This window comes from Ruegeria arenilitoris, from assembly GCF_013032855.1.
Taxonomy (GTDB): Bacteria; Pseudomonadota; Alphaproteobacteria; order Rhodobacterales; family Rhodobacteraceae; genus Ruegeria; species Ruegeria arenilitoris.
Map to the genome: position 1 here is coordinate 390,603 of NZ_WQDA01000002.1, position 54,141 is coordinate 444,743.

Consider the following 54,141-nt stretch of genomic DNA (forward strand, 5'->3'; position numbering starts at 1 on the left):
GCAGATGGCGGCCGACATCTCTAGCCACGTGGTGTTTCTGCACCAGGGCTTGATTGAAGAAGAAGGCTCGCCCGAAGATATTTTCACTGCTGCCGAATCCGAAAGGCTTCGGGGCTTTCTCTCCGCCACAAAGGCGGCGTAAAATCAGGACAGAACCAAACAGGGGAGTTACCAATGAAAAACCTGATTCTGACCACTGCAGCGCTGGCGCTTGGCGCTGGTATGGCCATGGCCGACACGGTCCGCATGGGCACCGAGGGCGCCTATCCTCCGTACAACTTCATCAACGACGCCGGCGAGATCGACGGCTTCGAGCGTGAGGTCGGCGACGAGCTGTGCAAACGCGCCCAGCTGGAATGCGAATGGGTCAAGAACGACTGGGATTCGATCATTCCGAACCTGGTCTCGGGCAACTACGACACCATCATCGCGGGCATGTCGATCACGGCCGAGCGTGATGAGGTCATCGACTTCACCCAGGACTACTATCCGCCGACCGCTTCGGCCTATGTCGCAACCTCGGCGGATGCTGACGTGACCGGCGGCGTCGTCGCCGCACAGACCGCCACCATCCAGGCCGGCCACGTGGCCGAGTCGGGCGCAACTCTGGTTGAGTTCGCGACGCCCGAGGAAACCATCGCCGCCGTGCGCAACGGTGAGGCTGATGCCGTTCTGGCCGACCGCGACTACCTGGTGCCGCTGGTCGAGGAATCGAATGGCGAACTGGTCTTTGTCGGCGATCCGGTTCCGCTGGGCGGTGGCGTCGGCATGGGCCTGCGCGAAAGCGATGCCGAACTGCGCGGCAAGTTCGATGCCGCCATCACCTCGATGAAAGAGGACGGCACCCTGAACGAGATGCTGAAAAAGTGGTTTGGTGAAGACACCGCCACCTACGCACCTGACGGCTCGGTCGTCACCAACTAAGCATCCGGTCCTGCGGTTCGGCGCCACGCGCGCCGAACCCACCCCGGCCCGCGCCGGACCCGACGTTCGAAAGACGCCCCATGTTTTCCTACTGCGCTGATCCCGACACGCTCGGCACGTTCCGCTGGTTTTCATGCTATCTGACCAACGGCGTGCACTGGTCGTTCTACCTGTCGTTCATCAAGGTTCTGGCCTTGCTGGCGGTGACGGCCCCGGTGGCGTTGGCTTTCGGCTTTGCGGGGGCCATGGCGGCGCGGTCGCATGTCCCGCCACTCGGTTGGCTGGGCAAGGGCTATATCGCCATCGTGCGCGGTGTGCCCGACATTGCGTTTTTCCTGTTTTTCGTGATAGCCCTGGACCAGGGGTTCGAGTGGATGCGACATCAGGTGCTGTGTCCCGACTGGACCGATCCGATCCGCCAGGGCAACGATTTCCTCGTCTGCCCCCAGGCCAAGCTGCCGCTGGGCACCGCACCGGAATGGGTGCACGAAACCTACGGCTTTTTCCTGGCCGTCATCACCTTCTCGATCGTGTTTGGTGCCTTCGCCGCCAACGTGCTGTTCGGCGGCATGCGCGCCGTGCCGCTGGCGCAGCTTGAAACCGCCGAGGCCTATGGCATGACGCGCCGCCAGACCTTCTGGCGCATTCTCGTGCCGCAGATGTGGGTCTATGCCCTGCCCGGCCTGTCGAACCTGTGGATGGTGCTGATCAAGGCCACGCCGCTGCTGTTCCTGCTGGGGGTCGAAGACATCGTCTATTGGGCGCGCGAGCTGGGCGGCACCAAGACCTCGAAATTCACCGCCTATCCGCATGGCGACTGGCGCATGTGGTACTTCCTGTTCCTGCTGGTTTTCTACCTTGGCATGACCCGCGTTTCCGAGATCGGCCTCGAACGGCTGATGCGCCGGCTATCTCACGGTCAGGCCACATCGGGCGGAGAGCTGCTGCGCAAGGAGACCACCGCATGAGCTGCCTGCAGACCATCCAGGATTACGGCCTGCGTTCGATCGGGTTTGGCGAGCGCCTGCTGCCGCGCAGCGATTTCACCCTGTGCGAACAGTTCACCCTGATCGGTTCAGGGATGATCTGGAACATCTATTTCGGCGTGATGGCGCTGGCCACCGGGTTCTTCCTGGCCACGGCCGTGGCCCTGGGCAAGGCGTCCAGCCGCAAGTGGCTGCGCAAACCCTCCGAATGGTTCATCTTCATCTTCCGCGGCTCACCACTGTTCATCCAGTTCTTCTTTGCCTACTTCCTGTTCCTGTCGCTCAAGAAGACCTACCCGATGTTCGACGCCTTCACCTCGGCCTGGCTGGGGGCGCTGATCGTGCTGTTCCTGAACACTGCCGCCTATTCGGGCGAGATCTTCTATGGCGCGCTGCGGTCGATCCCCAAGGGAGATATCGAGGCCGCCGATGCCTATGGCATGTCCGGCTGGTCGCGCTTCCGCCGGATCGTGTGGCCCACCATGCTGCGACTGGCCTGGCCCGCCTACACGAACGAGGCGATTTTCCTGTTCCATGCCACCACGCTGGTCTTCTTCTCGGCCTTTCCGGCCTGGCAGCAACGCGGGGACGCGCTTTACTATGCCAGCTATTTCGCCGACAAGACGTTCAACCCGTTCGTCCCCTACCCGATCCTGGCGTTCTATTTCATCCTGCTGACGCTGGTGATCGTGGGCGTGTTCGGCCTGATCAACAAGCGGCTGAACCGGCACCTGCCGGTGGCGCGCAAGGCCAAGATTCGGTTTCGCCTGAACCTGGCGCGCTGAGGCGCCGGGACTCAGGCCATCCGCAACCGGCCCAGCATCGGGCAATCCACCGAGCCTTCGGCGCAATTTGCCGTCAGCTCGCCCAGGGCGGCCTCCAGCCGTTGCAGTTCGGCGATCTTGCGGCGGACGCTGTCCATGTGACCTTTGGCCAATGCGCTGACCTCGGCACAATCGGCCGCGCCGCCCTCGGACAGGTCCAGCAGGGCCTTTGCATCGCCCAGCGAAAACCCAAGGTCACGGCAGCGTTTCAGAAACCGCAACCGCCCCACATCCTGCGCGGAATACAGCCGCCGATTGTTGGCCGCCCGCGCCGGGCGCGGCACGATGCCTTCACGCTCGTAATACCGGATGGTTTCGATTCCTACGCCGCTTTGACGGGCCGCTTCACCGATCGCAATCATGTGACCTCGTTTCGCTTGATCCTGTAGTGGCTACAGGATTTATACCTCTGCCCACACGCTGCGGCAATGCTGCGGCCCCTGAATGACGGAGGAACAAAATGCGCGGATTTCTCGGCCTCAGCTTTGCCGGATCCCTGTCGGCCTTGGGTGTGGGCGCATGCTGCGTGCTGCCGATGACGATGATGTTGCTGGGCCTTGGCGGCAGTTGGCTGGCTGTCTTTGGCCAGATCGCGGCGCTCAGCTACTATGTTCTGGCGGCCTCGACGGCGCTGGTCGCGGTGGCTTGGCTGGTGGCCTATCGGCGCAATGCCGTGCGCCATCTGAAATGGGGCTTGGCGGCCAGCACCGCGATGACCGCCCTCGCCTGGGTCGTCGTGTTCAACGAGGCCCGCATCAACGAATTTCTGATCCAACAGATGTGAGACCATGACAGACACGACCGTAACGCTTGAAAGCACCCTGACCTGCCCCGCCTGCGGCCACGCGCAGACCGAGACCATGCCCACCGACGCCTGCCAGTGGTTCTATGAATGCAGCGCCTGTCACACGGTACTGAAACCCAAGCCGGGTGATTGCTGTGTCTATTGCTCGTACGGAACCGTAGCCTGCCCGCCCATTCAGCAAGGCGACAGCTGCTGCGGATAATTTGATCAAATATCGTGACAAGGGCATAAAGCTCGACTAGGTTTGCCGCAGCACAGCTACGGAGCCCCAGATGGACCTTGCCGCCCTGCATACATTTCGCGTCGCCGCCTGTGACTTGAACGGCCAGATGCGCGGCAAACGCGTGCCCCCGTCTTACGCCGACAAGCTGGACAGCGGCGCGGTGCGCATGCCGTTTTCGGCGCTGAACGTCGATCTGTGGGGCGCCGATATCGAGGGCAGCCCGCTGGTGTTCGAAACCGGCGACGCCGATGGCGTACTGCGCCCGACCGAGCGCGGCCCGGTGCCGATGCCCTGGCTGACCACACCCACGGCGCTGGTGCCGATGTGCCTGTACGACGATCACGGCACACCCTTTGCCGGCGATCCCCGCCACGCGCTGGGCGCAGTCCTGTCGCGCTATGCCCAGCGCGGATGGAAAGTTGTTGCCGCGACCGAGTTGGAATTCACCCTGCTTGACTCCTCGGACGCGCAACCAAAGCCCCCGCACAACCCGGTCACCGGCCGTCGGCTGCGCGGCGAGGCGGTGCTGTCGATGGCCGAAATGGACGCCTTCGACGCCTTTTTCACCGAACTTTATGACGGGTGCGCCGAAATGGGGATTCCCGCCCAAACGGCAATCTCAGAGAGCGGTATCGGCCAGTTCGAAATCAATCTGAACCATCAGGATGCCATGCGCTGCGCCGATGATACGTGGCTTTTCAAGGCATTGACCCGTGGGTTGGCCCGCAAGCACGGCTTTACCGCGACCTTCATGGCCAAACCCTATGCCGATGATGCTGGGAACGGAATGCATGTGCATTTTTCCGTGCTGGATGACCAGGGACGCAACGTGTTTGACAATGGCGGGCGTGAAGGGACCGAAATCCTGCGCTCTGCCGTCGCCGGCTGTCTGGCCGCCATGCCCGGCAGCACGCTGATCTTTGCTCCGCATGGCAATTCTTACACGCGGCTCGTGCCCGGAGCCCATGCCCCCACAGGCGCGGCCTGGGCCTATGAGAACCGGACCGCGGCAATCCGCATTCCGGGCGGTGCGCCCGCTGCCCGCCGGATCGAGCACCGCGTGGCCGGCGGCGACATCAACCCTTATCTGATGCTGGCCGCGGTTCTGGGCGCGGCTCTGATCGGCATCGAGGACGGCCTTCAACCCCCGCCCCCGATCACGGGAAATGCCTACGAGATCGAAGGGCTTCCGCAATTGGCAGGGGACTGGGATTCGGCCATTTCGGCATTCGAGACGGACCCGATCATCGCGCGCATCTTCTCCGAGGATCTGATCCGAAACATGGTGATGACCAAAAGGCAGGAATCCGCACGCTTTGCCGACATGGACCCCGACAGTCACTGGCTGAGCTATCTGGAGTCCGTATGATCCTCTTGCCCGTGGATCGAGACTCGGGTAGATTGAATTTGATCAAATTTGGTGACACATGAAAATCGGCATACTGCAGACTGGCCACGCGCCCGAACCGCTGGAACGATCGTTCGGCGACTACGACCTGATGTTTCAACAGCTTCTGGACGGCAACGATTTCGAGTTCGTGACCTATGCGGTGGTGGATGATGTGTTCCCCGACAGCGCAAGCGATTGCGATGGATGGGTGATCACCGGCTCGCGGCATGGCGCCTACGAAGATCATCCCTGGATCCCCAAGCTCGAGCAACTGATCCGCGAGATCCAAGCGGCACGAAAACCGCTGGTCGGCGTCTGTTTCGGCCATCAGATCATCGCTCAGGCGTTGGGTGGCAAGGTTGAAAAGTTCGACAAGGGTTGGGCGATCGGACGCACCGAGTATGACTATGACGGGCGCAAGGTTTCGTTGAACGCATGGCACCAGGATCAGGTGACGGCCTTGCCCGACGGCGCCCAGCTATTGGGTAGCAACGCGTTCTGCAAGAACGCGATGGTTGCATACGGGGACACGATTTGGACGGTGCAGGCACATCCCGAATACTCCAACGATTTCATTCAGGGCCTCATGGAGTCACGTGGTAAAGGCCTGGTACCCGACGCCCTGATGGACGACGCAAAAACCCGATGGAACGCTCCGGATGACAACGCCAATATCGGGCGTTTCATGGCAGAGTTCCTGAAGAAAGAGAGGGCCTGATGGCCGACTGGACAGACCAACTTCCACAAGCAGCTCGGGATTACATCGAAGGGCACCGGCTGGACGAGGTCGAGTGCATCATCTCGGACCTGCCGGGGATTGCCCGCGGCAAGGCGGTTCCGGCATCGAAATTCGCCAAGCAGGCCTATTTCCATCTACCCGACAGCATTTTCTACCAAACCATCACTGGTGACTGGGGCGAGGCCGCGGGCGAGGATGGGTTCATCGAACGCGACATGATCCTCAAGCCCGATTTCAGCACGGCCTCGGCGGCACCGTGGACCGGTGACTGGACCCTTCAGGTGATCCATGACGCCTATGACCGCGACGGCGATCCGATTCCGTTCAGCCCGCGCAACGTGCTGAAACGCGTGGTCCAGCTGTACAAGGACAAAGGGTGGAAACCAGTTGTCGCGCCCGAGATGGAGTTCTTTCTGGTTGCCCGCAACGTGGACCCGGCCAAGGGGATCGAGCCGATGATGGGCCGCTCGGGCCGTCCGGCTGCCGCACGGCAGGCCTATTCCATGACCGCCGTGGATGAATTCGGCCCCGTGATCGACGACATCTACGATTTCGCCGAGGCGCAAGGGTTCGAGATCGACGGCATCACCCAGGAGGGCGGCGCCGGTCAGCTTGAGATCAACCTGCGCCATGGCGACCCGGTCAAGCTGGCCGACGAGGTGTTTTATTTCAAACGCCTGATCCGCGAGGCTGCGCTGCGCCACAACTGCTTTGCTACCTTCATGGCCAAACCGATCGAGGATGAACCGGGATCGGCCATGCACATCCATCACTCGATCATCGACATGGAGACGGGCAAGAACCTGTTCTCAGGGCCTCAGGGCGGCGAGACGGACGCGTTCTACAACTTCATCGCCGGTCTGCAACTGCACCTGCCCGCCGGGCTGGCGGTGATGGCGCCCTACGTCAACTCGTACCGGCGCTACGTCAAGGACCACGCCGCCCCGATCAACCTGGAATGGGCGCGCGACAACCGCACCACGGGCATCCGCGTGCCACTGTCAGGCCCCGACAGCCGCCGGGTGGAAAACCGCATCGCCGGGATGGATTGCAACCCCTATCTGGGCATCGCCGTGTCGCTGGCCTGCGGCTATCTTGGCCTGGTCAATCAGGACCGGCCGCGCCGTCAGTTCTATGGCGACGCCTACGAAGGTGACGGCGACATCCCGCAGGTCATGGGCAACGCGCTGGATCTGTTCGACGAGGCCGAAGCCTTGCATCAGGTTCTGGGCGCCGAGTTCGCCCGCGTCTACAGCATCGTCAAACGCGCCGAGTACGAGGAGTTCCTGCAGGTGATATCGCCGTGGGAGCGTGAACACCTGCTGCTGAACGTCTGAGCCATGTGCGCCATGAACCTGCTGTACAGCAATGACAAACGCGGCACCTACCCGCCCAGCTGGTATGCCGCCACCGCGCACCCGCGAACCTCGACCGAGCCGCTGCGCGGCGATGTCACCGCTGACGTTTGCGTCGTGGGTGGAGGGTATACGGGTCTTTCGACCGCGCTGCACCTGGCCGAGGCCGGGTTCAAGGTGGTCCTGCTTGAAGCGCATCGCGTGGGTTTCGGCGCCTCGGGGCGCAATGGTGGCCAATTGGGCAGCGCCCAGCGCATGGATCAGGAAGACCTGGAAAAGCTGGTCGGACGCGACGACGCGGCCAAGCTGTGGGATCTGGCCGAAGACGCCAAGACGCTGGTCAAATCGCTGATCGAACGCCACGGCATCGATTGCGACTTGAAACCGGGCATCGCCACGTTGGGCTTCAGCGACGGCGAACGCGCCGAATTGCACGCTCACGCCGATCACCTGAAAACCGCCTATGGCTATGACCAGATCGAGCAGCTGGATGCCGAAGCCGGGCGCGTGCTTTGTCCCTCGCCGGCCTATGCGGGCGGATATCTGGACATGGGCGCGGCCCATCTGCACCCGTTGAACTATGCGCTGGGTCTGGCCGAGGCCGCCTTGGCCGCCGGCCTGACGCTGCACGAAAACACCGAGGTTCTGGGCATCGAGGAAGGCCCGCGCGTCACCGTTCGCACCGAACAGGGTTCGGTCACGGCCGACCATCTGGTTCTGGCTTGCAATGGCTATCTGGGCAAATTGAACCGCAAGGTCGCCGCGCGGGTCATGCCGATCAACAATTTCATCGCCGCGACCGAGCCGCTGGGCGCCGAGGCCGCAAAGGTTCTGACGCAGGACGTGGCCGTTGCCGACACGAAATTCGTGGTGAACTATTTCCGCCTCAGCGCCGATGGGCGACTGCTGTTCGGCGGTGGCGAGAGCTATGGCTATCGCTTTCCATCCGACATCGCCGCCAAGGTCCGCAAACCGATGACCGAGATATTTCCGCATCTGCGCGACGTTCGGATCGACTATGCCTGGGGCGGCACGCTGGCCATAACCATGCGGCGGATGCCCTACCTGACGCGTCTGGCGCCCAACATCCTGTCGGCCTCGGGCTATTCCGGTCATGGGGTCGGCACCGCAACCCATGCCGGTCAGTTGATGGCGCTGGCCATCCAGGGCCAGTCCGAAGGGTTCGACACGATGGCCCGCGTGCCCGCTCTGCCTTTTCCCGGAGGCTCGGCCCTGCGCAGCCCTCTGCTGGTGCTGGCGATGACTTGGTATGCCCTGCGTGATCGGCTGGGCCTTTGACCCACCACTTGTGACGGTTCGGTGAAATTTCGCCCAGCAGGCGAATGAAGGCTTGGTTTACGCGGGCTTTCATTTTATCTTTTCCAAACATAGAATTTGGGATTATCAAATATGACGCTGCCACCCAACGTCCACGACGCCGAACCCATCCCCGCCGCTGCCAGAGACGCGATCGAAGCCCTGATGCAATCCGGGGACCTGTTCCGCTATACCGCGCCGCAGGACGCGCCGGTTGCTTTGCTTGAGGCCGAATTCGCCGAGTTGCTGGGCAGCAAATACGCGCTGGCGGTGTCGTCCTGTTCGGCGGCGTTGTTCTTGTCGCTCAAGGCGCTGGGGCTGCCGCGGGACGCGCGGGTGCTGATCCCGGGCTTTACCTTTGCGGCGGTGCCCTCGTCGGTGGTTCATGCCGACTGCGTTCCGGTCCTGTGCGAGGTGGGCGACAATTACCGCATCGACATCGACGATTTCGCGGCCAAGCTCGACGACGCTCAAGCGGTGATCATCAGCCACATGCGCGGCCATACCTCGGACATGGACGCGATCATGGCGCTGTGCGACGCGCGCGACATCCCGGTGATCGAGGACGCGGCTCATTCGCTGGGCACCACTTGGCATGGCCGCAACATCGGCACCATCGGCAAGGTGGGCTGTTTCTCGTTCCAGTCCTACAAGATGATCAACGCGGGCGAAGGAGGCATCCTTGTCACCGACGACGCCGACCTGGTCGCCCGCGCCGTGATCATGTCGGGCGCTTATGAGCACAATTGGAAGAAGCACAAAGGACCGCACGGCCAGAATACGCCCGATCTGGAGCAGGCCTTTGCCCGATGGCAGAACAAGCTGCCGCTCTACAATCTGCGCATGAGCAACCTCAGTGCCGCGGTGATCCGCCCCCAACTGCCCGAATTGGCGCGGCGGGTGCGGGACGGGCTGGCCAACCACGATTATGTCGCGCAGCGCCTGAACAGCTCACCGCACGTCCACGTACCCGACCCGCTGACACCGGAACGGCGTGCGCCGGATTCGATCCAGTTCAACCTGGTCGATCTGAACAAAGATCAGATCAAGGCATTTGCCGCCGCCGCCGAGGGCCGTGGCGTCAAGGTGCAGGTCTTTGGTCTGAGCGAGGACAACGCCCGCGCCTTCTGGAACTGGCAGTTTCTGCCAGAGCAGGTCGAGTTGCCTCGAACACGAGCAATGCTGATGTCGGCCTGTGACGTGCGCCTGCCGGTGCGCCTGACCCGCGCGGAACTGGATGTAATAGCCGACATCATCCTGGCCTCGGTCGGCGAGGTTACCGCGCCCGAAGTGGCCTTCGGCACCTGACCCCAACACAGGAAAGAAAAGGCTCGGGTTGTCCGGGTCTGTCCGACATCAGCTGAGCTTGGAAAGCTTCTGCTGCAACTCGGCCAGTTGTTTCTTGATGTCGTCCAAGTCTTCTTTGGACTCGGACTTGCCTTCTTCGTCCTTGTCCGGCCCGGACCAATTACCCGACAGCCCGCCTGTCATGGCCTTCAGGAACGCCTGCTGCTGCGCCTGCATTGCTTCGAACCCGGGCATGCTGCTCATGGGGTTCATCGCATTCATGTTTTCCATCATCTTGGCCTGGCTTTCGCGCAGCATCTCAAAGCTGGATTGCAGGAATTGAGGCATCATGCCCCCGCCCGGCACCATGTAGCTGCGCACCAGGTCATTCAGAACGTTCACAGGCAGAACGTTCTCACCCCGGCTTTCATGTTCGGCAATGATTTGAAGTAGATACTGTCGTGTCAGGTCGTCGCCGGTTTTCAGGTCGATGATCTGAACCTCGCGCCCGTCGCGGATGAACCCAGCGATGTCCTCGAGCGTGACGTAGTCGCTGGTCTCGGTGTTATACAGCCGACGGCTGGCATACCGCTTGATCAGCAGAGGTTTATCTTTGTCCGACACCGTTTACCCTCCCCAAGGATGATGCGTTGCAGCAGAGGTTATGCGACTGCAGAACAAAAAGAAAGGGCAGGTCAATGGACCTGCCCTTAGCGATTGCACCAATTTGGGAGGGATGGGTGCGTTTCGCGGATCTTGCTTACTTGGCAGCCGTAGCTTTCTTGGCAGCAGCGGTCACTTCGTTGGTGGCTTTCTTGACGGCCGCGGTGGTTTCTTCCGCAGCTTCTTTGCCAGCAGCCATCAGCAGCTCGACAGTTTCCGACTGAACTTTCTTGGCGATTTCAGCGAAAGCAGCCAGGTTCTCGGCAGCAACTTCAGCCGAAGCGCTGGCGAAATCGGTTGCTGCTTTGGCGTAGTCGGCCGGCTCTGCTTTGGCTTTCGACATCTCGCTCAGCTTGGCCAGAGTTTCCTTGGTCCATTTGTTCGAGATTTCAGCCGATTTCTCGGCAGCTTCCAGAGCAACACCCGACAGCTTTTCGTTCAGCGAAGCGGTCGATTTGAATGCATTTTCAACGGCGGAGGTGTCCACCGGGAACGCGCCCATCATGTCTTTCATGATCGCGGTAAAGTCTTGGGTCTTTGCCATTGTCCTAATCCTTTCAGCCGGTCCGGGCCCACCCCGGGTTTCATCAGCTTGAGGACAATATGATTGCTGCGCCGCAGCATTTCAAGTTTTTTGTTGCTGCACCGCAGAATTTTTTAGTTTCAATGTGAAATCAAGACTTTGGTTTGGCGACTACATAGGTTCCCGGCGCCGGAGCCAACGGTGGGTGGCTCGAATCACCCGGTTCGCGTGCCGGAACCTGCTTGCCAGACCGCTTCTTCAACCAAGCCTCCCAGCGGGGCCACCACGAGCCTTCGTGGAAGCTTGCCTCTTTCATCCAGGTATCGGCACCCGCCTTGAGATCGGGGTTGGTATAGTGACCGTATTTCTTTTTGCTGGGCGGATTGACGATGCCTGCAATATGTCCCGATTCCGAAACGATGAAGGTTTTGCTGCGCGACCCCATTTTCTGCACGCCGCGATAGCAGTCTTTCCAAGCGGCGATATGGTCCGTCTCGCAGGTGATCGCCATCAACGGCACATCCACATCGCGGACATGCAGCTTGTGGCCCATCAATTCGAACCCGTCCGAGGCGAACTCGTTGCGCTGACACAAGCCACGTAGATACTGCACGGCCATTTTCGCGGGCAGGTTCGCGCCGTCCCCATTCCAGTACAAAAGGTCAAAGGCGGGTGGCGTCTCGCCCAGCATGTAGCTGCGGATCGCCGGTCCATAAACCAGGTCGCGAGACCGAAGGAACGACATCGTGCGCGCCATGATCCATGACCGCAGCACACCTTCCTTGTTCACCTCTTCCTCGATCCCGTCGATGAAATCATTCTGCAGGAAGGGGGTAAACTCGCCCTGATCCGAAAAATCGGTCAGCGCCGTGAAGAACGTGGCGGATTTGATCGACTTGTCACCGCGCTGTTTCAAAAGCGACAGAGTGAGGCTCAAGGTCGTTCCGGCAATGCAGTACCCGACCGCATTGACCTGTTTGACCTTGCAGATCTTCTTGGCCTCTTCGACCGCCGTCAGGAATCCGTCCTGAACGTAGTCTTCCATTCCCGTTTCGGCATAGCTGGAATCCGGATTGACCCAGCTGACGACGAACAAGGTATAGCCCTGATCGGTGATCCACTTGATCAGACTGTTTTGTGCCTTCAGATCCAGAATGTAGAACTTGTTGATCCAGGGCGGGAACAGAACGACGGGGGTTTCATAAACCGTCTCAGTCGCAGGACTGTACTGGATCAGTTCCATCATCCGATTTCGATAGACGACTTCGCCGGGCGTTGTGGCCAGGTTGCCGCCCACCTTGAACGCGTTTTCGTCCGCCAGCTTGACGATCAACTCGCCATCATTCGCTTCGAGATCGGCAACAAGATTCTCCAGCCCCTGGATCAGCGACTGGCCATCGGTTTCGATCGCCTTCTGCAGAGCGTCCGGGTTGGTCGGCAGGAAATTCGTCGGCGACATCATGTCGACAATCTGCTGCGAGAAGTATTTCAGCCGCCGCTTGTCCTTGGCGTCCAAGTCCTCGACCGACTCCACCGCGTTCGCGATGGCTTCGGCATTGGTCAGGTATTGCTGACGGACGAGACGGAAATAGGGGTTCGTATCCCACAGCGGGTTCGAGAAGCGTTTATCCTTGCTCGGAGCCTCGTCCGCTTCGCCTTCGCCGGCCAGCAGGGCCTGCTGCGCCGCAGCAAAGTTCAGGACGGACTTTCCCCAGTATTCCAGCTGTTGTTCCAACAACTTGGCCGGGTTCTGCAGGGCCTCGGCCCAATAAGCTGTTGCTGCTCTTGCAAAAAGTTCCTGATTCGGGCCGTCCAGCGCGGGAGTATGAGCTTTTTTTGACGCCATCACCTCGATCAGCCGCTTGGACAGGTCTTCGACTTTCAGCATGTTTTCCTTAAGGCGTTCAACGTGTTCGTCGCTTAAGTCGGGCATGTGGCCTTCACTTGTTGTCATTTTAACAAATCCCCCCTAACCTCGCTGCTGTGCAGAATATCGTCGTGGGCACCGGGGGGCAAAGCGACGAATGGTCCGAACTCTCAGGCTGACATTTAGGAGGCCATTCCCGTGCGTTACATGATGACCTACGACCTGATGGAAACCATGCGCAACACCAACCAATGGCTTGGTGCAACCGCAAGCGCGATGGCGTCCTACCCCCAGTTTTCCATGATCCCCAACCCGGCATTCAACTGGATGGCCGCGTGGGGCGAAGTAACCGAACGCACGTTTCAACGCATGGTCGTGAAACCCGATTGGGGTATCCGAACGTTTACCTGCGAAGACGGCAAAGATCATCTGGTGGATGTCACCTCCGTGCTTGAACGCCCGTTTGGCGATCTGGTCCACTTTCGCGTGAATGGCCGCAAAGAGCAACCGCGCAAGGTGCTGTTGGTTGCGCCGATGTCCGGACACTACGCCACCCTGCTGCGCTCGACCGTCAAGAGCCTGCTGGTCAATTGCGAAGTCTACGTGACCGATTGGCATAACGCGCGCGACATCCCCGTGTCCGAAGGCAAGTTCGATGTCGAGGACTACACCCTGTACCTTGTCGATTTCATGAAGGAGCTGGGGCCGGACACGCATGTCGTCGCTGTCTGCCAGCCCGCGCCCCTGACCCTTGCGGCGACGGCGTACCTTGCCGAAACCGACCCCAAGGCGCAGCCCAGCACGCTGACGCTGATCGGTGGCCCGGTTGACCCTGACGCAACCCCGACCGAAGTCACCGATTTCGGCCGCCGGGTGACCATGGGCCAGCTTGAGGAAACGATGATCCAGCGGGTGGGCTTCAAATACAAGGGCGTGGGACGCATGGTTTATCCCGGGCTTCTTCAATTGGCATCCTTCATGTCGATGAATGCCGAGCGCCATGGCAAGGCGTTCTCCGACCAGATCCAGCGCGTCATGCGGGGTGAGGCGTCGGATCATGACGCCCACAACCGTTTCTACGATGAATATCTGGCCGTGATGGACATGACGGCAGAGTTCTACCTCTCGACGGTCGAGCGGGTGTTCAAGAACCGTGAGATCGCCCGGAATGAGTTCATCGTGGCTGGCCACAAAGTCGACATCGGCAAAATCACGGATGTGGCGGTCAAGACGGTCGAAGGCGCCAATGACGACATCTCGGCCCCCGGTCAGTGTATCGCGGCGCTGGACTTGTGCACCGGCCTGCCCGACAGCAAGAAGGCCAGCCATGTCGAACCCGGCGCGGGCCATTACGGTATCTTCGCCGGACGCAGTTGGCGTGACAATATCCGCCCGCTGGTCATAGACTTCATGAACGAAAACAGCCGCAAACCGCGCCGCCGCGCGGCCAACAGCAACAAGGTTGCTTGATGTCCGCAGACCCGGCGCCTGCCCTTCCGTTCGCCTGCAACTGCGGTGAGCTTAGCGGCGAGATCACGGCCAAAGGGGTGTCCAGTGGCACCCATGTCGTCTGTTTCTGCCCAGATTGCCGCGCCGGACAGCTGTATTTCGGTCAACCTGACCCCGCACCGGGGCCGGTAGACATTTTTCAGATGTCGCCCGAATATATCCGCATCACCAAAGGCGCCGAGAACCTGGCCGTGATGCGGCTGGGACCCAAAGGTCTGTTTCGATGGTACGCCAAATGCTGCAACGCGCCTTTGGCGACCACCACCAGCAGCATGAAATTCCCCTTTGCCGGATTTGATGTCGCCAGGTTTTCCGATCCATCCCCTCTGGGGCCTGTGAAGACCCGCGCCCATGTCCCGCAGGCGAATGGCAAATGGAAGCACGAGAATGTGGCTCCTGCTGTTCTCGGCATGATCCGCAGAGTCATTGCGGCGCGCCTTTCCGGTCGTTGGAAGCAAACTCCGTTCTTCGACGTCGTAACCGGCGATCCGGTCGTGGCTCCGCATGTCATCAGCCTTGAAGAACGCAAGGCGCTGTACGACTAGAAAGCCCGCACGGGTATGTTCAACCAGTCGGACAGCGCGTCGGTGGTTTCACCCGGCGCTTCAAGCGTCGGAAGATGCCCCGCCATGTCCACCACATGCAAGGCTGCACCGGGGATCAACTCGGCCATGAAACTGTGTTTTCTGACCGGCGTCAGAGTGTCGTGTGCCCCGCACAGAACCAATGTCGGCACCTTTATTCGCCGCAATGTGCCCTGCTGATCCGGGCGGCGCTGCAGAGCGCGCATTTGGCGCACGAACAGTTCCGGTCCCAGCTCCAGCGCCATTTCCAGCATGTCGTTCAATATCGGGATCCGCTGCGGTCCGGGGGCCAGCGTGTCCGAACCCAGAACCTTGCGCATGACATCCTCAAGACGGCCAGCCTGTGCCGCAACGATCAGCTCTTCGCGGTCAGCGGCGATCTGGGGGGTATCGGCCTGCGCATCCGTCGCCATGAGGCAAAGGCGGGTCACGCGTTCCGGGGCCCGGCGCACCAGTTCCAGCGCGACAATGCCCCCCATGCTCAGACCAGCCAACGCAAAGCGGTGGGGCAACTGGTCCAAAAGCGACGAGGCAATCTCTTCGATCCGATCACCGCCGCCGATCGGCGCGACCATCACCGGCCTGGTCTGAGACAGCCGGGTTGTTTGCGGCTGAAACAGCCGTGCATCGCACATCAATCCTGGCAACAAGACCAGCGGCTCGATCACGCAGGGCCTCCTTGTACTGGCCGATCGGCTCGGCCGTTTTGTTGATCAGGATGAGAGTTTCGGCGCAGACGGGCAAGAAAAACTTTAGGGATAGCGGATTGCGCGAAATTCGGGAAAGTCCGCATAGCGCCGACGGCGTTCACGCAGGGCCTCATCCGGATCGGTACCGGCCCTGAGCAGACTGCCCCGCGGCGCAATGTAGCTGTCGATCCGGCGCAGTGGGGTGGGCCGCCACACCAGATTGAAGGCGCAGAGTTTGGGAAAGAACCAGATCTCGGAATAATCCAGATGATCGTGCATCCACCAGGCCAGATCGCGCCAGTCCCTGCCTTGTGCGTACCGGTCGGCAAACCATGGGATCACGATCGAGGCTCCGGCAATTCGCGCCTCGCCTGTTCCCCGGTCCCAGATGTGGCATTCAAGTGGATGATCGTTGCGGGCGCAGTTCAACTTGTTCTCGTTTCCAAACCGGTTCAGCGCGGGTGACCGGTATCCAGACCGGACGGCAACACGCCCGAATGTTTCCTCCAACGGATCCAGAAGGGTTTCGCAAAATGCACGGCCGGTTTCGATGGCCAGATCCGGGTTGTCCGGCAGGTTCTGTTTTTTGTGAAAGTTCCCGATCTCGGAATACAGGAAATCGCGCATGAAGAAATGGCGCGACAGGCGCACGCGGCCCAGGGTCTCGAGGCTCCACATGCTGCCCGGTCTGCGCATATTCAATACCCGTTCCAACGAAAGGCCCCATCCGGCGCGAGGGCCGAGTACGGGTTGAACGCAACTTCCCAGATCGTGCCATCCGGTGCCCGAAAGTACCCATGGTGCCCGCCCCAGAACACGTCCGAGGCCGGCTTCAGGATTTCGGCCCCCGCTGCCTCGGCAGCTTGCAACAGTTCGGCGACACCCTCCTTGGATCGGCAATTGTGGCTGAGCGTCATCGCGCCGCGCCCCAGGGTTTCAACGCCAACCCCGATTTCTTCGGCCAGCGCGGTCAATGAATACAGACCCAGCGTCTGGCCGATCAGGTCAAAAACGATCACCCCGTCCGGGCTGTCGGTGCGGCGCCAGCCCAGCGCCTCGTAAAAGCGGGCTGCGGCTTCGGGATCTTCGGCCCCGATCGTGATCAGGCTGACGCGTTGCTCCATCACTCCACCCCCAAACCGTTCAGCCATTGCAGAATACCGGCCACCGTCGCATCGGTCTGCCCCGGCGACATCAGCCGTCCGGCAATGACGTGCGATTGCGGGTCGTCACCCGACCCCATAGTTACGGTCCGAACGGTCGCAGGTGCCCCCCAGTCTTCTGCAACTTTGTGAGTCAGGTCGGGCCGAACCACCTGATCGTCATCCGCGAACCAGAACAGAGCCGGCACCAGTGCGCCCGAAAAATCCAGCTCGTAGACGGTATCGACCAGAACAGACATCGGAACCACCGCCTCCCACGGATAAGAGGACGACCAATACAGGTTCTTTTCCGGATCAGGGCCCGACACCTCGCGGGTTTCCCCCATCAGCAACGGCAGCCAGCTGCGCGCCCAAGGCAGTGACGGTATCCAGGATCCGGCCGCCTGCACCCCGAAATTGGGCGAGATGAACACCATCCCGACCACGTCCTTGCTCAGTTCGGGGTCCAACGCCGCGGCTGCCGCCAGGGTTCCCCCGGTCGAGGTCGAGATCACGATAACCTTGTCGCCCACGGCGCGGGCGGCGGCCAGGCCTTCGGCCATGTCCCGCATCCAGCCCGAGGCCGTCCCTTCGGCCATTGCCAGCCCGTCGCGCCCGTGCCCCTGCAGGCGCGTATAGACCAGATTGGCCCCCAGCGCCTCAGCGATCCTGTCGGGCACCGGGCGGATTTCCTCGGACGAGGCCGAGAACCCGTGCACATAAAGCACCGAATAGGGCGCGCGCCGTTCTTTGAATCCGTCCTGCCAGATCACCCGCTTTTCGACGCCCGGTACGATATCGTCATAGGCGGACTCGATGCTTTCGAAATAGACCTGAACCCCCTCGCCGAACTTGCGCGGATCGAACCGCGGGTGCAGATCCACCTCTTCGCGCGGGCCGAACCAGTAGATCAGCCCGCCGACCACCATCAACGCCAGCAAGGCCCGTCCGAGAAACCGCCCCAGCCGCCGCATCAATTTGCCCCCATCACGTCGCGAACCGCATCCTCGATCAGCCCCAGGCATGGCCCGTCCGAGAACCGGTGATCCGCATCCTTGACCAGCAACAGCCGCATGTCCGGACCGCTGGCATGGTCGAGCAGCCGTACCGCCGTCTCGGTGGAAACCGCCGTATCCGCCGTGCCTTGCAGAAACCGTACCGGGAACGGCAGGTTCAACGGCGACCGCAAGACTAACAGCGTCCGGCCATCCTCGATCATCCGCTTGGTGATGATGTAAGGCTCCATGTAGTCCGAAGGCAGTTCAACATGCCCCACCGTCTCCAGCGCCTGTTTCTGTTCGTCGGTGAACGAGGCCCAATAGCCGTCCTCGGTGAAATCCGGCGCCGCAGCGATGGTGACCATCCCCGCGATCCGCTCGGGCATGGCCCGCGCCAGCAACAGCGCCTGCCAGCCGCCCATGGACGAACCCACCACAATCAGCGGCCCTTCGGTCAGCGCTGAAACCGCCGCAACCGTGTCCTCATGCCAATCCCCGATGCACCCTTCCTCGAACCGGCCGGAACTTTCGCCATGCCCGGAATAGTCGAACCGCAGATAGGCCTGCCCACGTGCCCGGGCCCAGTCCTCGAGATGCACCGCCTTGGTGCCCTCCATGTCCGACTTGAGGCCACCCAGAAAAACGACCGTGGGCCCCGCCCCATCGCTCTTGTGATAGGCCAGCCGCCGCCTCTGTGGCGTTTCCAGAAATGTCGTCGCTGCCATGAAACCCTCACTTGCTTTTCCAGCATCATGCACGCACCGCGCCCAAGTGCAATTCCCGCCCCTCCGTCATCTGGAGGCAGATATCCCGCGGCACGCTTGGAGCAGAGCCCTCTGCCCGCCAACGCTTGACACAGCCACCACCACCTGCCAAACGGACCCGACACCATAACCCGCAACCGGGCGTTCAGTGGGCGCCAAACCGACGAGGAGAGCCAGACCATGGCCCTGGATTCAAAATCCGTCTCTCTTACCTTCCCCGATGGCAATTCCCGATCCTACGCGGCAGGCGTCACGCCGGCCGAGGTCGCTGCCGACATCTCCACCTCGCTGGCGAAAAAGGCCATCTCGGCCACCGTCAACGGCCAGCATTGGGACCTGCAGTGGCCCATCGAACAGGATGCCGAAATCGCTCTCCATACGATGAAGGACGAGGCCCAGGCCAACGAGTTGATCCGCCACGACTTCGCCCACGTGATGGCCCGCGCGGTGCAGGAAATCTGGCCCGACACCAAGGTCACCATCGGCCCGGTCATCGAAAACGGCTGGTATTACGACTTTGACCGCGCAGAGCCCTTCACGCCCGAAGATCTCGGCCTCATCGAGAAAAAGATGAAAGAGATCATCAACAAGCGCGATCCCGTCACCACCGAGATCTGGGACCGCGAACGTGCCATCGCGTTCTACAAGGCCAACAACGAGCCCTACAAGGTCGAGCTGATCGAGGCGATTCCGGGTGACGAGCCGGTGCGCATGTATTGGCACGGCCATTGGCAGGACCTGTGCCGCGGCCCGCACCTGCAGCATACCGGCCAACTACCCGGCGACGCGTTCAAGCTGATGTCCATCGCCGGCGCCTACTGGCGTGGCGACAGCAACCGCCCGATGCTGCAGCGTATCTATGGCGTTGCCTTCACCGGCAAGGAAAAGCTCAAGGCGCACCTGCACATGCTGGAAGAGGCCGCCAAGCGCGACCACCGCAAGCTGGGCCGCGAGATGGACCTGTTCCACATGCAGGAAGAGGCCCCGGGCCAGATCTTCTGGCACCCCAACGGCTGGACCATCTACACCCAGCTTCAGGACTATATGCGGCGTGCCCAGCACCGCGGCGGCTATGTCGAGGTCAACACCCCTCAGGTGGTCGACCGCAAGCTGTGGGAACGCTCGGGCCACTGGGACAAGTACCAGGAAAACATGTTCATCGTCGAAGTCGACGAGGAACACGCCCGCGAAAAGGCCGTGAACGCGCTCAAACCGATGAACTGCCCCTGCCACGTGGAAATCTTCAAGCAGGGCCTGAAATCCTACCGCGACCTGCCGCTGCGCATGGCCGAATTCGGATCCTGCGCGCGCTACGAACCCTCGGGCGCGCTGCATGGCATCATGCGGGTCCGCGGCTTTGCTCAGGACGACGCGCATATTTTCTCGACCGAGGACCAGATCGGCGATGAATGTGCCCGCTTCATCGGGTTTCTGACCGATGTCTACAAGGATCTGGGTTTTGACAGTTTCAAGGTCAAATTCTCGGATCGCCCCGAACAGCGCGCCGGCTCGGATGAGGTCTGGGACAAGGCCGAAGAAGCCCTGCTGACCGCCACCCGCGCTGCGGGGGTCGAGCCGGAACTGAACCCCGGCGAAGGTGCTTTCTATGGGCCGAAGCTGGAATTCGTCCTGACCGACGCAATCGGGCGTGACTGGCAATGCGGCACATTCCAGGTGGATTTCGTCCTGCCCGAACGGCTGGACGCCACCTATATCGGCGCCGATGGGGCCAAACACCGTCCGGTGATGCTGCACCGCGCCTGCCTGGGGTCGTTCGAACGGTTCATCGGCATCCTGATCGAAGAACACGCCGGCAAACTGCCGTTCTGGCTGGCGCCGCGCCAGGTCGTCGTGGCCTCGATAACCTCCGAGGCCGATGACTATGTTCTGGAAGTGGTCGAAACGCTCAAGGCTGCCGGTGTCCGGGCCGAGGCCGACATCCGCAACGAGAAGATCAACTACAAGGTCCGTGAACATTCCGTCGGCAAGGTGCCGGTGATCCTGGCCGTCGGCCACCGCGAGGTCGAAGAGCGCACAGTCAGCGTCCGCCGCCTGGGCGAGAAGCAGACCCAGGTCCAGCCGCTTGACGCTGTAACAAAAGAGCTGGCGCACGCGGCAACGCCCCCCGATCTTCTGTAACAATCGGCACAGTCTTGCCGCCAATCCGGCCCCCAGCACGGGGCCGGATTGAAACATTTCTGGATTTCCTAATTTATTACAGTGTGTTAACTTGCAAGGGGCATTAACGCTCCCTGACACAGCCGTGAGACACGGGCTCGTGAATTCAACAGAGCAGTGTCAGCCGTTACCTTTGTCACTGTCACAAGCAGACATACGCAATCACGAAAAGGATTACCTGAGATGTCGAACACCGCCAAAACCCTCGTAATCGCAAGCGCCGTTGCCGCAGCCGTTGCGGGCTCTGCAACCACCGCCGCCGCTCAGGCCAAAGAAAAATGCTATGGCGTATCGCTGGCAGGCCAGAACGACTGCGCCGCCGGACCGGGCACCACATGTGCCGGCACCTCGACCGTGGATTACCAAGGCAACGCCTGGACGTTGGTCGATGCGGGCACCTGCGCCGACATCGAGCTGCCCAAATCCGCGGACGGAACGCCCCGCAAAGGCTCGCTCGAGCCGCTGGAACGCGATCTGCCGGCATAAGGCACGGGAAGGAATGTCAGGGGCGGGCTAAACCAAACAGCCCGCCCTGTTTCTTGCTGAGAAGGATCACGCGATGTTGGATGACGCCCGCAGAATGCAACGGCTGCCCGCCGCGCCCGGGGTCGGCTACAAGCCGCAGCACTATGCCGAGATCCTTGACCAGCCCGGCCCGGTCGGCTGGCTGGAAATTCACGCCGAAAACTACATGGGCGACGGCGGCCGACCGCTGGCGCAGCTACGCCACCTGTCCGAACGGTTTCCCATTTCCGTGCACGGCGTGGGCCTGTCCATCGGTGGCGAAGGCCCGCTGGACGCCGAGCACCTGGCCCGCCTGAAGCATCTTGTGGGCTGGCTGAACCCGGCCAGCTTTTCGGAGCATCTGGCATGGTCCACCCATGACAGCCAGTTCCTGAACGATCTGCTGCCCCTGCCCTATACCGACGCCACACTGGCCCGCATCTGCGATCATATCGACCAGGTACAGCAGACGGTGGGCCGGCAGATGTTGCTGGAAAATCCCTCCAGCTATCTCGCTTTTACCGAAAGCACGTGGTCCGAACCCGACTTCTTGCGCGAGGTTGCGCGCCGGACCGGATGTGGCCTGCTGTTGGACGTCAACAACGTCTTCGTCTCGGCCACCAATCTGAATTACAGCCCGCGGGCCTATATTGACGCCTACCCTCTGGACCAGGTTGGCGAGATCCACCTGGGTGGCCATGACGAGGATCAGGACGATCACGGCCAACCCCTGCTGATCGACAGCCATGGCCGCGCCGTCGTCGATCCGGTCTGGGCGTTGCTGGATTATGTGCTCGACCAGTCGGGCCCCAAACCCGTGCTGATCGAATGGGACAATGACGTGCCCGACTGGCCCACCCTGCGCGCCGAGGCAGAACGCGCGCAATCCGCGCTGGACCGGATCCCGGCATGAGCGTCTCGCAATCAGAATTCCGGGCGGCCCTGCTGGATCCGACGGCTCCCGTGCCCGAGGGGTTGCTGGACGATCAGGCCCGCCCCGCCGGACGCCGCTTCAGCGTCTACCGCAACAACGTGGCCGTGTCGCTGACCGAGGCCATGCACCAGGCATTTCCGGTCATAACCAAGCTGCTGGGTCCGCAGAATATGGACGGTCTGGCCGGGATCTATCTGCGTCGGAACCCGCCTAGCTCTCCGCTGATGATGTTCTATGGCGAGAACTTCCCCGAATTCCTCGCCGACACCGAGCAACTGGCGCATCTTGGCTATCTGCCCGACGTGGCACGGCTGGAGTTGGCATTGCGCCGGTCCTACCACGCCGCCGACAGCCAACCGATCGCGCCCGACGCGCTGGCCGCCCTGCCGCCCGAAGACCTGATGCAGGCCCGGCTGGGCTTTGCCCCGGCCATGCAGTTGATCCGATCCGACTGGCCCATCCACTCCATCTGGCGGTTCAACACCGAAGACGGCGCGCCAAAGCCTCAGCCCGGTGCGCAGGACGTGCTGATCACGCGCCCCGAATTCGACCCGTCGCCACACCTGCTGCCGCCCGGCGGGGTCGACTGGATCACCGCCATGCAGGCCGGCCAGACCATTGGTCAGGCCTTCGAGGCAACCACCACTCGGACGCCCGCGTTCGACCTGGGTGCCACCCTGGCACTGCTGTTGCAGGGCAGTGCAATTACTTCAGTGACTATCGAAAGGCCGGAAACATGACTGCCCTGATCTCTATGCACAATTCCGCACTTGGAAAGCTGGACCACACCTCGAACTGGCTGACACCGACCGTGGCGCGGCTGACTTTCATAGCGGTTCTTCTGGTCTATTACTGGAACTCGGCCATGACCAAGCTGGGCAGCGGCTTTTTCGGGTTCCTGTTCCCCTCGGATGGGGCCTATGTCCAGATCTTCCCCAAGGCCATGGAGGCCGTCGGCTACGACAGCTCGCAGCTAGGGTTCTTTACCTGGCCCGTTGCCGTCGCCGGAACCTGGGCCGAATTCATCCTGCCTGCATTGCTTCTGGTGGGGCTGCTGACCCGCCTTGCCGCCCTGGGCATGATCGGGTTCGTCTGGGTCCAGACCTTCACCGATGTCACCGGGCACGGGGTCAAACTGGGCGGTCTGTTCGACAACACCATCACCCTGATGGATCAGCGGGTCATGTGGACCTTCCTCTTCGTTGTGATCGTGATCAACGGCGCGGGCCCGCTCTCGCTCGATCGGGTTCTGCGCCTGAAATGATCTAGAAATGCGCCTTGGGTTCGTCCGGCTTGCCCGCGGCGATCCCAAGCAGCCCCGCGACGCCGGCGAAGGCAATCGGGAACATGGTGAACACGCCGAAGCCAAAGGCATAGTACATCCCCGCCGCGGAAATCAGCAGAAGCACTCCCGCCACCAGCGCACGCGCATGCGCCATGGCCCCCCCGGCAATCGCCAGCAACGGCGCCAAAAGCGATGCTGTCTTGATAAGCTGGGGGTTTTCCACCTGCTCTGCCAACCCCTCGATCTCGCCGTAACGATCCACAAGCTCGACAAACCCGTACCCAAAAAAACCGACGATCATTCCGACCAGACCGGCAATGACACCCAATATCATGGCTGCGTTTCGCATGAAGTATTCCTGATTGTTGCGCCGGTTCAGATAGTCACCCGTTCAAGCAATGCCAAGGGCTGTGCGGGTTTGCGGGGTCCAGCCCAGGAACAAGTGCCCGTCACGTTCGATCAGCGGACGCTTCATCAGGGCAGGATGATCCGCCAGTAGTTCCAGCGGTGGTCGCGAGCGTTGATCGTCGTCCAATCCACGCCAAGTTGTCGAGCGGGTGTTGAGCAAGGCTTCGCCGAACTGGTCAAACGCTTTGGCCAACATCTTCGAAGGAACACCCGCACCTCGGACATCGATGAATTCGGCATCAGGCAGTGATTTCAGTGCCTTACGGCAGGTATCGCAGGTCTTCAGGCCAAAAAGGCGCATGATGTATCCACTCCGGTCGTTGCAGCAATTTCGGGCAAAACGAATAGGTTAACCCAGTATTCCTTGATTTTTTACTTCACCGTGCAATGTTGAAAAAGGCGAAACACACAATTTACGCCGTCTCGTTCGTTCGGAACTGCGTGGGTTTGTGGTCGCTTTGACTATGCCCTGCCGATTTGCTGGGTGACGCGCAAGGAGAAGGAGACACGGGAAATGCCAACCGGCACCGTGAAGTGGTTCAATACGACCAAAGGCTATGGTTTTATTGCCCCCGATGAAGGGGGTAAGGATGTGTTTGTGCATATCTCGGCCGTAGAACGATCCGGCCTGACCGGACTCGCCGACAATCAGAAAGTCTCGTACGAGTTGCAGGACGGACGTGACGGCCGCCAAATGGCGGCTGATTTGAAGCCATTGTAAAAGGGCCCGCCAACTGGCGGGTGCGACGAAACAAGGTCAACGGCCAATTGACAGGCCGTTGTCCACCCTCTTCCCGGATAGTCTAACCTCGCGTCGGGTCGGCCTCGGTGCGGTTTGTCCAGTTATCGCCCATGGCCACAATGCAGGACGTCCCGGTCGCATAGGTTACGACAAGGGTCCAGTCACCGCGACGGCTGGTCCACACCTCCATGATCTGCTCGGGTCCCCGAACACCGGAGGCGGTCTGCTGCGCCCCGAATTGGTGGCGCAGTTTGTCATGCATCCGCGCCGTGGGCTCACAGATCACCTCAGCGATTGGCGACTTTGCGTAGGCCGGCTGGCCCAGCAACAAAGCGATCGCCGCAGTTCTAAACATCAAGCTGAACGTCATGCCCAAAGTGTAACAGGATCATGACAATCCGAACAGGTGGCGATCAGCCTTCGCGGATCACCGCTTCGAACTCGCGCCATTCGCGCGCGGTCATGCCCGAGTTTTCCTGCGTCACCTGCTCGCCCTTCAGCATCCGACGCAGCGCTTCGACCATCTGTGCCGACAGGTTGACCGCACCCAGGCGATAGTCTTCGAACGCCTTGTACGCGAACGGTACCCAGTCGGCCACGATCTTGCACATGGTTTCGGCATAGACGCGGATCTCGTATTGCGCATGCGGATCTGCCCGCAGGCGCAGGAAGTGGAACAGATTGTGCAGGTCCACCTTCCAATACCACTGCGTGTAGATGTTTGCCGGCAGGTTCATCCGCGCCAGTTCGCGCGCCAGACCCTGCTGGCCATCCTGGCCGATCATCGCTTCGTAATTGTCGTAGCAGCGGGCGCTGTCGGCCTTGAGAATGTCCAGCACGCGCGCAGCCTCTTCGCCCTGCAGCGCCTCGCCCCGCCCCTGATTGTTGATCGCTGATTGCGCAGCCAATTGATCCGGCGCGGGAATGTAGAATTCCCGGTCAAGGATCGAATAACGGGCCGAGTATTCGTTCACGTTCGCCGTGCGGTGGCGGATCCACTGACGAGCCACGAAGACCGGCAGTTTCACGTGCAGTTTCACTTCGCACATCTCGAACGGGGTCGAGTGCCAGTGGCGCATCAGATAGCGGATCAACCCCTCGTCATTCTGTACGGACTTCGTACCTTTGCCATAGGACACGCGGGCCGCCTGGCAGATCGCAGCATCATCGCCCATATAGTCGATGACCCGAACGAATCCGTGGTCCAGAACAGGATGCGCAGTGTAGAGGTGCTGTTCCATACCCGGAGCCACAACACGGCGGGTCGACTGCGTTTGTGCGCGTTGCTCTTCGATCTCGGCCAGTTGTTCGGCGGACAGCGGCATGGACATACCTCGTTTTTGAAATGAGTCGCCGACCACTATATATCGGCAACATCGGCACTGAAACCGCCATATGTGTGCTACGTCGCGCATTTTTCGGTTTCTCTGCGACCGCCCCCTCGACACGCCCCTGCAGCGCGCTAAGCTGCACACAATCATCAACACCGAAAGGATCACCGAGATGGGGCTGAGATACCTCCACACCATGGTGCGCGTGAAGGATTTGGAAAAATCCATGGCCTTCTACAAGCTGCTGGGACTCCAGGAAACCCGCCGCTACGACAGCGAGGAAGGGCGGTTTTCGCTGATCTTCATGGCTCCTCCGGGTCAGGATGACAGGCCGATCGAGCTGACATGGAACTGGGATGGCGATGAGGGGTTGCCAAGCGACAGCCGCCATTTCGGCCACCTAGCCTATGGGGTCGACAACATTTACGAGACCTGTCAGCACCTTGCCGACAATGGCGTCGTCATCAACCGCCCTCCCCGCGATGGGCGTATGGCGTTCGTGCGCTCGCCTGACAACATTTCGGTTGAACTGCTGCAGAATGGCGATGCCTTGCCCCCGGCCGAACCTTGGGCCAGCATGGAAAGCACCGGCCACTGGTGATCCGCTGGCTGACAGGATTGGGGCTGGCCGTTCTGGCCAGCTCTGCTGAGGCCCAAAACTGCCGGCTGGCCTTGGCGCTTGCTTTGGACATATCCGTTTCGGTCGACGCCAAAGAAGACGCCCTGCAGCGGCAGGGCCTAGCTTCAGCCTTGATCGCTCCCGAAGTCCGGAAAGCGTTCTTTTCCTCGCCGCTGCCCGTAGCCCTGACGGTTTATGAGTGGAGCGGTCGCGACGCCCAGTACATCGTCCTTCCCTGGCGCTTGATCGAGACCGAGGCTGATCTGCTTGTTGCAGCGACACAGGTGAGCGAGTCCCAAAGATCTGACAGCGGCTCGGCCACCGCCATGGGATATGCCCTGGCTTTTGGGGCCTCGCTGATGGAGCAGGCTCCGCAATGCCTGTTTCAAACGATTGACCTGTCCGGGGACGGCTCGAACAATGACGGCTACGGTCCGCAGATCGCCTATCGCCACTTTCCCTTCGACCGCATAACCGTGAATGGGTTGGTCATAAATGCGGCGGATTTCGAAGGGGAGCTGTTCCTCATCCCGTTTTTTGAGAACAACGTCTTGCATGGGCCAAACGCCTTTCTGGAAATCGCGCAAGGGTTCGAAGATTTTGAACGCGCCATGCGACGCAAGCTGGAACGGGAATTGACCAGCCTTCAGGTCGGCGCGTTGGGGCGCAGCGCAAAATGATTACCCGTGCGCTGGCTCTGTGTTGTTTGGCCTTGGGCAGCCCGGCCGCCGCTCAATGCCGGCAAGCCCTGGCGCTTGGGTTGGATGTTTCCGGCTCAGTCGACAGCAACGAATACCGACTTCAATTGGACGGCTTGGCCGCTGCATTGCAACGGCCGGAGGTGGAACGGCTGATCCTGTCAAATCCCGAAGCCCCCGTTCGCATCGCCGTTTTCGAATGGAGCGAAGCCGGTTTCCAGCGGCTGTTGGTCGGCTGGACCGACATTCGATCCCCGACCGATTTGTCCGGGATTGCGCAACGTCTGCAATCCACGCGTCGGTCATCGGCACCACAGGGCACAGCGGTGGGGTCTGCCATGCAGTACGGGGCTGATTTGTTGGATACCCAAGCCGATTGCTGGAAGCGGACGCTGGACCTCTCAGGAGATGGCAAGCACAATGTCGGCCTCCATCCCCGAGAAGCCAAAGCCCAACTGCAGGCAACCGGCATCACGATCAATGGGCTTGTGATCGGAGCCGATGATCCCAGCACCGGGGACAAGCGGTATGTGCAAATCGGAGAGTTGTCGGCCTATTACAACGCTTGGGTCATTCTGGGGCCCGGAGCCTTCGTCGAAACCGCTTTGGGATTTGAAGCCTACGAAGACGCGATGACGCGCAAGCTGATCAGAGAGCTGGATTCGCTGACCCTGTCCCAAGTTTTGCCATTGAACGGCGGTAGTCAGTAGATGTACCGGATCTGATCCGTCCAATACCGTTCAACCCGGCGCAAAGCGCTGGTAATCTCTTCGATCCCTTCGGTGCCAAGGACACCTTTGGCCTGCAGCCCTTCGGCGTGCCGCGAGAAGAGATCGGCCACGATGTCACGGATTTCCCGCCCCCGAGGTGTCAGACGCACCCGCACCGAACGTCGGTCAATCTCGCATCTCTGGTGATGCATGAACCCCATCTCGACCAGTTTCTTGAGGTTGTAACTGACATTGCTGCCTTGATAATAGCCGCGGCTTTTGAGTTCACCGGCAGTCACCTCGTGGTCACCGATGTTGAACAGCAGCAGCGCCTGCACCGCGTTGATTTCCAGAACGCCGACCCGCTCGAACTCGTCCTTTATGACGTCCAGAAGCAACCGATGCAGACGTTCAACCAATGCCAGCGCCTCAAGATAGCTGGACATGAACCCTTTGGTTCCGGGTGCGGAGACCTGCAATTCCAAACTCATCCGATACTCCGATTCAATTGCGTCGCTCAGGAAACTTTGACGCGAAATCCCGAAGAATCTGTTAAGTCTGTTTTGCCATTATTTTTGAAATACTTGCGAGATATCGAAGATCATGCTCGCGTAGTGTTCAGGGGCGGCGACCTGCCCGGTTACCCATTGGTAGAGGTCCTGATCGTTTTCGTGCAACAAAGCTTCGTACAGGTCCAATTCGGCCGCAGACATCCGCTCAAGCCGCTGGTCGGCATAGGCGGACAGAATGATGTCCATTTCCTTGATGCCGCGCCGCATCGACCGCATCTTCAGCCGCTTGATCCGGATGTCGTTCATTCGCCTTTCTCCAGCTTCAGCCGCAGCGTTTTCTCGACCCGCGCAAGGCGCTCGGAACTGGCCCGCATCTCGCCCCGGATGGCGCGCAACTCCGCGACCAGCGGTGCCAGCTCCATATCCGCGGCTTCCGCGACGTCCGGAGCATCCATGCCCTCGCCTTCACCTGTCAGCAGCCACATGATCGACACGTTCAACATACCTGCCATCATCGACAGCTTGTTGGCGCGCGGTTCTGACAGGTCATTCTCCCAGGCCACCACAGTGGACTTCTTGACACCCAGCCGGCGGGCCAGTTGGGTCTGGGTCATACCGGCGGCTTCGCGCGCGCCGGCCACGCGGTCTCCGAATGTCGCGGCCTCGGGTCCGAACCAGTCGGTTTCGTCGCTCATCAAACTCTCCAGTTCTTCAAAAGCATATCGCTTGATCGTGTTTCGGCGGCACCCTATGACAGTCCTGAGCAACATACAAACCGGGGCCCACCATGAGCTTTCTGTCTGCGACACTGTCGCGCGTCAAACCTTCGCCGACCATTGCCATGACGGCCAAAGCCGCCGAGTTGAAGGCCGCCGGACGGGACGTCATCGGCCTCAGCGCAGGTGAGCCCGATTTCGACACGCCGCAGAACATCAAGGACGCAGCCGTTGCCGCAATCGCCGCCGGTAAAACGAAATACACCGCGCCTGACGGCATTCCCGAGCTGAAACAGGCCGCTTGCGCCAAGATGAAACGTGACCACGGGCTGGACTACACGCCCGCACAGATCTCGGTCGGAACAGGTGGCAAGCAGACGCTGTACAATGCGCTGATGGCGACGATGAATCCGGGCGACGAAGTTATCATTCCCGCCCCCTACTGGGTCAGCTATCCGGACATGGTGCTGCTTGCGGGCGGTTCGCCTGTCGTGGTTGAGACCACACTGGAAAACAGCTTTAAGCTGACCCCAGACCAGTTGGAAGCCGCAATCACGCCAAACACCAAATGGTTCATCTTCAACTCGCCGTCGAACCCGACCGGCGCAGGGTACAGCCGCGCCGAGCTCAAGGCTCTGACCGATGTTCTGATGCAGCATCCTCATGTCTGGATCATGTCGGACGACATGTATGAACACCTCGCCTATGACGGGTTTGAGTTCTGCACGCCAGCCGAAGTCGAACCCGGGCTGTATGATCGCACGCTCACGTGCAACGGTGTCTCCAAGGCCTATGCCATGACCGGCTGGCGTATCGGCTATGCCGCAGGCCCCGTCGAGCTGATCGCGGCCATGCGCAAGATCCAGTCGCAATCCACGTCGAACCCTTGCTCGATCAGCCAGTGGGCCGCGGTCGAGGCCCTGAACGGCACCCAAGACTTCCTTGCCCCGAACAATGAAACTTTCAAACGCCGACGCGATCTTGTGGTCGGGATGCTGAACCAGATTGACGGCATCACCTGCCCCACTCCCGAGGGCGCATTCTACGTCTATCCGTCCATCGCCGGGTTGATCGGCAAGACCACGCCGGCCGGCACGGTCATCGACACCGACGAGGCCTTCGCGACTGCCCTATTGGAGGAAGCCGACGTAGCCGTAGTTTTTGGAGCGGCGTTCGGCCTCAGCCCCAATTTCCGCGTCAGCTACGCGACTTCAGACGAAGCCTTGACCGAGGCCTGCACCCGCATCCAGCGGTTCTGCGCGTCCCTGAGCTAAGACCGAGGTTCAACATGTCCGCAGCACTGCCCGAATATTACTTTCGCGTCCGCGAGAACGGCGCGGTCGTGTTCAAGATCGACACGGAGAACCGGCAGCGCCGGATCGAAATGGACCAGATCGCGGTGATCAACATCCGCAACGGCGAGGTCAAGCCGCATGGTCAGGGCACCCTGACCGAAGCGGACAAAACCGAAATCGCCCGTTGGATGGACGAACGCAAAGCCCTTCTGGCGCGGCGCGACGTCGACGACATCCACCGCACGATCGATCACCTGAACCTGACCACGCAATGGGCCCAGTCCAAGGCGACCGATACCCAATTGGAAGACATCACGGACCGGTTGCTGCTGGCGATGCACGACTTGCGCACGGTACTGGTGCGCAAGAAGGCCGACCGGCTGGAGAAGGGTTGAGCCTGGCGGTTGTCGCTACGCGGCGGGCGCACCTACCACGCGGACGGATCGCAGCCAGAACCGTCCCATCAGCATGACCGCCGCGCAGGCAAGGCCCAGAACAAGGCCAAGCCAGACTCCGATCCCGGCCATGCCTTGCACGAAACCAAAGTAGTAGGATGCGGGGATCCCCACGACCCAATAGCTGAGGCCCGCCATAACCATGGGCACCTTGGCGTCTTGCAATCCGCGCAGAAGGCCCAGAGCGATTACCTGCGCGCCGTCCACCAACTGGAACAGGGCCGCCATGGCCAGCAGACCGGTCCCGATGGCCAGAATCTGGGGACGCTGCGGATCGTCCGGTTCGACAAAAACCGAGATGAGCGGCTCGGCGCAGGTCAGGAACAGGATGATTGTCAGCACGGACACGACAAGGGACATGCCCGTGACCGCGATTGCGCCTTTCTCGAGATGCGGTCGATCCTTGCGCCCCAACGCGTTGCCGGCCCGGATCGTTGCTGCATTCGACAGGCCCAGATGCACCATGAACGTCGCCGAGGCCAGGTTCAGCGCAATCCCGTGCGCCGCCAGCGGCACCTGTCCGATCCATCCCATCATGAAGGCGGACATGGCGAACAGAGACACTTCGGCCAACAAGGTCAAACCGATGGGCACACCCAGCTTCAGGACGCTCAGCAACATTTCCCAATCCGGGCGCCAGAACCGCTGGAACAGGTTATGCTCCGGCAGGACTTTCACCGCGTATATGATCACCGCCACCAGCGACACGGTCTGCGTGACCACCGACGCAATCGCGGCACCCATCACGCCCAGTTCCGGCGCGCCCCAGTTGCCGAAGATCAGCGCATAGTTCGTAAGTCCATTGACCACTGCCGCCGCGACGGTAATCCACAGCACGATCTGTGTGCGCTCCAGAGCGGCCAGATAGGATTTAAGAACCATCACCACCAGCGCCGGGAACAGGCCCCAGCCCGCAACCCGCAGGTACTCGGACGCGGTTTGCGCCACTTGTGGATCCTGATCCGTGGCGATCAGAATCGGGTAGGACCACCACAGCAGCGGCATGATCAGCATGCCATACAGCAGCGACAGCCACAGGCCCATTCGGGTGCTGCGCCGAATGCTGGTTTCATCCTCCTCGGCGGCCGCGGTCGCGACCATAGGCATGACGGCCAGGCCAAACCCGCCTCCGAAAAGAAACAGAACAAAGTAAAAGCTGCTGGCCAGCGTCACCGCGGCCAGTGCCTCGACGCCATACCAGCCCAGCATGATCGTATCCGTCAGGCCAATGGCGAATTGCGCCAGATGACCACCGATCAACGGCAGCCCCAGCACAGCAATGGCCCGGAAATGGGCGGGATATGTCATGACCTTTCTCATCCCGCCAGCCATATGCGCGGCCCCGAGCCGGGGCAAGGGGAGATCTCTGAAATTTCACTTCGAGACCTCGATGACGCCCGTCGGGCCAATCAGGTGACGCGCGCCTCAGGATGGATCGCCGTACCAAGGATGTGATCCGACCGGTGGACCACATGATGTGCCTGCCCCACGATCAACGGATCGGGCTGGCCCACGATGTCATGATCCTTGTCCGGATAATCCAGCGTCGACAGGAAATGCCGCATGCAGTTCAGCCGGGCGCGCTTCTTGTCGTTCGACTTGACGATGGTCCAAGGCGCGTCGGCGGTGTCGGTATAGAAGAACATCGCCTCTTTCGCCTCGGTGTAGTCATCCCATTTGTCCAAGCTGGCCTTGTCGATGGGCGACAGTTTCCACTGCTTCAGCGGGTCGGTCTCGCGGCTCTTGAAGCGGCGCAGCTGCTCATCCCGCGTCACCGAGAACCAGTATTTATAAAGCTGGATTCCCGACCGAACCATCATGCGCTCCAACTCGGGCGTCTGGCGCATGAACTCGAGATATTCGTTCGGGGTGCAGAACCCCATCACCCGCTCGACCCCGGCGCGGTTGTACCAGGACCGGTCATAAAAAACCATTTCGCCGACGGTGGGCAATTCCTGGATATAGCGCTGGTAATACCACTGGCCCTTCTCCTCCCAGGTCGGTTTGTTCAGCGCCACCACCCGGGCTTGACGCGGGTTCAGATGCTCCATGAACCGCTTGATGGTGCCGCCCTTGCCGGCGGCGTCGCGACCCTCGAACAGCAGCACGAACTTCTGCCCGGTCTCCTGCGCCCACAATTGCACCTTCAACAATTCGGCCTGCAACTGGGCTTTCTGCTTTTCATAGGCCGCCCGCGACAGTTTCGAGCGATACGGATACTCCCCGCTTTCAAAGGCTTGCCGGATCTTTTCGCGAGTGGGCGCTTCGGTGTCCGCGTTCGGTTTGGCCATGACGGCCACGGGAGCTGCGTTCGTCTTTTTTCGGGTCACTGCGTCCATATGCTCTCTCCTGTGTCACTGTCCGCCGAAACGCCTAGCAAATTTGCATCTTTTCCGCGTTGATCCGTATCAAGTTGACTTCGGCGACGGCTTCGAAAACTCTACAGGTGTGAACTCAGTCAGGGGCATCACGCATGAACAGCGAATTTTTCGACCTCAACGGCCACCCGTTCTTCGTCCGCCGCTGGGGCGATCCCAACCTGCCTACGCTTCTGATGTTGCACGGTTTCCCGGAGTATGGCGGCGCGTGGTCCGACTTGGCCCCGCACCTGTCGGACCGCTTTCACTGCATCGCACCGGACCAGCGTGGCTATGGTCAAAGCTGGGCGCCCGAGGGTATTTCGAACTATGCGCTGTCCAAGCTGGTGTCGGACATGGCCGCGCTGATCGAGCAGTTCGGCGGCCCTGTCACTGTGCTGGGACATGATTGGGGCGCCTCGGTGGCTTACGGTCTTGCCATGTTCCACCCCAAGTTGGTCAGCCGCCTGATCATCGCCAACGGTGTTCACCCTGTCCCGTTCCAACGCGAATTGGCGGCAGGTGGCAAACAGTCTGAGGCCTCGCAATACATGAACCGCCTGCGCGCGCCCGATGCAGCCGAATTTCTTTCGGCCGACAACTTCGCCAAGCTCGAACAATTCTTTCGGCACGGCATGGGGCTGGACTGGATGAGCGACGCGCGCATGGGCGACTATCGCACCGAATGGGCCCGCCCGGGACGGCTCGACGCCATGCTGAACTGGTACCGGGCCTCACCCCTTGTGGTGGCTGAGCCGGGCGTGCCCTGCACGGACCTGCCGGAACTGCCCGTTGACAGATTGAGAGTCCGCTGCCCGCATTTGCTTCTGTGGGGGCCGCGGGACAAAGCCTTGCTTCCCGAATGCACCGATGGGCTGGAGGAGTTCGCTCCCAACCTGACCCGCATGCAGATCGACGGTACAGACCATTGGCTGCATCACCAGAAACCTCAGGCGGTGGCCGACGCTATTCTCGATTGGGTTCAGGACAACTAAGCCAACTCTTCGCCCGACACTAAAGGACGCAAGAGGCAGCGCCCGTCACCGATGGCCCCAGTCATCCGGATTGTCCGAATTGTTCGGAGACAACCCCAGAATGTCGCCCTTGGTCGAACAGCCAAGCCCCAGAACGGTGCGGTTGGCATAGGAGAAATAGGCGCAAACCTGATTGATCTCCAGGATCTCACCATCATCCCAGCCAACAGATCGCAACGCGTCGATATCCGCCGCCGCCAGGCCAGCCGGGTTCTCGGTCAGTTTTCGGGCATATTCCATCGCCGCCATCTGTGCGGGGTCCAACGGCGCCGTCTCGGGTGTTTCCGCCTCGACCGCCGCGCGGATGGCCAAACCGCGCTGCTCGTCGCCCAAGAGTCGCTGCAACCCGCTGAAATGATGCTCGACACAATAGCCGCAGCGATTCAACGAGCTGACCCAGACCCCGAGCACTTCCAGAAACCACTTGGGAACCGAGTTTCCCGAATGGTGCAACACGTTCTTGTAGAGCGCCATGTGACCTTCCATCGAATGTGGACGCAGGGAATGCACCATCATGATGTTGTCCACATTGTTCCCAGGCCCCGTGACCCGGTCATACAGCGTCTTCAACCGACCGCGTGCCTCGTCGAATGGTATCGTCTTGATCCAGCTCATCACCTGCTCCTCCACGATTTCCGCAACTCAGCGGGAAAACCACCCGTTTTGCAACCCGCCACCGCCCGCAAGTTTGATACAACACCTCGCGTCCCTCTTCCCCCGACCCACATCACCTGCCATAATGGGCCAAACCCAAAAACAAGAGCAGCACCCATGCCCGACGACCTTTTGACGCCCGAATCCGCCACCACCTACGACGCCTCCTCGATCGAGGTCCTCGAAGGTCTGGAGCCCGTGCGCAAACGCCCCGGCATGTATATCGGCGGCACCGACGAACGGGCATTGCACCACATGGTGGCCGAAATCCTCGACAACTCGATGGACGAGGCCGTTGCAGGCCATGCCAACCGTATCGAGGTGGAACTGCACGACGATTACGCCCTGACCGTGCGGGACAACGGCCGCGGTATTCCGATCGACCCGCACCCGAAGTTCCCCGACAAATCCGCGCTTGAGGTGATCCTGTGCACCCTGCACGCGGGCGGCAAGTTCTCGGGCAAGGCCTACCAGACCTCGGGCGGTCTGCACGGCGTGGGCGCCTCGGTGGTCAACGCGCTGTCGGATTCGATGGTCGTGCAGGTGGCCCGCAACAAGGAACTGTACGAACAGCGCTTCTCGCGCGGCATCCCGCTGGGTCCGGTCGAAAAGGTGGGCTCGGCTCCCAACCGGCGCGGCACCACCGTCACCTTCCACGCCGACCCCGAAATCTTCGGCCACCACCGGTTCAAACCCGCCCGCCTGTTCAAGTCGATCCGCTCCAAGGCCTACCTGTTCTCGGGCGTTGAAATCCGCTGGAAAACCGCAATCGACGACGGCGAGACGCCCACCGAGGCCACCTTCCACTTCCCCGGCGGCCTGTCGGACTACCTCAAGGAGACGATGAACGGCTCCTCGACCTATTCCGAACAGCCCTTCGCTGGAACCGTCGATTTCAACGAGAAATTCGGCACCCCCGGCAAGGTGGAATGGGCCATCAACTGGACGCCGTCGCGCGATGGCTTCATCCAGTCCTACTGTAACACCGTTCCGACGCCCGAGGGCGGCACCCACGTGGCGGGCTTCTGGGCCGCGATCCTCAAGGGCATCAAGGCCTACGGTGAACTGATCAACAACAAGAAGGCCGCCCAGATCACCCGCGATGACCTGATCACCGGGGGCTGCGCGCTGGTCTCGTGCTTCATCCGTGAACCCGAATTCGTCGGCCAGACCAAGGACCGCCTCGCCACGGTCGAGGCGCAGCGGCTGGTCGAAAATTCGGTCCGCGACCATTTCGACAACTGGCTGGCCGCCGACACCAAATCCGCCGGCGCCATTCTGGATTTCCTCATCCTGCGGGCCGAGGAACGCCAGCGCCGACGGGCCGAGAAGGAAACACAACGCAAGTCCGCCACTAAGAAACTCCGTCTTCCCGGCAAGTTGGTGGACTGTAGTAGTTCAACACGCGACGGCACCGAATTATTCATCGTCGAGGGCGACTCGGCTGGCGGTTCGGCCAAGATGGCCCGCGACCGCAAGACACAGGCCCTGCTGCCCCTGCGCGGCAAGATCCTGAACGTCCTTGGCGCGGCCAGCTCGAAACTGGGCACCAACGCCGAGATCAATGACCTGACGCAGGCGCTTGGCGTAGGGCTGGGCACCAAGTTCAACATCGACGACCTGCGCTATGACAAGGTCATCATCATGACCGACGCCGACGTGGACGGCGCGCATATCGCCTCGCTGCTGATGACCTTCTTCTTCACCCAGATGCGCCCGATGATCGACGCGGGCCACCTGTACCTGGCCTGCCCGCCACTCTATCGCCTGACCCAAGGGGCCAAGCGCGTTTATTGCCTGGACGAAGCCGAGCGCGACGAGTGGCTGGAAAAAGGTCTGGGCGGCAAAGGCAAGATCGACGTCAGCCGCTTCAAGGGTCTGGGCGAGATGGACGCCAAGGACCTGAAAGAAACCACGATGGACCCCAAGTCGCGGAAATTGATCCGTGTCACCATCGACGAGGACGAACCTGGCGAGACCGGCGACCTGGTCGAGCGTCTGATGGGCAAGAAACCCGAACTGCGGTTCCAGTACATTCAGGAGAACGCGCGTTTTGTGGAGGAGTTGGATGTTTGAGAAAAGGGCTCAGCTAATTGCCGAGCCCCCGAAAAGCCTGAAAGTTGGTTCAAGCCGCTTTTTGATCTACTGTCTCGTCACGATCCACGTTTCGGATGAACAAAGTCGTTTTTTTGAAGCTTTCTAACCCAGCGGATCTTATTGACTGAAGGAACGCACAATACAGTTGCGCTTTCCGTTGATTAGCACTCATCGCAGCCTCTCCAGTGTTGACAAGCATACCTATACAGAAGACAGGTTACGCTTTGCTTACAAATAGCCATGACCCTATCATTTTAACAGAGGAAAAATGGCTCAGCTTGTCCAATTTTGTGGCGAACTCGCGAAAAATCGCCACGTCAGCTGGGCTTCGGAAGTGAATTTTCACATGAGGGCACTGGAGTTCCGAATCAGAGAGTTGCAAGACGCTTTCGAAAACATTTGCCAACAAGCGTGCATATTCATCTTCGCTATAGTCACCAAAATCATACTTTGGCGCGAGAATCAGGTGCCGAACACGCAGAACCCTACCCGTAAACTTAGGAATAAAAGCACCATTCAGGAAACAAACGGCTTCGTATTCGCCTTCACCATTACAAACAGCAAAAACGCCGCTCCATTTGTCCGAAGTGCACGCTTCTATTTGCTCGGCGAGCATGGGCATAGTTGTTGGCACGTAGGAAACAAAGTCTTCATCGAACTCGTGGCACTGCCGAGACCACTTATCCTGCAGGTCACTCCAGCTTCCGTCGTGGTGCGACAATCTTTTCATATCACCCTCATTGCAACTTATGATTGTCTGCCTATCGACTAACTTCAGACCCTGCAAGAGTGCACTAATCTGATTATCCCTAAAAAAGGACAGGTTGGATGCGTCTGCCCTCAAACAATTATTTCTTTGGCGCGGCTAGACCCACGCCATGAATCGCGCCGGGCCAATGCATGATTCCTGCACCCGCAGCCGGGCGAACAAACCACCCAAAACCACCCCTCCCTTCATCTTCGTGAGTCCGCTCGCCTGCCCACCCTGTGAGACAGGTCGGACTCGAGCTTGGTGCCTGCATCAAGTATGGGTCGGATAACCACGGACATCACGACACCCCATGGGACGGGCTTCCGCCCAACGCTTGCCAAGCCCCTTGCCTAACCCGTTGATCCCGTTCACACTTACCCTCAATCCGTCATCCAAGAACGAGCTTCGAGGTACCGAGCGTCCAAGACCCAATTTGAAACACGGATATCCGAACGGGAGGACGACATGAAAACTTTGACCCTCGGGCTGGCCTTGACCCTGATGGCCTCGGCAGCCCCCGCGCAGCAGATGCTCAGCACCGCATCCCCCATCCCCGACGGCGCCGAGACCCGGTTCTGCTATTACGAAGGCATGGCCTATTCCGAGGATGCCTTTGTGCTGATGGTCGGTGACAACACCGTCACCAGCACGGTGAGCACGGTGCAGGAACGCCTGTTGCGTTGTTACCGCGAAAGCGACGGCGTGCTGCGTTGGCGGCCTCAGAGCACGTTTCAGGTCAGCAAGTAACGCCTGAACGGCCCCTAGCCCAGCTTCTGGTCCAGCCAGTCCGCGATTTGTGCGGCCGGCTTTTCCCAACCGGGCTCCATGAACAGAAAATGCGCGTGACCTTCTGCGGACAGAAAGGTCGCGCGGTCGCCATAGAGTTTCGCCAAGGCACGGCAGGTGTTGGGGTTCACCGCCCTGTCCTCCGAGCCTGAAACGATCAGAACCGGGCAGTCGACCTTGTCGATATCAACCTTCATTGCGTGGTGATCGTCGAACATCCAGAAAAACATCTCGAACATCACCCGCCCGCTTTCCGGGCCGAGCTGATCGAACACCGCATGTTGCTGGGCTTTTGGCATTTTGTTCAATGCGAATGGGGCCATCAGGTCGAAATCGACGCGCATGGGCTGCTTCCAGAACGCCCCGCCCTCCATCAAGGCGCGCGGCACGGCGCGTTCGTCATCGGTTTCCGGCAGGGTGCCCCAGGCCGCGTTCGGGTTGATCAACACGATAGCGCTGGCCAGCCCGCGAGACGCAACCTGCTGGGCAACGACGCCCGCAATGGCATGCCCGAGGATCACGGGTTTGCTGCCCAACCCCTGAATGAATTCGGCAATGTCGTTGGCATAATCCAGCACGCTGGTGTCGGTCAGACCCGCATCGGGCTCGGCTGCGGGATCGCCGCCATGGAATCTCAGCGCCGGGGTGTGCGCCGTCCATCCACGGGCGCGGAAGAACTCCGCATAGTCCGCCATGCACCACGGCCCGGCAAACGCCCCGTGGATCAGCACAATCTCTTTGCTCATCACGTTCTCCCTCCGGCTCCTGACCCGAGTATGGGCATCCTGACACGCGTTACAACTGCACGTGATCGCTGTTGCGTGGGAAGACTGACTACTTAAACTCGGGTGCATGAGCTTCATCACCGACTATCAGCTGCCCCTGCTGTTGCTGTTCTTTCTGGCCGGATCGATTGGCACCGCGTTCCTGTTTCGCAAACCAGCGGGTCACCGGGCATGGAAGCTGGCCGACCTCGTGTGGGTCGTGTTGGGTGGGCTGGGCGCGCTGGTGGCGGTCATGGCGGGGCTCTACAAATCCGACAGCTCAAGGTTGGACAGGCAGATCGACGTTGCCTATGCGGCGACACTGGCCTTCGATCGCGACGCCGCGCGGTTCCGGCTGCGGTTCTGCGATCCGGCCTACGATCCGGACACGGCGGTTTTGTGCGACAAGGTCGAGTTCCTGTCGGCCTCGACCGCCAGCAACGCCGACCTGCCGCTGTTCATCGCCGTCACCAACGAAGTTGCGCCGCTGCAGGGCCTGAACTTCATCTTCGGCGCACGGTCCCGAGGCCAGATGGATGACATTCAGGACATGGCCGCCAAGGCCGATGCCTTCGACATCGAGCAATTCCTGGTATTCACCACGCTGGACGAAGAAACGCAGACCGCGATCGACAACATGCGGCGGAAAGTGCCGGCAATCGCCGGAGACTATATGATCCTCGCGCAAAGCTATGATGACCTGATCGCTCAGGTCGCCAAACTGAAGGGAGAGTGGGAGTATCTTCAGGAAAACGCCCACATTCTCGTGCTACAGATCATCGCGCTGTGTCTTGTCAGCTTTGCGGCACCATTCCGGTTGGGCAAATCTGTTGTCGAGTTGCGGTCCAACCTCATCGCCGAGCCGACGGCGCGGCAGCCACCCCCTGAAGCATCTGGGACCGGGGTTACTGAGGTGGCGCCTCAGGACGCGTCCGACCACGGCGCCCGGCACCTGTAATGGCACGCGCCCGCAACAGAGTCGCGCGCGGCAGAGAGCGCATGAACGCCTCCTCCTTCCCCGGTTGATCCGGATATCCGCCGGCGGCCTTGTACAATTGCGCCGGCAGCAGCAGACCCTGATCACCAGACGCCAGTCCAAAGACCCAGCTGCGCAGATTGGCCCAACCTGCCGTCAAACTCGGCATCAGGCCTGAGGACCGGAACCCAAGGAGGAACACACCCGGACGCCGCGTTACAAGGTGCTCGGCCACCGCGTCGGTCCATCCGGGCTCAAGCTCGGTCCCTGGACGGATGATCAGCAACCAGTCGCCCACCGCGGCGTCGCATCCCACGCGCAGCTGCGCGGTACGGGACCCGGTCCCGGCAACGATCCGGGCACCTGCTTCATCGGCAATACGCAACGTATGATCGGTCGACCCGCCATCGGCGATGACAAGTTCACGGATCAGACCGGCGTGCAGACCTTCCATCAGGGTCATCAGCGAGCGCGCGAGTTCGGTTTGGGAATCGAATGTCGGAATCACGATACTGATCGGGGCGGACACGTTCGAAACCTCTGGTCTTGGCAACGGGTTCGCTTATATCACCGCTCTCAGGGCAATGACGAGGACCCAAAGATGAGCACCCGCCGCATTTTGCGCCTGACCGGCACGGATACCGACAGCTTCTTGCAAGGTCTGGTCACCAATGACACCCGCAAGCTGGATGATGGTCTTGTCTACGCGGCCATCCTGACCCCGCAGGGCAAGTACCTGGCCGATTTCTTTCTGAAACGCGATGGCGACTCGGTACTGCTGGACGTGGTTGAGGGGATGGCGGATGCACTGATCAAGCGGCTGAACATGTACAAGCTGCGGGCGGACGTGCGTATCGAGGAAACCAACTTGCACCTGCAACGCGGAACCGGGCCCGCACCCGAAGGCGTCCTGCCCGATCCTCGTCACCCCGATATGGGCTGGCGCGCATATTCTGACGCTCCCGAAGCCGATGATGGAACGGATTGGGACGCAATTCGGGTGCGTTATTGCATCCCGGAAACCGGGATCGAGCTGACACCGGACACTTATATCCTCGAGGCCGGTTTCGAGCCGCTCAACGGCGTTGATTTCAAAAAGGGTTGCTATGTCGGGCAAGAGGTAACAGCTCGCATGAAGCACAAGACCCAGTTGCGCAAGGGGCTGCGGGTTGTCGCCATCGACGGCGCGGCTCCGGTCGGCTCCGAAATCCTTTCGGCGGGAAAGCCAGCTGGTACGCTGTTCACGCAATCGAACGGACAGGCCATCGCCTATCTGCGCCTTGATCGGGCGGGCGACGACATGCAGGCCGGAGACGCCCGGCTGCGTCTGCTGGAGTGAGCCTGTTGCCCAACCGGCACGACTACTAACCGGGCTGCTTTGCAAACGTTTTATCCGGCCCGGCCACACGGTAAGACTTGAGGCACTTGGCTGATCGGGTGCCTGCATGCTCCAACTGTATTCAGCCATCTGGCGCGCCAGCGCCGGACGGCAAGTCATACTGATCCTGTTGTCCTTGTCGGTCGCTGCTCTTGCCGCGGCCCCGTTGGAATTTCAACGGGACATCATCAACCATCTGACCTCGGACAATATCGAGGCGCCTCATCTCCTGCTGCTGGGTGCCGGCATGATGGGGGTGATCCTGCTGAGCCTCGCCCTGAAGTGGGTGCTGGGATATCGCGCGGGGACATTGGGCGAAGACATGATCCGTCGGATCCGTCAGCTTTTGCTCGCCCGCACCGTGGACGTGGACGAGTCGGGCGAGAATGTCCGCAAGGGAACCATGACGACGGCCATTTCTGCCGAAGCCGAAGAACTGGGCAAATTCGCAGGCGGCGCGTTCTCGGACCCGGTCGTACAAATCGGAACCTTGGTCAGCGTGATTGGCTACATCTCGTCGACGCAACCCTGGCTGGGACTGATTGCCCTTTCGATGATCGCACCGCAGATCCTTATCGTTCTCGTCTCGCAGAGAAAGGTGAACGTGTTCGTGGCGGACCGCGTCCGCATATTGCGTAGCGCGACCGACCATCTGACGATCGAAAACATCGAGGCCGTGACTCAAGAAGTGCACGACCAGTTCGACGCGATCTACGACACCCGGCGGCGGATGTTCCTGTGGAAATTGTCGGCCAAGTTTCTGCTGAGCGTGATCAACGGTGCAGGCACCGTCGGTGTTCTGATGCTGGGCGGATGGCTGGTTCTGCAGGGAGAAACCGACGTGGGAACCGTGGTCGCCGCGACCAGCGGTCTGGCCCGGATCCAGGGGCCGACCGGGTTTCTCATCGCTTTTTACCGGCAGGTCAGCGCCAATCGCATCAAGTTCGAGCTGTTGCTGGAACTGTTCGGCCCGGACCGCGCCCGCTACCGCCGGGGCGGGGCCGCCTCGCAAGAAAAAAACCGCGCCGAATAGCGGCGCGGTTTCTTGGTCTTTCTCCGAGTATGACGCGACGTTACGCGCGCTCGGAATATTCCATGGTCTCGGTGTTCACGACGATCATCTCGTCCTGCGCGATGAACGGCGGCACCATGACTTTGACCCCGTTGTCCAGAACCGCCGGCTTGAACGAGTTCGCCGCAGTCTGACCTTTGACGACCGGTTCAGTCTCGACGACCTTGCAGACGACTTTCTGAGGCAGCGTCGCGTTCAGCGCCTCGCTTTCATAGAATTCGACCACGATGGTCATCCCGTCCTGAAGGAACGGACGACGGTCACCCAGCAAATCTGCAGGCAATTCAATCTGTTCATAGGTCTCGGCATCCATGAATACCAGCATCCCGTCGCTTTCATACAGGAACTGCTGGTCTTTCTGCTCCAACCGAACACGCTCGACCTTGTCCGCTGAACGGAACCGCTCGTTCAGTTTCGAACCGTTGCGCAGGTTCCGCAATTCCACCTGTGCAAAGGCACCGCCTTTGCCCGGTTTGACGTGATCGACCTTGACCGCCGCCCACAGACCGCCGTTATGCTCAAGCACATTGCCCGGGCGAATTTCGTTCCCATTGATCTTGGGCATGACATATTTCCTTCACACATGGTTGATGCGTCAGTTGTGGTCCCTATATCTGGCGGGACCGATCCATGCAATACAACGAAACCTAGTGCTGCACCTGCAGAGAGCCATGCAAATGACGCAACGCAACTATGCAAATTAGGTGTATCCGAATCGCACTAAATAGGTCATAAGGACCGCCACGCCGAAAATTACAAGAGCAAGAACAACAAGGAAAACGAGATGAGAGATTTCGTTGACGGCACCGCCTTTAACAATGAGCAAGGCAACCGTGCCCGCAAACTTTTCGCGGCCGTTGTGCTGGCTGCACTCGATGATGCCATCGCCGATGACAAGAAATACGGCAATGGCCCGGAACAAATCGCCCGCTGGGCACGCTCGCGCGATGGTCGCGAAGTGCTGTCTTGCGCTGGCATCGACCCGAACGAACGGGTTGTCCACGGACTGATGGAGTTCGTTGGCCGTGGCGTGCGTACCTCCGTCGCCCTGTCGCGCGAAGAAAGCGAACGCCGCAACGCTGCACAGCAGGCCGAAGCCGCCTAAGGCTTCGTCCGACCCAAAAACGCGCGCCGTTACTTTCGGCGCGCTTTTTTTTGCCCTGTACGCAGCGGAATGGTCGCATTCGTCGTGCAAATGGCCCGATCCGCGCTTTCGTCGGCTGAATAAATGCGGTCATCTGCCAACATCCGCAGGAGGCTCAGATGGTTCGCGCGATCATGATTCAGGGGACCGGCAGCAACGTCGGCAAGTCGATGCTTGTGGCCGGGCTGGCCCGGGCCTTTGCGCGGCGTGGTTTGAAGGTTGCCCCCTTCAAACCGCAGAACATGTCCAACAACGCCGCAGTGGCGACAAACGGAGGCGAGATTGGCCGCGCCCAGGCGCTGCAGGCCCGGGCGGCGGGGCGCCCGCCGCATACGGACATGAATCCAATCCTTCTGAAGCCGGAAACCGATACCGGTGCGCAAGTGATCGTTCAGGGCAAGCGGGCGGGAACGATGCGGGCCAAGGACTATCGCAAGGACAAATCCAAGCTTCTGAACGCCGCGCTCGAGAGCTTTGCCAGACTTTGCCAAGATGCCGACCTTGTGCTGGTCGAGGGCGCCGGCAGTCCGGCCGAGACCAACCTGCGGGCAGGCGACATCGCCAACATGGGCTTTGCCTGCGCCGCAAATGTGCCCGTCATACTGGTGGGAGACATTCACCGGGGCGGTGTCATAGCGCAGATCGTCGGCACCCATGCAGTGCTAGAGAACGCTGACCTTGCAATGATCCGCGGCTTTGCGGTCAATCGTTTCAAGGGAGACGTCAGCCTGTTTGATGACGGGCGCGACGGCATTGCGGCACGCACCGGATGGCCTTGTCTGGGCGTCGTTCCCTGGTTTGACGATGCTTGGAAACTACCGGCCGAAGACATGATGGATATCCGCTCGCACGCCGGCGGCACCTGCAAAGTTGCGGTGCCGCAGTTGGAGCGCATGGCGAATTTCGACGATTTGGACCCGCTGTCTGCCGAGCCGGGTGTTTCGGTCGAGATCATTCCGGCTGGCCGCCCCCTTCCCGGTGACGCGGATCTGGTGATTCTGCCGGGCAGCAAATCAACGATCGGAGATTTGGCCTTTTTCCGCAAACAGGGTTGGGACATCGACCTGTATGCCCATGTACGGCGGGGCGGCCATGTTCTTGGCCTCTGCGGCGGGTATCAGATGCTGGGCCGGGTGATCGCTGACCCCGACGGAGTGGACGGCAGACCCGGCGGCGTCGATGGGCTGGGTTTGCTGGACGTGGAAACGGTTATGTCCGGGGAAAAACGGGTCGAACTGCAATCAGCGCAGGCCTTGCCCGGCGGCGAGCCTGTCACCGGCTACGAAATCCACATGGGGCGCACCCAAGGTCCGGATACTGCCCGCGCGTGGTTGCAGGTGGAAGGGCGCCCGGAAGGCGCCGCATCGAGAGACGGGCGCGTTCTGGGAAGCTATTTGCACGGCATTTTCGCGTCAGACGCCTTCCGCGCGTCGTTTCTGCAGCGGTTTGGAGCCAGGTCGGAACTGGCATACGAAGTCAGTGTTGAGCAAACGTTGGAGTCTTTGGCCGATCACCTTGAACAGCATATGGACCTTGATGCCCTGCTGTCACTGGCAGCCGAGCCTCGGTTCGGCTGAGCGTCAATCCAAATTCTGAGCGGCCAAAGCGCGGTTGATCTCGCGCCGCACCAGCTTGCGAATGTTGCGGGTGATACGTTCACCCAGCGCGCCCTGCAGTTCCTGACGGACGATGTCTGCGATCAACTCGCGCAATTCGTCTTCATCCATCGTGCCGGTCGCCATCGCCGGCGTTTCCTGATCCAGCTTTACTTCGGCCTCTGAGGCATCCCGGTTGTCGCGGATAAACGTGGCAGGCGTTGTTTCCTCGTCGCTGTCAGCGTCCATCTCAGCTTCGGACGCAGCCGCATCCTTCGACGTCGAAAACCCGGCGTCCGAGGCCCAACTGACCGTGTCGGTGCGCGTGCCGGAATAAGCGTCGTCGCTTTCACCGTCAGGCTCCCACTGATCTTCGGTCCGCGCAATCGCAGCCTCAAGAGCCGCGATCTTGGCGCTCAGACTTCCGGCCAGATCCCTGCGGCCTTCGCGATCATCCGAAGACTCACCGCCAATGTCATTGATTGCCGGCGTTCCGGGACGAACGATATCGCAAGACCGCAACCGCATAGGTTGTGACAGGTCGTTGGCCGGGCGCACCGCCTCGACATTCGCAGCATGCTGCGAGGCCGCCTCAGCCGAGATCTTTTGGGCCAGTTTCAAAGGTGCTTTTGGATCCTCGGCCGGTGTGCCAACCCGCAGGGCATCCGTCAAAACCAGGCGTCCCGGCTTGCGAGCCGCAGTCGCTTTGATCAGGTTCGGGACCTTGCGCCCTTCTTCGCTGACCAAACGCTTGATCGACGACAATACGTCTTCGACACCTGCTTTGACACTGCTATCCGTCATTGTTCTCTACCGCTCTGACCTTTTGGACCAGTGTATCCAATCCGGTCGAACCTAACAACAGATAGTGTGGCTGATCACTCGCGCCGCAAAGCTTTGAGAACTCGATCCAGGTCGCGGCTTTGCTTGCTGATCTGTGCTGGCGCTTTTTTGACCAGGTTGTAGTAGAGCGTCGGGTCGTAAATCTGTACCGCCAATCCAAGACGCTCGGCAGTCAACAGACCTTGTGCCTGCAACAACTGATAGGCAGCCAAAGACCGCTCCGTCCGCGAGGCAACTTCGGCCAATTGTGCGTCCAGCAAATCCTGCTGAGCGGTCAGAACGTCCAGCGTGGTCCGAGCCCCCAGCGTGGCCTCTTCGCGAATCCCGTCAAAGGCGACCTGCGATGCGCGTACCCGTTCGACGGATGCCCGCAGGCTGGCCGTGGCCGTTTCAAAGCGCACATAGGCGTCCGTCACACCCTGAGTGATGTCTTTCTGCACATTCAGAAGGTTGGCGCGCGATGCATCCCGCTGAGCCATTGCGCGGCGCACGTTGGCCGCCAGTCGACCACCGGCATAGATGGGCTGATTGAAATTCAACGAGATGGACGCATCGTTGGTATAGTCGTCGTTGTCATAGCTTTCGGTGATCCCCGCGTCTGCGTTCAGGCTGACATTCGGACCAAGGCCCGCGCGCTGCTGCTGCACGGTCAGATCCAAGGCACGCACCTGATGCTGCGCCGAAAGGATTGCCGGATGGTTTCTTTGTGCCAGGCTGATGGCCTCGGCCAATGAACCGGGTAGCTTCGGCAGACGCGGCTGGCCCGCTGTACGGCCAGGCTGTTTGCCGACGGCATTCACGTATTCCGCTTGAGCGGTGCTCAGGTCGCCTCGCGCATCGGCCAAATCAGCCTGCGAGCTTGCCAACTGCGCTTCGGACAGCGCGACGTCGGTCCGGGTGACCTCACCGACTTCAAAACGGTCCTGCGTGGCCCGCAGTTCCTCGCCCGAGAGATTGACGTTGTTCTGGCGAATTTGAACCGTTTCTTCCTGCAGCAGAACACTCAGATAAGCCGTCGTTGCGCGGAACAGTACCTGTTGCTCAATATCGATCAATGCCTGGCGGGTTGCCAGAACTGTTTCCTGTGCCGACTGTTTCCCGAGAATCGATGCACCGCCGTCATAGACCAGCTGGCTCAGCGTTAACCCCGAGAAGAAGCGCGATGGTTCGACCGTCGACACCACAGTTCCGGCGCGGGTCTTGGCGTAATCCTGGCTGACACGGACGGTCCAGTTGATGATCGGGCGCAGGGCCGACAACGCGATTGCAACGTCTTCGTCGGCTGCGCGCAGCAAGGCGCGGTTCTGTTCCAACAGCCCGCTTGTGTTGTATGCACCGATGAACGCGTCGGTCAGATTGTCCGCCAAAACCGAGCGCCCCGGCATCACGCTCAGCGCGATTCCCGCCGTCAGAGCGACTGCCTTGACCAGCTTCCCTCCAGCCGTTCCAAGCATACCCAAATCCTCTCAAATCAAAATAACGCAAGCCCGCAGGCAGTTTGCGCCTTTGTTTTCAACTAATCAAGGGACCGCGGAAAACCGCTGATCGACTATAGCGAAAATGCACACTCGGCCGAAAACGCCGGCAGTACCGGGGCGTTTGCGTTGAAGCCATGACGCCAAGTCACCCGCCCATCGGACTTTCGACCAATGCGAACGGTGCCCAGATTGCCTTCGACGAACAGGCAGGCGATGCGGCCATGATCTTTCAGTTGATCGAGTAGGGCATCGGGCAGACGTTCCACACCGCCTTGGATGATAATGACATCATAGGGGCCATGCTCGGCCGCCCCCTGCTCCAAAGGTCCGACATGAATGATCGCGTTGTCGATATCCGCCTCCATCAGGCGGGACTGCGCGTCGGCTGCGTTGGCCTCGTCATCCTCGACGCCCACCACAAGCTGCGCCATGTTCGCGGCCACGGCGGTCGAGTATCCGAACGCTGGGGCGATATCCAGAACCACCTCGTCATTCGAAATATTCAATGCATCCAGCATCTTCGCCAGAGTCCTCGGCTCCGGCAGGCAGCGCCCGTTTCCCAGGTCGATCAGGTCGCCAGCATAGGCCACTTCGCGACTGGCATCCGGCACGAAGTTCTCACGCTGGACCTTCAGCATTGAATCGATGATCGGGAATTTGGTGACATCAGAGGGCCTGATCTGAGTGTCTACCATCGTGTGGCGTCGGGCTGCGAAATCCGTCATGTGACCGCTCGTATATTTCCCATGGTTGCTCGGCTTTTGCCACATCCGATCCCGCCCGGCAACGGCCAGCCCGGCAAAAATTGCAGGCCGCGACAAAAGTTGCCACTGCGCTGACCGACCATCCAACGCCGTGGTCGGCGGAATTTTCAGCAACCCTCTGGACGTTGTTCGGGAAAGCTGCTAGAACCGCGTCTGCACCACGTCAAGTAATTGAAATTGCTTGAAAAGGCGAGTTGGCGGAGTGGTGACGCAGCGGATTGCAAATCCGTGTACACCGGTTCGATTCCGGTACTCGCCTCCAACTTTCCAGCCTCGCATTGCATCACTGTTCTCTGGTCCTGTGATTGTCGCCTGGACCAGTTTGTTGATACGAAACGCCAAAATACGCGCGGAGATGGTTAGCGCAGCCGAGCTAACCAGTAATTTCCGAGCAAGGATTTAGTCCGCGCTGGGTCACCAGCGACGCGGTCGGTACATGCGAGAACCCCGCGGAAAGGGCGTGCCTTGCGCTGACCGTCGGCTCAAACCGTGCTTCGGCCTTGAGGAATCACCTCATACCCCGGCTCTTCCGGTTCATCGTCCTGCATCTCGGCCGGAAAACCGGGCGCGGTAATGCTCAGCCCGGTTGCATCCTCGAGCCGTCGAATGACGTTGGGCGACAGCTCGCGCGCGCCATAGCGGGCGATGGCGTCGTCGAAGATCTTAATCATCAACGGGTTCATCTCCAACGGCACGCCGGCGCGGTCGGCGACCTCCTGGAACAGGCCGATATCCTTTTTCACCAGGTCCATGGTGAAGGAAATATCGCGCGAGCCGTTCAGGATCACCTGGCTTTCGGTCTCATGTACGAAGGAGGTACCGGACGAAATCTTGATCGCCTCGTAGGTGGTGTTCAGGTCCATCCCGGCGGCCTTGGCGGTCACCAGCGCCTCGGCGCAGGTGATCAGGTTGGCAGTTGCCAGATAGTTGGTCAGCACCTTCAGAACCGAGGCCGTGCCCAGATCGCCGGTATGCAGAATGCGCCGGCCCATGGTCGTAAGGAACGGCAGGATACGCTCGAACGTGGCCCGGTCGCAGCCCGCGAAGATCGAGATATTGCCCGTGGCCGCCCGGTGGCACCCGCCCGAAACCGGGCAGTCCACCGCCGCCCCGCCGCGTTCGATCACCATGGCCCCCAGGCGTTTGACCTCGGCCTCGTCGGTGGTGGACATCTCCATCCAGATCTTACCGTGGGTAACCTCGGGCAGCATCTGCTGCATCACTGCGTCCGAGGCAGCGGGCGACGGCAGGCAGGTGATGACCGCATCGCAATCGCGCATCATCTGGGCCGGGCTTTCACCGGCTTTTGCTCCCTTGGCGGCGAACTCCGCCACAAGATCGGGGTTCAGGTCGTGTACCGTCAGGTCGATACCGTTGCGCAGCAGCGACCCCGACAGCTTGCCCCCCACATTGCCCAAACCGATGAAACCGACCTTCATGTTCTGCCCTCCCGCAGGCGCAATTTCGTTGGCACGAGTATTTCCGTTGCCCATCGACAAAAGAAACGAATAATAAGTCAATCTAAATGCAAAATATTTTGGTGCTGAATGGACCGCCTGCCCAATCCGGCCTGGTTGCGCAGCTTTGAGGCTGCCGCCCGCCATCTGAATTTCACAACCGCCGCGCAGGAACTGGGCCTGACCCAGACGGCGGTGTCGCTGCATATCCGCTCGCTCGAGGCGGATCTCGGCCAGCCGCTTTTTGTACGCAACGCCCGACACCTGTCGCTGACCGAGCTGGGCCAGTCCTATGCGCTGACCGTGCGTCGGGCGTTGTCAGATATCGCACTGACCACCAACAGCCTGTTCGGCCCCGCCTCGCGGCAAGCGTTAACCATCCGGGCGGCGATATCGACGATGACCTACTGGATCGCGGCCGAGCTGCCCGCGTTCAGCGCCCAGCACCCCGAGGTCCCGGTGCGGCTGGTGTCGCATATCTGGAACGACTCGGCCGCGCCTGCGGATGTGGACGTGGAAATACGGCTGGGCCATGGCGACTGGCCCGGTGTTGCGGCCGAACAGCTGTGCTCGGAACGGCTGGTGCCCGTCTGCCGGGCGCAGGACCCGGCGCCAGACCTGCAAAACGGCCCGTTGATTCACATTCTGGGGTATGAGGACAACTGGGCGCGGTACTTCGAGGCCACGGGCACCGACCTGCCCGACCGCCCCGCGCGTAATTCGGCGGATACGACCGTCACGGCGCTGCAACTGGTGATGGCCGGCGCTGGCTATGCCACCGTTCTGGAGCGGTTCGCGCGCAACGCCATCGCCCAGGGCGCGCCGATCCGGGTTGCGGGGCCGGCGATTCCCTTTGCCCAGTCGCATTATCTGATCCGCAGCGTCAGCGCGGCGCCTCCGTCCATCCCTGCCCAGTTGTTCCTGGCCTGGCTGCGCGACCGGCTGGCCGGCGATGCCGCGGATTGATCCCGGCAAGTCGCTTTTTCGATCCGACGCGAGGCACTTGGCCCCGCGCGCTTGACAACCCCCCTGCCCGTGCCGCATGTCGCTTGCGTTGGTGTCTGTGCAAGCAGATGAAAAGGGAATGCGTCAGCGGTTTTCCGTCAAACGCAGCCGCCCCCGCGACCGTGACCGGAGAGGGTGCCCAAATGCCACTGGCTGCTGGCCGGGAAGGCGGGACATCCGACAGAGCGCCGCTCTGACATCCGCAAGCCGGGAGACCTGCCAACGCCCGAAGACAAACCGGACGGGGTGTTCCGGTGTCGGGCCCATGTCCGCAACGTGGCCCGCGCATACCCCGTCCCCCGACAACCGAGTGAGGGGGGATGAGAGACGTGACCGAGACCACACCAGTTGAACTGCTGGTCTGCACCACCTGCCGACGCGGGCTGCCCATCGAGGATGACGCCCAACGCCCCGGCACGCTGCTGCACAAGGCGCTGGCTGCTGCCGACCTGCCCGAGGGCATCACCCTGAAGCCGGTCGAATGCCTGTCGAACTGCGATCAGGGCTGCTCGATCGTTCTGCGCGGCGGGCCGTCGCGCTGGACCTTCGTCTATGAAAACCTGAACGAATCCGACCATGTCGAGATCATCGTCGAAGGCGCCACCAAATATCTGGCCGCCGATGATGGCCTTGTGAAATGGCGCGACCGCCCTGAACATTTCCGCAAGAACTGCGCCGCCCGCATTCCCCCGATTGGAGCCTGAGCATGAGCACCCTCGAAAAACTTCCCGTCACCGTCATCACCGGCTTTCTCGGCTCGGGCAAGACCACGCTGATCCGCCATCTGATGCAAAACCCGCAGGGCAAGCGGCTGGCCGTGGTGGTCAACGAATTCGGCGACGTGGGCGTCGATGGCGAAATCCTGAAAAGCTGCGCGATCCCCGACTGCCCGGCGGAAAACATCATGGAACTGGCCAATGGCTGCATCTGCTGCACCGTGGCCGATGACTTCATCCCCACGATCGAGGCGCTGATGGCGCTCGACCCGCGCCCCGATCACATCCTGATCGAAACCAGCGGTCTGGCCCTGCCGAAACCGCTGCTCAAGGCGTTCGACTGGCCCGACATCCGTTCCAAGATCACCGTGGACGGCGTGATCGCTCTGGCCGATGCCGAGGCCGTGGCCGCAGGCCGCTTCGCCCCGAATGTCGCGGCGGTGGATGCCCAGCGCATGGCCGATGACTCGATCGACCACGAAACGCCCCTGTCCGAGGTGTTCGAGGATCAGATCTCGTGCGCCGACATCATCCTGCTGACCAAGCCTGACCTGGCCGGCCCCGAAGGCGTGGCCAAGGCGCGCGAGATCATCGCCGCCGAGGCGCCCCGCCCCCTGCCCGTGGTCGAAGTGGCCGAGGGTGCGGTGGACGTGCGCGTGGTGCTGGGGCTGGAGGCCGCAGCCGAGGACGACATGGACGCCCGCCCCTCGCATCACGATGGCCATGACGACCACGAACATGACGATTTCGAAAGCATTGTGGTCGAGCTGCCAGAACAGACCGACCCGGCGCAGCTGGTCGCCAATATCGAGCGTCTGGCGAACGAGCTGAACATCCTGCGGGTCAAGGGCTATGCCGCCGTTCAGGGCAAGCCGATGCGCCTGCTGGTCCAGGCGGTCGGCGCGCGGGTGCGGCACCAGTATGACCGCCCGTGGAAACCCGAGGAAGAGCGCCGCTCGCGCCTTGTGGTCATCGCCGAGCATGACGACATCGACGAGGCCGCGATCCGCGGCATCCTGACGGGCGTCACCGAGGCCGCCGAGTAAGCACCGATGCACGTCGTCTTCCGCGAAAGCCACGGGCTCGAAGAAACCGAGACCCCGACCGATCTGGGCCAGAGCCCGGCGGATCTGGTGGTGCTGTCCTTTTCGGACAGCGATCTGGGTGCTTTCGCGGCCGGCTGGCATCGCGGCGGCGGGCCCGAGGGGCGGATGCCCTCGTTGCGGCTGGCCAACCTGACGGCGCTGAAGCACCCGTTGTCGGTCGACACCTATGTTGAGCAGACGCTGGAGGGCGCCAAGGGCATCCTGATCCGGCTGATCGGCGGCGTGCCCTATTGGTCCTACGGGTTGCAGCAGGTGCTGGCGCTGGCGCAGGCCAAAGGCATCGCGCTGGCGGTGCTGCCCGCCGACGGGCGCGAGGATACGCGGTTGGACGATTATTCCACCCTGCCGGTCTCGACCCTGCGGCGGCTGGCGCATCTGTGCGACACCGGTGGCGAGGTCGCGGCCCAGGCGGCGCTGGCGCAGATGGCGCTGGCGGCGGGGCTGTATGCCGGGCCGGTGATGGGGGCCAAGACCCTGCCCGACTGCGGCGCATGGTGCCCGAATCGCGGCGTGATCGCCCCCGAGGACGCATTCGCGGGCGAAGGCCGACGCATCATCGTGACCTTCTACCGCGCCTACCTGACCTCGGCCGATACCGCACCGGTCGCGGCCCTGATCCGGGAAATCCGCGCGCGGGGTCATCAAGCGGTGGGGCTGTTTGCGCCCTCGCTCAAGGCGCCTGCGGCGGCGGAATGGCTGGCCGAGATTATCCCCGAGATGACGCCCTCGGCGATCATCAATGCCACCTCGTTTTCGGGCAAGGGCGCGTCGGGCACATCGCCCTTGGACGTGGCGGGCGTGCCGGTATTTCAGGTCGCGCTGGCCACTTCGCGCCGCAAGGCCTGGGCCGAGGCCGAACGCGGCCTGTCGCCTGCCGATCTGGCCATGCATGTGGTCCTGCCCGAGGTGGACGGGCGTATCACGGCCGGCGTTGCCTCGTTCAAGGAACCGGGCAAGCGCGATCCGCATCTGGAATATTCCCGCTTCGCCCACCGCCCCGAGCCCGACCGGATCACCGCCATCGTCGACCGGGCGATGGCCTGGGTGGACCTGGCCGAAAAACCGAAGGCGCAACAGGTCCCCGCGCTGGTCCTTTCCACCTATCCGGGCAAAGACTGGCAGATGGCCCATGCGGTGGGGCTGGACGCGCTGGCCTCGGCCGAGGCGATCCTGTCCGACCTGCAAGGC

General features: G+C 61.1%; 63 protein-coding genes, 1 tRNA gene and 1 riboswitch (2 of these 65 running past the window's edge). Of the genes, 37 read left to right on the forward strand and 27 right to left on the reverse strand.

Annotated features, from left to right (window positions below):
- The 4 genes from GOW72_RS08105 to GOW72_RS08120 all read left to right on the forward strand — a co-directional run.
- Positions 1-142, forward strand: the final stretch of a protein-coding gene (locus GOW72_RS08105) for an ABC transporter ATP-binding protein (protein ID WP_093962540.1). It extends 635 nt beyond the left edge of the window; only the last 142 of its 777 coding nucleotides appear in the window; the start codon falls outside the window, past its left edge; it ends in the stop codon at positions 140-142.
- Between the two features lie 32 nt (positions 143-174).
- Entirely contained in the window at positions 175-924 is a 750-nt protein-coding gene (locus tag GOW72_RS08110) for a transporter substrate-binding domain-containing protein (protein ID WP_093962541.1), read from the forward strand.
- A gap of 80 nt (positions 925-1,004) precedes the next feature.
- Entirely contained in the window at positions 1,005-1,892 is an 888-nt protein-coding gene (locus GOW72_RS08115) for an ABC transporter permease (RefSeq protein WP_170358530.1), read from the forward strand.
- The gene (locus GOW72_RS08120) at positions 1,889-2,695 is read left to right on the forward strand and encodes an ABC transporter permease (protein ID WP_170366496.1); all 807 of its coding nucleotides are present in this window, start codon (positions 1,889-1,891) and stop codon (positions 2,693-2,695) included. Before GOW72_RS08115 ends, GOW72_RS08120 begins: the two co-directional genes overlap by 4 nt.
- Before the next feature lie 11 nt (positions 2,696-2,706).
- Here GOW72_RS08120 and GOW72_RS08125 read toward each other — a convergent pair whose 3' ends face one another.
- Positions 2,707-3,096, reverse strand: coding sequence for a MerR family transcriptional regulator (locus tag GOW72_RS08125; RefSeq protein ID WP_170366497.1), 390 nt, complete (start codon positions 3,094-3,096; stop codon positions 2,707-2,709).
- A 98-nt stretch (positions 3,097-3,194) separates the two neighbouring features.
- Between GOW72_RS08125 and GOW72_RS08130 the strand changes: the two genes are divergently transcribed.
- From GOW72_RS08130 to GOW72_RS08160, 7 genes are all read left to right on the forward strand, one after another.
- Entirely contained in the window at positions 3,195-3,518 is a 324-nt protein-coding gene (locus GOW72_RS08130; RefSeq protein ID WP_170366498.1) for a hypothetical protein, read from the forward strand.
- 4 nt (positions 3,519-3,522) lie between these two features.
- Positions 3,523-3,741 carry a GDCCVxC domain-containing (seleno)protein gene (locus GOW72_RS08135; RefSeq protein WP_170366499.1) on the forward strand — a complete coding sequence of 73 codons (219 nt, stop codon included), beginning with the start codon at positions 3,523-3,525 and terminating at the stop codon, positions 3,739-3,741.
- 70 nt (positions 3,742-3,811) lie between these two features.
- The gene (locus GOW72_RS08140) at positions 3,812-5,131 is read left to right on the forward strand and encodes a glutamine synthetase family protein (protein WP_170366500.1); all 1,320 of its coding nucleotides are present in this window, start codon (positions 3,812-3,814) and stop codon (positions 5,129-5,131) included.
- Between the two features lie 58 nt (positions 5,132-5,189).
- Positions 5,190-5,870, forward strand: coding sequence for a type 1 glutamine amidotransferase (locus GOW72_RS08145; protein WP_170366501.1), 681 nt, complete (start codon positions 5,190-5,192; stop codon positions 5,868-5,870).
- Positions 5,870-7,228: a glutamine synthetase family protein gene (locus tag GOW72_RS08150; protein ID WP_170366502.1), complete on the forward strand. Its 1,359-nt coding sequence runs from the start codon at positions 5,870-5,872 to the stop codon at positions 7,226-7,228. Before GOW72_RS08145 ends, GOW72_RS08150 begins: the two co-directional genes overlap by 1 nt.
- A gap of 12 nt (positions 7,229-7,240) precedes the next feature.
- Complete coding sequence (locus GOW72_RS08155) at positions 7,241-8,545, forward strand: NAD(P)/FAD-dependent oxidoreductase (RefSeq protein WP_170366503.1); 1,305 nt, start codon at positions 7,241-7,243, stop codon at positions 8,543-8,545.
- A 111-nt stretch (positions 8,546-8,656) separates the two neighbouring features.
- Positions 8,657-9,871: a DegT/DnrJ/EryC1/StrS family aminotransferase gene (locus GOW72_RS08160; protein WP_170366504.1), complete on the forward strand. Its 1,215-nt coding sequence runs from the start codon at positions 8,657-8,659 to the stop codon at positions 9,869-9,871.
- Positions 9,872-9,919: 48 nt separating this feature from the next.
- Here the strand turns inward: GOW72_RS08160 and phaR are convergent, their stop codons facing one another.
- From phaR to GOW72_RS08175, 3 genes are all read right to left on the reverse strand, one after another.
- Entirely contained in the window at positions 9,920-10,474 is a 555-nt protein-coding gene (gene phaR, locus GOW72_RS08165) for a polyhydroxyalkanoate synthesis repressor PhaR (RefSeq protein WP_170363106.1), read from the reverse strand.
- 136 nt (positions 10,475-10,610) lie between these two features.
- Entirely contained in the window at positions 10,611-11,057 is a 447-nt protein-coding gene (locus GOW72_RS08170; RefSeq protein ID WP_170338288.1) for a phasin, PhaP, read from the reverse strand.
- Positions 11,058-11,187: 130 nt separating this feature from the next.
- Positions 11,188-12,990: a PHA/PHB synthase family protein gene (locus GOW72_RS08175; RefSeq protein ID WP_170366505.1), complete on the reverse strand. Its 1,803-nt coding sequence runs from the start codon at positions 12,988-12,990 to the stop codon at positions 11,188-11,190.
- A 111-nt stretch (positions 12,991-13,101) separates the two neighbouring features.
- Between GOW72_RS08175 and phaZ the strand changes: the two genes are divergently transcribed.
- Complete coding sequence (gene phaZ / locus GOW72_RS08180) at positions 13,102-14,373, forward strand: polyhydroxyalkanoate depolymerase (RefSeq protein WP_170337826.1); 1,272 nt, start codon at positions 13,102-13,104, stop codon at positions 14,371-14,373.
- Positions 14,373-14,957, forward strand: coding sequence for a DUF6151 family protein (locus GOW72_RS08185; RefSeq protein ID WP_170366506.1), 585 nt, complete (start codon positions 14,373-14,375; stop codon positions 14,955-14,957). Before phaZ ends, GOW72_RS08185 begins: the two co-directional genes overlap by 1 nt.
- On the opposite strand, the gene GOW72_RS08190 is transcribed toward GOW72_RS08185, so the two are convergent.
- The 5 genes from GOW72_RS08190 to GOW72_RS08210 all read right to left on the reverse strand — a co-directional run bounded on the left by GOW72_RS08190 (position 14,954) and on the right by GOW72_RS08210 (position 18,550).
- Entirely contained in the window at positions 14,954-15,664 is a 711-nt protein-coding gene (locus GOW72_RS08190) for an alpha/beta fold hydrolase (protein WP_170366507.1), read from the reverse strand. The two genes, GOW72_RS08185 and GOW72_RS08190, sit on opposite strands and share 4 nt — an antisense overlap.
- A gap of 84 nt (positions 15,665-15,748) precedes the next feature.
- Complete coding sequence (locus GOW72_RS08195) at positions 15,749-16,363, reverse strand: hypothetical protein (protein ID WP_170366508.1); 615 nt, start codon at positions 16,361-16,363, stop codon at positions 15,749-15,751.
- Between the two features lie 20 nt (positions 16,364-16,383).
- Positions 16,384-16,809, reverse strand: a complete 426-nt coding sequence (locus tag GOW72_RS08200; protein ID WP_170363102.1) for a VOC family protein — start codon at positions 16,807-16,809, stop codon at positions 16,384-16,386.
- Positions 16,809-17,801 carry an alpha/beta hydrolase gene (locus GOW72_RS08205; RefSeq protein ID WP_170366509.1) on the reverse strand — a complete coding sequence of 331 codons (993 nt, stop codon included), beginning with the start codon at positions 17,799-17,801 and terminating at the stop codon, positions 16,809-16,811. The genes GOW72_RS08200 and GOW72_RS08205 overlap by 1 nt, the downstream gene beginning before the upstream one ends.
- A complete protein-coding gene (locus GOW72_RS08210; protein ID WP_170366510.1) occupies positions 17,801-18,550 on the reverse strand; it encodes an alpha/beta fold hydrolase in 750 nt (249 codons plus the stop codon). The genes GOW72_RS08205 and GOW72_RS08210 overlap by 1 nt, the downstream gene beginning before the upstream one ends.
- A 219-nt stretch (positions 18,551-18,769) precedes the next feature.
- Here GOW72_RS08210 and thrS point away from each other — a divergent pair, with 219 nt between their 5' ends.
- From thrS to GOW72_RS08235, 5 genes are all read left to right on the forward strand, one after another.
- Entirely contained in the window at positions 18,770-20,728 is a 1,959-nt protein-coding gene (gene thrS, locus GOW72_RS08215) for a threonine--tRNA ligase (RefSeq protein WP_093962560.1), read from the forward strand.
- A gap of 222 nt (positions 20,729-20,950) precedes the next feature.
- Positions 20,951-21,253: a BufA1 family periplasmic bufferin-type metallophore gene (locus GOW72_RS08220; RefSeq protein WP_005982123.1), complete on the forward strand. Its 303-nt coding sequence runs from the start codon at positions 20,951-20,953 to the stop codon at positions 21,251-21,253.
- Between the two features lie 73 nt (positions 21,254-21,326).
- A complete protein-coding gene (bufB, locus tag GOW72_RS08225) occupies positions 21,327-22,184 on the forward strand; it encodes an MNIO family bufferin maturase (protein WP_170366511.1) in 858 nt (285 codons plus the stop codon).
- Positions 22,181-22,945, forward strand: a complete 765-nt coding sequence (locus GOW72_RS08230) for an HvfC/BufC N-terminal domain-containing protein (protein WP_170366512.1) — start codon at positions 22,181-22,183, stop codon at positions 22,943-22,945. The genes bufB and GOW72_RS08230 overlap by 4 nt, the downstream gene beginning before the upstream one ends.
- Complete coding sequence (locus tag GOW72_RS08235) at positions 22,942-23,469, forward strand: DoxX family membrane protein (RefSeq protein WP_170366513.1); 528 nt, start codon at positions 22,942-22,944, stop codon at positions 23,467-23,469. Before GOW72_RS08230 ends, GOW72_RS08235 begins: the two co-directional genes overlap by 4 nt.
- A gap of 1 nt (position 23,470) precedes the next feature.
- Here the strand turns inward: GOW72_RS08235 and GOW72_RS08240 are convergent, their stop codons facing one another.
- Together GOW72_RS08240 and GOW72_RS08245 are read right to left on the reverse strand one after the other, a co-directional pair.
- Complete coding sequence (locus GOW72_RS08240; protein ID WP_170358498.1) at positions 23,471-23,839, reverse strand: hypothetical protein; 369 nt, start codon at positions 23,837-23,839, stop codon at positions 23,471-23,473.
- A 42-nt stretch (positions 23,840-23,881) separates the two neighbouring features.
- Positions 23,882-24,199, reverse strand: coding sequence for an ArsC/Spx/MgsR family protein (locus GOW72_RS08245; protein ID WP_170366514.1), 318 nt, complete (start codon positions 24,197-24,199; stop codon positions 23,882-23,884).
- A gap of 213 nt (positions 24,200-24,412) precedes the next feature.
- Here GOW72_RS08245 and GOW72_RS08250 point away from each other — a divergent pair, with 213 nt between their 5' ends.
- Positions 24,413-24,619, forward strand: coding sequence for a cold-shock protein (locus GOW72_RS08250; protein ID WP_008758035.1), 207 nt, complete (start codon positions 24,413-24,415; stop codon positions 24,617-24,619).
- An 82-nt stretch (positions 24,620-24,701) separates the two neighbouring features.
- Here GOW72_RS08250 and GOW72_RS08255 read toward each other — a convergent pair whose 3' ends face one another.
- Positions 24,702-25,010 (reverse strand): hypothetical protein, encoded by a 309-nt coding sequence (locus GOW72_RS08255; RefSeq protein WP_244952363.1) that lies wholly within the window; start codon positions 25,008-25,010, stop codon positions 24,702-24,704.
- Between the two features lie 43 nt (positions 25,011-25,053).
- Positions 25,054-25,965 (reverse strand): FAD-dependent thymidylate synthase, encoded by a 912-nt coding sequence (thyX, locus tag GOW72_RS08260; RefSeq protein ID WP_093962566.1) that lies wholly within the window; start codon positions 25,963-25,965, stop codon positions 25,054-25,056.
- Between the two features lie 178 nt (positions 25,966-26,143).
- Here thyX and GOW72_RS08265 point away from each other — a divergent pair, with 178 nt between their 5' ends.
- From GOW72_RS08265 to GOW72_RS08275, 3 genes are read left to right on the forward strand one after another with little or no spacing between them, the layout of a single operon-like run.
- On the forward strand, positions 26,144-26,572 hold the full coding sequence (locus GOW72_RS08265) for a VOC family protein (protein ID WP_170366515.1): 429 nt from the start codon (positions 26,144-26,146) through the stop codon (positions 26,570-26,572).
- Positions 26,569-27,270 (forward strand): DUF1194 domain-containing protein, encoded by a 702-nt coding sequence (locus GOW72_RS08270; RefSeq protein ID WP_170337802.1) that lies wholly within the window; start codon positions 26,569-26,571, stop codon positions 27,268-27,270. The genes GOW72_RS08265 and GOW72_RS08270 overlap by 4 nt, the downstream gene beginning before the upstream one ends.
- Complete coding sequence (locus GOW72_RS08275) at positions 27,267-27,998, forward strand: DUF1194 domain-containing protein (protein ID WP_170338260.1); 732 nt, start codon at positions 27,267-27,269, stop codon at positions 27,996-27,998. The genes GOW72_RS08270 and GOW72_RS08275 overlap by 4 nt, the downstream gene beginning before the upstream one ends.
- Here the strand turns inward: GOW72_RS08275 and GOW72_RS08280 are convergent.
- The 3 genes from GOW72_RS08280 to GOW72_RS08290 all read right to left on the reverse strand — a co-directional run bounded on the left by GOW72_RS08280 (position 27,992) and on the right by GOW72_RS08290 (position 29,205).
- The gene (locus GOW72_RS08280) at positions 27,992-28,489 is read right to left on the reverse strand and encodes a MarR family winged helix-turn-helix transcriptional regulator (protein ID WP_093962569.1); all 498 of its coding nucleotides are present in this window, start codon (positions 28,487-28,489) and stop codon (positions 27,992-27,994) included. The genes GOW72_RS08275 and GOW72_RS08280 overlap by 7 nt on opposite strands.
- Before the next feature lie 78 nt (positions 28,490-28,567).
- Positions 28,568-28,816 (reverse strand): succinate dehydrogenase assembly factor 2, encoded by a 249-nt coding sequence (locus GOW72_RS08285; RefSeq protein ID WP_170337799.1) that lies wholly within the window; start codon positions 28,814-28,816, stop codon positions 28,568-28,570.
- Positions 28,813-29,205, reverse strand: coding sequence for a helix-turn-helix domain-containing protein (locus GOW72_RS08290; protein ID WP_170337797.1), 393 nt, complete (start codon positions 29,203-29,205; stop codon positions 28,813-28,815). Before GOW72_RS08290 ends, GOW72_RS08285 begins: the two co-directional genes overlap by 4 nt.
- A gap of 92 nt (positions 29,206-29,297) precedes the next feature.
- Between GOW72_RS08290 and GOW72_RS08295 the strand changes: the two genes are divergently transcribed.
- Entirely contained in the window at positions 29,298-30,500 is a 1,203-nt protein-coding gene (locus tag GOW72_RS08295; RefSeq protein WP_170366516.1) for a pyridoxal phosphate-dependent aminotransferase, read from the forward strand.
- Positions 30,501-30,514: 14 nt separating this feature from the next.
- A complete protein-coding gene (locus tag GOW72_RS08300; protein ID WP_093962573.1) occupies positions 30,515-30,916 on the forward strand; it encodes a hypothetical protein in 402 nt (133 codons plus the stop codon).
- Positions 30,917-30,931: 15 nt separating this feature from the next.
- On the opposite strand, the gene GOW72_RS08305 is transcribed toward GOW72_RS08300, so the two are convergent.
- Together GOW72_RS08305 and ppk2 are read right to left on the reverse strand one after the other, a co-directional pair.
- Complete coding sequence (locus GOW72_RS08305; protein WP_170358487.1) at positions 30,932-32,284, reverse strand: MATE family efflux transporter; 1,353 nt, start codon at positions 32,282-32,284, stop codon at positions 30,932-30,934.
- Positions 32,285-32,385: 101 nt separating this feature from the next.
- Positions 32,386-33,315: a polyphosphate kinase 2 gene (gene ppk2 / locus GOW72_RS08310; protein ID WP_170337789.1), complete on the reverse strand. Its 930-nt coding sequence runs from the start codon at positions 33,313-33,315 to the stop codon at positions 32,386-32,388.
- A gap of 134 nt (positions 33,316-33,449) precedes the next feature.
- On the opposite strand from ppk2, the gene GOW72_RS08315 reads away from it, so the two are divergent.
- Complete coding sequence (locus tag GOW72_RS08315) at positions 33,450-34,328, forward strand: alpha/beta fold hydrolase (protein ID WP_170366517.1); 879 nt, start codon at positions 33,450-33,452, stop codon at positions 34,326-34,328.
- 45 nt (positions 34,329-34,373) lie between these two features.
- Here GOW72_RS08315 and GOW72_RS08320 read toward each other — a convergent pair whose 3' ends face one another.
- Positions 34,374-34,982: a carboxymuconolactone decarboxylase family protein gene (locus GOW72_RS08320; RefSeq protein ID WP_170358483.1), complete on the reverse strand. Its 609-nt coding sequence runs from the start codon at positions 34,980-34,982 to the stop codon at positions 34,374-34,376.
- A 156-nt stretch (positions 34,983-35,138) separates the two neighbouring features.
- On the opposite strand from GOW72_RS08320, the gene parE reads away from it, so the two are divergent.
- A complete protein-coding gene (parE, locus tag GOW72_RS08325) occupies positions 35,139-37,097 on the forward strand; it encodes a DNA topoisomerase IV subunit B (RefSeq protein WP_170366518.1) in 1,959 nt (652 codons plus the stop codon).
- A gap of 238 nt (positions 37,098-37,335) precedes the next feature.
- Here the strand turns inward: parE and GOW72_RS08330 are convergent, their stop codons facing one another.
- A complete protein-coding gene (locus GOW72_RS08330) occupies positions 37,336-37,848 on the reverse strand; it encodes a hypothetical protein (RefSeq protein ID WP_170366519.1) in 513 nt (170 codons plus the stop codon).
- Positions 37,849-38,334: 486 nt separating this feature from the next.
- Here GOW72_RS08330 and GOW72_RS08335 point away from each other — a divergent pair, with 486 nt between their 5' ends.
- Positions 38,335-38,616, forward strand: a complete 282-nt coding sequence (locus GOW72_RS08335; RefSeq protein WP_170338238.1) for a DUF1496 domain-containing protein — start codon at positions 38,335-38,337, stop codon at positions 38,614-38,616.
- Positions 38,617-38,630: 14 nt separating this feature from the next.
- On the opposite strand, the gene GOW72_RS08340 is transcribed toward GOW72_RS08335, so the two are convergent.
- Entirely contained in the window at positions 38,631-39,401 is a 771-nt protein-coding gene (locus tag GOW72_RS08340) for an alpha/beta hydrolase (RefSeq protein WP_170366520.1), read from the reverse strand.
- A 106-nt stretch (positions 39,402-39,507) separates the two neighbouring features.
- Between GOW72_RS08340 and GOW72_RS08345 the strand changes: the two genes are divergently transcribed.
- Positions 39,508-40,377, forward strand: coding sequence for a hypothetical protein (locus GOW72_RS08345; RefSeq protein WP_170366521.1), 870 nt, complete (start codon positions 39,508-39,510; stop codon positions 40,375-40,377).
- Here GOW72_RS08345 and GOW72_RS08350 read toward each other — a convergent pair.
- Positions 40,325-40,924 carry a glycosyltransferase gene (locus tag GOW72_RS08350; protein ID WP_342355359.1) on the reverse strand — a complete coding sequence of 200 codons (600 nt, stop codon included), beginning with the start codon at positions 40,922-40,924 and terminating at the stop codon, positions 40,325-40,327. The genes GOW72_RS08345 and GOW72_RS08350 overlap by 53 nt on opposite strands.
- Before the next feature lie 72 nt (positions 40,925-40,996).
- Here GOW72_RS08350 and ygfZ point away from each other — a divergent pair, with 72 nt between their 5' ends.
- Together ygfZ and GOW72_RS08360 are read left to right on the forward strand one after the other, a co-directional pair.
- Positions 40,997-41,734 carry a CAF17-like 4Fe-4S cluster assembly/insertion protein YgfZ gene (gene ygfZ, locus GOW72_RS08355; RefSeq protein ID WP_170366522.1) on the forward strand — a complete coding sequence of 246 codons (738 nt, stop codon included), beginning with the start codon at positions 40,997-40,999 and terminating at the stop codon, positions 41,732-41,734.
- A gap of 106 nt (positions 41,735-41,840) precedes the next feature.
- Complete coding sequence (locus GOW72_RS08360) at positions 41,841-42,806, forward strand: ABC transporter transmembrane domain-containing protein (RefSeq protein WP_170338230.1); 966 nt, start codon at positions 41,841-41,843, stop codon at positions 42,804-42,806.
- A 40-nt stretch (positions 42,807-42,846) separates the two neighbouring features.
- On the opposite strand, the gene efp is transcribed toward GOW72_RS08360, so the two are convergent.
- Positions 42,847-43,410, reverse strand: a complete 564-nt coding sequence (gene efp, locus GOW72_RS08365; protein WP_093962584.1) for an elongation factor P — start codon at positions 43,408-43,410, stop codon at positions 42,847-42,849.
- A 219-nt stretch (positions 43,411-43,629) separates the two neighbouring features.
- Between efp and GOW72_RS08370 the strand changes: the two genes are divergently transcribed.
- On the forward strand, positions 43,630-43,950 hold the full coding sequence (locus GOW72_RS08370; protein WP_093962585.1) for a DUF6280 family protein: 321 nt from the start codon (positions 43,630-43,632) through the stop codon (positions 43,948-43,950).
- A gap of 158 nt (positions 43,951-44,108) precedes the next feature.
- Entirely contained in the window at positions 44,109-45,566 is a 1,458-nt protein-coding gene (locus GOW72_RS08375; protein ID WP_170366523.1) for a cobyric acid synthase, read from the forward strand.
- Between the two features lie 3 nt (positions 45,567-45,569).
- Here the strand turns inward: GOW72_RS08375 and GOW72_RS08380 are convergent, their stop codons facing one another.
- The 3 genes from GOW72_RS08380 to GOW72_RS08390 form a co-directional block, all read right to left on the reverse strand.
- Positions 45,570-46,388, reverse strand: a complete 819-nt coding sequence (locus GOW72_RS08380) for a hypothetical protein (protein ID WP_170366524.1) — start codon at positions 46,386-46,388, stop codon at positions 45,570-45,572.
- Positions 46,389-46,462: 74 nt separating this feature from the next.
- Complete coding sequence (locus GOW72_RS08385; RefSeq protein WP_170338225.1) at positions 46,463-47,881, reverse strand: TolC family outer membrane protein; 1,419 nt, start codon at positions 47,879-47,881, stop codon at positions 46,463-46,465.
- A 95-nt stretch (positions 47,882-47,976) separates the two neighbouring features.
- On the reverse strand, positions 47,977-48,630 hold the full coding sequence (locus tag GOW72_RS08390) for a protein-L-isoaspartate O-methyltransferase family protein (protein ID WP_170366525.1): 654 nt from the start codon (positions 48,628-48,630) through the stop codon (positions 47,977-47,979).
- A gap of 227 nt (positions 48,631-48,857) precedes the next feature.
- Here GOW72_RS08390 and GOW72_RS08395 point away from each other — a divergent pair.
- A tRNA-Cys gene (locus GOW72_RS08395) sits at positions 48,858-48,931 on the forward strand.
- Between the two features lie 220 nt (positions 48,932-49,151).
- On the opposite strand, the gene GOW72_RS08400 is transcribed toward GOW72_RS08395, so the two are convergent.
- Complete coding sequence (locus GOW72_RS08400; protein WP_170366526.1) at positions 49,152-50,108, reverse strand: NAD(P)-dependent oxidoreductase; 957 nt, start codon at positions 50,106-50,108, stop codon at positions 49,152-49,154.
- A 108-nt stretch (positions 50,109-50,216) separates the two neighbouring features.
- On the opposite strand from GOW72_RS08400, the gene GOW72_RS08405 reads away from it, so the two are divergent.
- The 4 genes from GOW72_RS08405 to cobN all read left to right on the forward strand — a co-directional run.
- Positions 50,217-51,092: a LysR family transcriptional regulator gene (locus GOW72_RS08405; RefSeq protein WP_170366527.1), complete on the forward strand. Its 876-nt coding sequence runs from the start codon at positions 50,217-50,219 to the stop codon at positions 51,090-51,092.
- Between the two features lie 72 nt (positions 51,093-51,164).
- Positions 51,165-51,369: riboswitch (cobalamin riboswitch) on the forward strand.
- Positions 51,370-51,451: 82 nt separating this feature from the next.
- Positions 51,452-51,835 carry a DUF1636 family protein gene (locus GOW72_RS08410; protein ID WP_093962591.1) on the forward strand — a complete coding sequence of 128 codons (384 nt, stop codon included), beginning with the start codon at positions 51,452-51,454 and terminating at the stop codon, positions 51,833-51,835.
- A gap of 2 nt (positions 51,836-51,837) precedes the next feature.
- Positions 51,838-52,893, forward strand: a complete 1,056-nt coding sequence (gene cobW, locus GOW72_RS08415; RefSeq protein ID WP_170366528.1) for a cobalamin biosynthesis protein CobW — start codon at positions 51,838-51,840, stop codon at positions 52,891-52,893.
- A 6-nt stretch (positions 52,894-52,899) separates the two neighbouring features.
- Positions 52,900-54,141, forward strand: partial view of a cobaltochelatase subunit CobN gene (gene cobN / locus GOW72_RS08420; RefSeq protein WP_170366529.1) — the beginning only. The gene runs 2,052 nt beyond the window's last position; 1,242 of the gene's 3,294 nt are visible here — the first part of the coding sequence; it begins with the start codon at positions 52,900-52,902; its stop codon lies off the right edge, out of view.

Excerpts from the sequence above, each read along its gene's own strand:
- GOW72_RS08110 (WP_093962541.1), top strand. The coding sequence starts at position 175 with ATGAAAAACCTGATTCTGACCACTGCAGCGCTGGCGCTTGGCGCTGGT.
- GOW72_RS08115 (WP_170358530.1), top strand. The coding sequence starts at position 1,005 with ATGTTTTCCTACTGCGCTGATCCCGACACGCTCGGCACGTTCCGCTGG.
- GOW72_RS08120 (WP_170366496.1), top strand. The coding sequence starts at position 1,889 with ATGAGCTGCCTGCAGACCATCCAGGATTACGGCCTGCGTTCGATCGGG.
- GOW72_RS08125 (WP_170366497.1), bottom strand. The coding sequence starts at position 3,096 with ATGATTGCGATCGGTGAAGCGGCCCGTCAAAGCGGCGTAGGAATCGAA.
- GOW72_RS08130 (WP_170366498.1), top strand. The coding sequence starts at position 3,195 with ATGCGCGGATTTCTCGGCCTCAGCTTTGCCGGATCCCTGTCGGCCTTG.
- GOW72_RS08135 (WP_170366499.1), top strand. The coding sequence starts at position 3,523 with ATGACAGACACGACCGTAACGCTTGAAAGCACCCTGACCTGCCCCGCC.
- GOW72_RS08140 (WP_170366500.1), top strand. The coding sequence starts at position 3,812 with ATGGACCTTGCCGCCCTGCATACATTTCGCGTCGCCGCCTGTGACTTG.
- GOW72_RS08145 (WP_170366501.1), top strand. The coding sequence starts at position 5,190 with ATGAAAATCGGCATACTGCAGACTGGCCACGCGCCCGAACCGCTGGAA.
- GOW72_RS08150 (WP_170366502.1), top strand. The coding sequence starts at position 5,870 with ATGGCCGACTGGACAGACCAACTTCCACAAGCAGCTCGGGATTACATC.
- GOW72_RS08155 (WP_170366503.1), top strand. The coding sequence starts at position 7,241 with ATGAACCTGCTGTACAGCAATGACAAACGCGGCACCTACCCGCCCAGC.
- GOW72_RS08160 (WP_170366504.1), top strand. The coding sequence starts at position 8,657 with ATGACGCTGCCACCCAACGTCCACGACGCCGAACCCATCCCCGCCGCT.
- GOW72_RS08170 (WP_170338288.1), bottom strand. The coding sequence starts at position 11,057 with ATGGCAAAGACCCAAGACTTTACCGCGATCATGAAAGACATGATGGGC.
- GOW72_RS08175 (WP_170366505.1), bottom strand. The coding sequence starts at position 12,990 with ATGACAACAAGTGAAGGCCACATGCCCGACTTAAGCGACGAACACGTT.
- GOW72_RS08185 (WP_170366506.1), top strand. The coding sequence starts at position 14,373 with ATGTCCGCAGACCCGGCGCCTGCCCTTCCGTTCGCCTGCAACTGCGGT.
- GOW72_RS08195 (WP_170366508.1), bottom strand. The coding sequence starts at position 16,363 with ATGTGGAGCCTCGAGACCCTGGGCCGCGTGCGCCTGTCGCGCCATTTC.
- GOW72_RS08200 (WP_170363102.1), bottom strand. The coding sequence starts at position 16,809 with ATGGAGCAACGCGTCAGCCTGATCACGATCGGGGCCGAAGATCCCGAA.
- GOW72_RS08205 (WP_170366509.1), bottom strand. The coding sequence starts at position 17,801 with ATGCGGCGGCTGGGGCGGTTTCTCGGACGGGCCTTGCTGGCGTTGATG.
- GOW72_RS08210 (WP_170366510.1), bottom strand. The coding sequence starts at position 18,550 with ATGGCAGCGACGACATTTCTGGAAACGCCACAGAGGCGGCGGCTGGCC.
- thrS (WP_093962560.1), top strand. The coding sequence starts at position 18,770 with ATGGCCCTGGATTCAAAATCCGTCTCTCTTACCTTCCCCGATGGCAAT.
- GOW72_RS08220 (WP_005982123.1), top strand. The coding sequence starts at position 20,951 with ATGTCGAACACCGCCAAAACCCTCGTAATCGCAAGCGCCGTTGCCGCA.
- bufB (WP_170366511.1), top strand. The coding sequence starts at position 21,327 with ATGTTGGATGACGCCCGCAGAATGCAACGGCTGCCCGCCGCGCCCGGG.
- GOW72_RS08230 (WP_170366512.1), top strand. The coding sequence starts at position 22,181 with ATGAGCGTCTCGCAATCAGAATTCCGGGCGGCCCTGCTGGATCCGACG.
- GOW72_RS08235 (WP_170366513.1), top strand. The coding sequence starts at position 22,942 with ATGACTGCCCTGATCTCTATGCACAATTCCGCACTTGGAAAGCTGGAC.
- GOW72_RS08240 (WP_170358498.1), bottom strand. The coding sequence starts at position 23,839 with ATGCGAAACGCAGCCATGATATTGGGTGTCATTGCCGGTCTGGTCGGA.
- GOW72_RS08245 (WP_170366514.1), bottom strand. The coding sequence starts at position 24,199 with ATGCGCCTTTTTGGCCTGAAGACCTGCGATACCTGCCGTAAGGCACTG.
- GOW72_RS08250 (WP_008758035.1), top strand. The coding sequence starts at position 24,413 with ATGCCAACCGGCACCGTGAAGTGGTTCAATACGACCAAAGGCTATGGT.
- GOW72_RS08255 (WP_244952363.1), bottom strand. The coding sequence starts at position 25,010 with ATGACGTTCAGCTTGATGTTTAGAACTGCGGCGATCGCTTTGTTGCTG.
- thyX (WP_093962566.1), bottom strand. The coding sequence starts at position 25,965 with ATGCCGCTGTCCGCCGAACAACTGGCCGAGATCGAAGAGCAACGCGCA.
- GOW72_RS08265 (WP_170366515.1), top strand. The coding sequence starts at position 26,144 with ATGGGGCTGAGATACCTCCACACCATGGTGCGCGTGAAGGATTTGGAA.
- GOW72_RS08275 (WP_170338260.1), top strand. The coding sequence starts at position 27,267 with ATGATTACCCGTGCGCTGGCTCTGTGTTGTTTGGCCTTGGGCAGCCCG.
- GOW72_RS08280 (WP_093962569.1), bottom strand. The coding sequence starts at position 28,489 with ATGAGTTTGGAATTGCAGGTCTCCGCACCCGGAACCAAAGGGTTCATG.
- GOW72_RS08285 (WP_170337799.1), bottom strand. The coding sequence starts at position 28,816 with ATGAACGACATCCGGATCAAGCGGCTGAAGATGCGGTCGATGCGGCGC.
- GOW72_RS08290 (WP_170337797.1), bottom strand. The coding sequence starts at position 29,205 with ATGAGCGACGAAACCGACTGGTTCGGACCCGAGGCCGCGACATTCGGA.
- GOW72_RS08295 (WP_170366516.1), top strand. The coding sequence starts at position 29,298 with ATGAGCTTTCTGTCTGCGACACTGTCGCGCGTCAAACCTTCGCCGACC.
- GOW72_RS08300 (WP_093962573.1), top strand. The coding sequence starts at position 30,515 with ATGTCCGCAGCACTGCCCGAATATTACTTTCGCGTCCGCGAGAACGGC.
- GOW72_RS08305 (WP_170358487.1), bottom strand. The coding sequence starts at position 32,284 with ATGACATATCCCGCCCATTTCCGGGCCATTGCTGTGCTGGGGCTGCCG.
- ppk2 (WP_170337789.1), bottom strand. The coding sequence starts at position 33,315 with ATGGACGCAGTGACCCGAAAAAAGACGAACGCAGCTCCCGTGGCCGTC.
- GOW72_RS08315 (WP_170366517.1), top strand. The coding sequence starts at position 33,450 with ATGAACAGCGAATTTTTCGACCTCAACGGCCACCCGTTCTTCGTCCGC.
- GOW72_RS08320 (WP_170358483.1), bottom strand. The coding sequence starts at position 34,982 with ATGAGCTGGATCAAGACGATACCATTCGACGAGGCACGCGGTCGGTTG.
- parE (WP_170366518.1), top strand. The coding sequence starts at position 35,139 with ATGCCCGACGACCTTTTGACGCCCGAATCCGCCACCACCTACGACGCC.
- GOW72_RS08330 (WP_170366519.1), bottom strand. The coding sequence starts at position 37,848 with ATGAAAAGATTGTCGCACCACGACGGAAGCTGGAGTGACCTGCAGGAT.
- GOW72_RS08335 (WP_170338238.1), top strand. The coding sequence starts at position 38,335 with ATGAAAACTTTGACCCTCGGGCTGGCCTTGACCCTGATGGCCTCGGCA.
- GOW72_RS08340 (WP_170366520.1), bottom strand. The coding sequence starts at position 39,401 with ATGAGCAAAGAGATTGTGCTGATCCACGGGGCGTTTGCCGGGCCGTGG.
- GOW72_RS08345 (WP_170366521.1), top strand. The coding sequence starts at position 39,508 with ATGAGCTTCATCACCGACTATCAGCTGCCCCTGCTGTTGCTGTTCTTT.
- ygfZ (WP_170366522.1), top strand. The coding sequence starts at position 40,997 with ATGAGCACCCGCCGCATTTTGCGCCTGACCGGCACGGATACCGACAGC.
- GOW72_RS08360 (WP_170338230.1), top strand. The coding sequence starts at position 41,841 with ATGCTCCAACTGTATTCAGCCATCTGGCGCGCCAGCGCCGGACGGCAA.
- efp (WP_093962584.1), bottom strand. The coding sequence starts at position 43,410 with ATGCCCAAGATCAATGGGAACGAAATTCGCCCGGGCAATGTGCTTGAG.
- GOW72_RS08370 (WP_093962585.1), top strand. The coding sequence starts at position 43,630 with ATGAGAGATTTCGTTGACGGCACCGCCTTTAACAATGAGCAAGGCAAC.
- GOW72_RS08375 (WP_170366523.1), top strand. The coding sequence starts at position 44,109 with ATGGTTCGCGCGATCATGATTCAGGGGACCGGCAGCAACGTCGGCAAG.
- GOW72_RS08380 (WP_170366524.1), bottom strand. The coding sequence starts at position 46,388 with ATGACGGATAGCAGTGTCAAAGCAGGTGTCGAAGACGTATTGTCGTCG.
- GOW72_RS08385 (WP_170338225.1), bottom strand. The coding sequence starts at position 47,881 with ATGCTTGGAACGGCTGGAGGGAAGCTGGTCAAGGCAGTCGCTCTGACG.
- GOW72_RS08390 (WP_170366525.1), bottom strand. The coding sequence starts at position 48,630 with ATGACGGATTTCGCAGCCCGACGCCACACGATGGTAGACACTCAGATC.
- GOW72_RS08400 (WP_170366526.1), bottom strand. The coding sequence starts at position 50,108 with ATGAAGGTCGGTTTCATCGGTTTGGGCAATGTGGGGGGCAAGCTGTCG.
- GOW72_RS08405 (WP_170366527.1), top strand. The coding sequence starts at position 50,217 with ATGGACCGCCTGCCCAATCCGGCCTGGTTGCGCAGCTTTGAGGCTGCC.
- GOW72_RS08410 (WP_093962591.1), top strand. The coding sequence starts at position 51,452 with ATGAGAGACGTGACCGAGACCACACCAGTTGAACTGCTGGTCTGCACC.
- cobW (WP_170366528.1), top strand. The coding sequence starts at position 51,838 with ATGAGCACCCTCGAAAAACTTCCCGTCACCGTCATCACCGGCTTTCTC.